This is a genomic window from Bacillus methanolicus (assembly GCF_028888695.1).
GTDB lineage: Bacteria > Bacillota > Bacilli > Bacillales > Cytobacillaceae > Bacillus_Z > Bacillus_Z methanolicus_B.
On sequence record NZ_PNFF01000002.1, the window covers coordinates 1 to 57,671 of the forward strand.

The window sequence follows — 57,671 nt, forward strand, 5'->3', positions numbered from 1 at the left end:
GGAGGTGTTTAATATGAGAAGAGTAATGTTGATAGCCGGGATATGCGGGCTTGCCGCATTAACCGCCTGCAACAATAATGATACTGCAGCAGACAGAGATTTATTTAATGACACTGGAAATACGATAAATGTTAATGACCAGCGTGCAGAACTTTACAACCGGGATGATAATCGCGGTTTAAGAAACGTAAGTGAAGATTTTGGCTATGTTCGCCACCAACGAAGCGGAATTCTTGGAGATGGCGGTTCAAACGACCATTATGCAGCGATTGACAGGGAACAGCTTGCAGATATTATCGGCAAATACTGTACAGATGTTCCGAATGTCGATGATGTATCGACTCTCGTAACAGATGAAGAAGTATTGGTTGTTTATAATACTGACTCTAAAGACCGTTTTGAAACTGCTGATCAAGTTAAGAAAATGGCTATGTCTGTAGTGCCGCGGTGGTACCATGTTTATGTTACTGATGATGAAAGATTAAGAAAAAATGTTGAAAACTTTGCCACTCTTGATTCAGACAGCAAGAACGTTGATTCGATGATAGATGGAATCGTGAAACGGATGTTAAAATCCCCTCAAGGACGAGAAATGAGCGAGGGTGAAAATGCCAACGGCGAATCCCGTGGTGAAACGAACGATAATTTAGATCGGGACGACATAAGAGAAAAAACAAAGACTGGAAAGTAAAATTATGCCTTTAATCGTATTTCTTAAATCAAAGAAGAGTTCAGCCAAATCAGCTGAACTCTTTCACTTATCTTGAACTTCGAGGCGCTTACGCTTTTCTATTGTCTAGCTCCACAAAGAACGCTTCGGCAGTGATACATCGCACGAAGGAAAGCGTTAGCTTTTCGAGGAGCGCCTGGGCCCTCAAGGTCGCTTCGGTCCTGATCGGAGCGCTTGCGCATTTCTAATTACTGTGCTTGTTTGGCTTCTTGATCACCGAGAAGCTGTTTCTTCTTTGACGCTGCGTTTACTTGCTCATCAGCATGGTAGGAAGATCGTACAAGCGGGCCTGCCTCACAATGGCTGAATCCTTTTGAAAGGGCAATATCTCTTAATTCCCGGAATTCATCGGGGTGGTAATATTTCACAACACGCAGATGATTTCGGGTCGGCTGCAAATACTGTCCAATGGTTAAAATGTCAACATGGTTAGCCCTTAGATCATCCATTGTTTGCAAAATTTCTTCGCGAGTTTCTCCTAATCCAATCATCATACTTGATTTTGTTGGAATATCTGGCTGCAACTCTTTGGCCCTACGCAAAAATTCGAGAGAGCGTTCATATGTAGCTCTTGCACGAACTCTTGGTGTAAGCCTGCGAACCGTTTCAATGTTATGGTTTAAAATATCCGGACGCGCGTCCATAAGCGTTTTTAAATTTTCATAAACTCCTCCCATATCAGAAGGAAGAACTTCAATCGTTGTAAACGGATTTTTTCTGCGAATCGCCCTTACAGTTTCCGCAAAAACAGCTGCGCCTCCATCTTTGAGGTCATCACGGGCTACCGCTGTGACAACTACGTGCTTCAAATTTATTAAGCTTACAGAATCCGCTACCCGTTCCGGCTCTTTCCAGTCAAGCTCTGTCGGGAGCCCTGTTTTAACGGCACAGAATCGGCATGCACGGGTACATACATCGCCTAAAATCATAAACGTAGCGGTTCTTCTTACCGCCCAACATTCATGAATGTTAGGGCATTTTGCTTCTTCACAAACTGTGTGAAGATTTTTTTCACGCATCATCTTTTTCAAGCCCGTATAATTTTCATTTGTATTTAATTTTATTTTTAACCAATCCGGTTTACGCAATAGATCTTCATTCTTGCTCATATCTTCCACTCCATTCATCTGAAAAAAGCCAGATATACATTCATATTAAAGAGCTTCTAAAGCCACATTATCATAATAAAATTAACAGGACAAGCGGGACGATTTGTGATTACCATTTATTAATATTTATTAATTTGCCATTGTTTCACAAACTATTCCTGCAGACTAATTACAAAGGGTGGATTCTTATGAGGTTTCTTCTTATTTTACCATTATTGTTTTCGGTTTTCTTTCCCTCACTGAGCGCAAGGGCGGATGAAGTGCCTGATATTTATGCAAAAAGAATGGAATTATATAAGAGGGTTGAAGCGACAACAAATATTCCGTGGTATTATCTGGCGGCAATTGACCAATATGAAAGAAACTTACGCCAAGCGCGTCGGGATCTTCCAAAAGCTGAAGGGGCGATCGGAATTTATTTCAGGCCTGAAGAATGGGCAGGAATATTAAATCCGGATCCGGCTGATGAAAATCCGATTTCCATTCAATTTTTTGAAGGAATCGGAGTAGATGGAAATGGAGACGGAAAGGCGAGACTCTCGGATGAGGAGGATGTTTTGTATGCATTCGCCAATTTCCTCCTCTCATACGGGACAGATCATGATAATATTAAAATTGGACTATGGGATTATTATAAAAGGGATAAAACTGTCGGGATCATAATCGGAAAGGCAAGAATATATCATCATTTTGGCCGCATTGATCTTGATGCACATTCATTTCCGGTTCCATTACGCAGCAACTACAGCTATAAAAACACTTGGGGAAGTGCCCGGGGCTGGGGCGGCCGCCGTATTCACGAAGGCACAGATATTTTTGCAGACTACGGTGTTCCTGTTCGGGCAACCTCCTACGGCATTGTTGAAATGAAAGGTTGGAATAGATATGGCGGATGGCGTATCGGAATCCGTGATATTAACAACACTTATCATTATTATGCGCATTTAAGCGGATTTGCAAAGGATATGAAAGTTGGACAAATTGTAGAGCCCGGAACGCTGATAGGCGGCGTGGGCAGTTCCGGCTACGGCCCTCCGGGGACATCCGGCAAATTTCCTCCTCATTTGCACTATGGAATGTATAAAGACAACGGTTATACCGAGTGGTCATTCGATCCTTACCCGCATTTAAAATTGTGGGAGCGGCAAGAACGACAGAAAGTACGGAAAAAGAAGTAAAAATTCATACCGAAAAATGGGGCTGTTCGGAATGAGACAGTCCTTTTTCTATTGGAGAATAATTTTTTAATATACCGAAATATTAAATTAGCTATTACACACAGCTAATTATTATAATTTTCCCATTCAAAAAAATTTTCATATTTTTATCGTAGACGATAAGGAGAAAATATTGTGCAATATTGTCAGAAAATTGATTCTTTTCCCAAGAATCAGCTTCTTCTGCTTACTTAGTACTTACGGAGGATCATAAGCAAGAAAAAAATTTTTAGGGGGGTAAAGTATGAGAAAAAGAAAATTAACAGGAATTTTTATGTCGCTTATGTTAGCTGCAGGTGTATTGGCAGGCTGCGGCGGAAAAAGCGAGAAAACATCAGGAGGCAAAGAAGGCGATACGATCAAAATTGGTGCCAATCTTGAATTGTCAGGCGGCGTTGCCTCTTACGGACAATCGATTGCGGAAGGTCTGGAGCTCGCACTTGATGAAATTAATAAAGAGGGTATTGACGGCAAAAAACTTGAAATTGTCAAAATTGATAACAAGTCAGACGCAGCTGAAGCAACAAGCGCCGCCATTAAGCTTGTCAGCCAGGAAAAAGTAGCGGCAATGGTCGGTGCTGCTACAAGTACAAATACGCTTGCACAAGTACAAGTTGCCCAAGATAACAAAATACCGCTTATTACTCCGACTGGAACAAATCCAACTATTACAACAAAAGACGGAAAAGTAAACGAGTATGTCTTCAGAACATGCTTTATAGATCCATTCCAAGGAACAGTGGCAGCAAACTTTGCAACTAAAGAACTGGGTGTTAAAAATGCAGCTGTCCTTATCGACAGTGCAAGTGATTATTCAAAAGGACTTGCTGCTTCATTTAAAGAATCATTTAAGAAAAACGGCGGAGAAATCATTGCAGAAGAAGCATATGTAGCAAAAGATACTGACTTCCGTGCAACATTAACGCGAATCAAATCAAAAAATCCGGAATTTGTCTATTTACCAGGTTATTATGAAGAAGTTGGCCTTATTTTGAAACAAGCTCGCGAAATTGGCCTTGATGTTCCGTTTATGGGCGGCGACGGCTGGGATTCACCGAAGCTTGTTGAAATTGGCGGTGCGGACGCACTCAAAAATACTTATATTACAAACCACTATTCTTCCGGTGACCCTGACAAAAAGATTCAGGATTTTGTAAAAGCATTTAAAGCAAAATTTAATAACAAATCACCGGATGGTTTTGCTGCTCTCGGTTACGACACAGCGTACTTGCTTGCAGATGCTATCAAACGTGCCGGAAGTGCTGATCCTGAAAAAATTAAAGAAGCTCTTGCAGAAACAAAAGATCTTGAGCTTGTATCAGGTAAAATTACCCTTAATGAAAACCACGATCCGGTAAAATCTGCTTCGATCCTAAAATACGAAAATGGAGAGCAGAAATTTGAAACAAAAGTAAATCCATAAAAATAGTTTCAAGACGAATAGGGGGCATGTCCCCCTATTCTAGATTTTTAAGAGAATTCCAGAAAATGTACGTCAATTAGATCTGGCAGGGGAGTGAGAAAATGGAATTCATTCAACAATTGGTAAACGGCATATCACTCGGCAGTATTTATGCACTCATTGCACTCGGTTATACGATGGTTTACGGGATTGTTAAACTGATAAACTTTGCTCATGGCGACATATTTATGATCGGTGCATTCGTTGGGTTCTATTCGATTACGATACTGGAACTCGGCTTTTTTCCATCATTAATTTTAGCAATGGTAGTATGCTCTATTTTTGGAGTATTAATTGAACGGATTGCCTATAAACCGTTGAGAAACGCGACGAGAATCGCAGCGCTTATTACGGCAATCGGTGTTTCCTTATTCTTAGAATACGGTACAATTTATTTGCGGGGTGCACAGCCCGAAGCCTATCCGGGAGATGTTCTTCCTACAAAAAAACTTGACTTTTTAGGAATATCCATAAACAGTCAATCATTATTCATTTTAGGTGTTTCTGTTTTTTTAATGATTTTGCTTCAATTTATTGTTCATAAAACAAAAATCGGAAAAGCGATGCGAGCTGTGTCTCACGATGCTGATGCTGCAAGATTAATGGGCATCAACGTAGATAAAACGATTTCAGCAACTTTCGCAATCGGTTCTGCACTTGCCGGAGCAGCAGGTGTCATTTTTGGTACGTACTATGTAAAAATTGAACCTCTAATGGGGATTATTCCTGGTTTAAAAGCCTTCGTTGCTGCGGTATTAGGCGGGATCGGAATTATTCCGGGAGCCATGGTCGGAGGCCTTGTACTTGGGATTGTTGAAGCCTTCGTAAGTGCAACTGGATATTCCCTCTGGCGTGATGGGGTGGCCTTTGTCGTTCTAATCCTTATTCTAATTTTCCGTCCGTCCGGCATATTCGGGAAAAATATAAGAGAAAAAGTTTAGGGGGAAACGATACCATGGCAATCATCAAGCAATCAAAAGGATTTTGGCTCTCGATTATACTGTCCCTTGCAGTATTTTCAGCCGTTCAGTTCTTAATCACAGGTGAGTATTTAAATCCTTTTTATGAAAATACTTTATTCTTAATTGCAATCAACATTATTCTTGCAGTCAGTCTTCATCTGATCATCGGGATTACCGGACAGTTTTCCATTGGCCATGCAGGCTTTCTTGCGGTAGGAGCTTACGCTTCAGCCATTATAACAATGAAATTTCAACTGCCATTTGGACTTGCCTTATTAGGTGGCGGGATTGTTGCCGGCTTGGCGGGACTTATTATCGGAATTCCAACTCTCCGCTTGAAAGGAGACTACTTAGCAATTGCAACACTTGGTTTTGGTGAAATTGTCCGAATTTCCCTCTTAAATATTGATTATGTAGGCGGGGCGAGCGGAATGCAGGTATCCCACCTTGCTACATGGCCATGGGTGTTCGGCGGAATGCTTTTTACCATTTTAGCAATTGCCAACTTTACAAATTCAACGCACGGACGAGCATGCCTATCCATTCGAGAGAATGAGATTGCTGCCGATGCAATGGGAATTAACACAACTTTTTATAAGGTAGCCGCTTTTGTAATCGGTTCCTTTTTTGCCGGTATTGCCGGGGGTCTATACGCCCATAATTTCTATATTATCCAACCGACAAATTTCGGTTTCTTAAAGTCATTTGATATATTGATTTTTGTCGTTCTCGGCGGATTGGGCAGTTTGTCAGGATCTGTCATTGCGGCCATTTTACTGACGATTATTTCCACATTTCTTCAAGATTATCCGGAAACAAGAATGATTATATACAGTCTCGTGCTTATCGTTACGATGCTTTACCGCCCACAAGGATTGATGGGAACGAAGGAATTGACATCGTTCTTCAAAAAACAGAAAGCTGTTGAAGGGGGAACAGGGAATGGCAGCAAACACACCGTTGCTTAAAGTTCAAAACGCAGGGATTCAGTTTGGTGGTTTAAAGGCTGTTTCCGACGTTAACATTGAAATAGAAAAAGGGAAACTTGTCGGCTTGATCGGACCGAATGGAGCGGGAAAAACGACCTTTTTTAACCTTTTGACAGGTGTATACGTACCGACAGAAGGCGGTATTTATTTAAATGGAGAAAAGTTGAACGGATTGCCTCCGTATAAAATTACCCGCAAAGGAATCAGCCGGACGTTTCAAAATATTCGCCTGTTCTCTGAACTCTCAGTTCTAGATAATGTAAAAATTGCTTACCATTCACTTGCAAAGCATTCCATCTTAAGTTCCATTTTTCGTTTGCCTTCCCACTTTTCAGGGGAAAAAGAGATGGAAGAAAAAGCAATTGAGTTTTTAAAAATTTTTAATTTAGAAAGCTACAAATATGAAAAAGCGAAAAATCTTCCTTATGGACAGCAGAGGCGGTTGGAAATTGCCCGGGCGCTTGCGGCACATCCAAAATTGCTTCTTCTGGATGAACCCGCAGCGGGAATGAATCCTCAGGAAACAAAAGATCTAATGAATTTAATCGCTTTTATCCGCGAACGATTTGATTTGACTGTTTTACTGATTGAGCATGACATGCAGCTTGTTATGGGAGTTTGTGAACATATTTATGTGCTTGATCACGGTCAGTTGATCGCCCAAGGAACGCCGGAGGAAATCAAGAATAACCCGAAAGTAATTGAGGCGTATCTAGGCGAGGAGGTATCATAATGCTAAAAGTTGACGGAATAAATGTTTATTATGGAAATATTCAAGCGCTAAAAGGAGTATCCCTTAAAATTCATCAAGGAGAAATCGTAACACTTATCGGAGCTAACGGTGCGGGAAAAAGCACTTTGCTAAAGGCAATTTCAGGTTTGCTGAAACCAAAACAGGGAGATATCTTATTCGGAGGCCAATCCATTTCCGGAAAGCCGGCTCAAACGATCGTAAAGCTGGGAATTTCTCATGTACCTGAAGGCCGCAGAGTTTTCTCCAATATGAGTGTAGAAGAAAATCTTGAATTAGGTGCATTCTTGCGTAAAGATAAACAAGGCATTCAAGAGGATTTTAAAAAGGTATATGAATTATTCCCCCGCTTGTATGAACGCCGCAAGCAGCAGGCCGGTACCTTATCAGGCGGAGAACAGCAAATGCTTGCAATGGGGCGCGCTTTAATGGCACGGCCAAAGCTCCTCCTTTTGGACGAGCCATCTATGGGTCTTGCCCCGCTGCTCGTAAAAACGATCTTTCGTATTATCGAAGAAATCAATTCAAATGGGACGACGATACTGCTTGTTGAACAAAATGCTCATATGGCACTTTCAATAGCCCATCGAGCATATGTAATCGAAACGGGACGAGTCGTTTTATCAGGTTCGGCAAAAGAATTGAACGAAAGCGATCAAATCCGAATGGCATACTTGGGAGGTCATTAAGAAGAATCAGGACGATCTGCTTCGTTCCATGCGTAATTTGAAAATCTATCAAACGGGGCTGACTAATTAAGGGTCCGGCTCCCTCCAACATGACATATAGAATGGTTTTATTAGTGTCTGTCTTTATGTTGTATTGGGAGGGGTCTGACCCTTTGATTATTTGGCTGCAGATCATTGTTTATATGTTCATTCTTAACTTTTTATTCGTTTCCAGGCAGCTCAATGGAAGGAGAAGATTTTCCTCCACCCCCATTATAAAATTGCGGAACATCTCCTTCTTCATATACAGTAACTAACGGTATATCCTGTATAATAGTCGTTACATCCGTAGAAAAAGGAAGGATAATTTGAACATCGACAACAAGATGCAAAACAACTTTAATTGCTGTATTATTGATTCCAAATTCTTCAAATTCTGTCTTAATATCATAACCAACATTACCAATCGCATGAAACCTAATTGGAATTTGCGGACCGAGGTTTCCGAGCAAAGCATTATTGGTAGCCTGCCCGAGCGGGACATAATAGACAATTCCTTCTTGTTTGATCTCATCGGTCTCAATTTCAACATCCGCCAGTGTCTGTAAATCTTCTAAGTATCCTTTTTCTGCTTGCTTTAAATTTCTTTCAATCAAATTAACTGTTTCACCGGCAATCCGGTTAATTATCTCATTATTTAAGATGATACGTGATTTTGAACCTTCGTTTGGAACGATAACAGGATTACCGCCCATTCCAACAGCTATTTTTTTATTAACTGCATTATTAATAACAAGAGTCGCTATTCTTCTTGTTTGGGTTTCCGCATAACTCCTTAAGGTTGGTTCTATGCCGTCATTGATGATCCATAACCCGGCTGCAGTTGAAAACGCGAAAAACACAAAAGTAAGCAAAAAAACATATCGAAAAGGCAGCGGGCCTTTCCGCGGCAGCCGGCCGCGAAATTTAGCCAAAATAAATCCCCCCTTTACAAGCTATATGTATGCTGCAAAAGGGGGAAGTAGCGCAAAAATAAGAAAAATAATGTATGATCGTTTTAAAAATGTAGCGTCACACTCGTTAATGGCTAATGACGATTCATCCTTCAAATTGATTTCAGAAGGCTTACCTTTCTACCGTCCCTCTTCCAATATTCTAACAACCGGCCCGGCATGCCTTTAAATCATTTTCAACAGCGCTTCTTTCCCAATCATACCTTTATGGATTCCCAGCTGCTCTGCTGTATGAGTAACTGATTCAAGCGGTGAATTCAATAGTTCTTCAATGGTTTTTACTCCTACCGCTCTCCCAGCAAGAATATTTCGATCCTTCAATCTTTCATTCAAAAGTCCGAGATCTAACGCTCCGCACATAATATATCCTTTATCACTTGAAACGGCAAGTAAATTTGTTTTTGGAAGTTTTACTGAAACAGCTAAAAAAGTGTGTCCGGCAATTTCGACAGGCGCAAGCTCGATCATAACTTCCACGCTCCTTTCCTTCCCAATACACAATATGAAAGAAAGTCGGGAAGCGTGTATATCATTAACGAAAAATTCTTTTTAACTTCCACTCCAATAAGTCCCTTAAGAACTCGGGCAAGTAATATTTTTTATGTTCTGCGCGGAAAATTGCCGGAAAAAACCTTCCAAAGGTAAACATATCCGGAATCGCGAGTTTATAGACAGCATCTAAATCGATCTCTTTATGATTTATGAAAATGGAATGATTCATTCCATCATTTGAAAATAAAATTTTATCGTAAACAAATTTCCCCATTATCGTTCCTCTGAATCCAAGCCCTTTTACTTGCAGTTCCGGCCATTTGGAATCAAGTGTATCAAGAAGCACTTCTTTCAGCTCACGTCCGGAAAGTTTAACAACACAAGGATTAATAGGGTGAGGGCAAATATTCAATAAATCATATTTGGTGACAGTACCTTTCTTCAATCCATTCAAAATAAGCCCTGAATTTATGAAAGCACAATCAGCCTGCGTCCATTCCCGGAGCGCTTTACAAAGAATCATAGGAAGTTCCGCTTCTTTAAAATTGTCCGTTTGCAAAGGACCAGGCAAATCAACTGCTTTTTCGCGCAGCATATCTTTTCCTGCCTGATATAAATCCTTAATAAACTTTTCTTCATTAGGAACAGGCACCAATTCGTTTGTATCATAGAGCAATGCTTTTTTGCGTACGATCTTCCATTCATCTGTATTGACTTCAAGCAAGATATGTCCGACATACTGGCCATGTTTACCTGCAGCTCCTAAGATACAATCATTGATCTCTTTTCCTTCATGGAAAATATGATGAGTATGTGCACCTAAAATGACATCAATTTGAGGAAAAAGTTCAGCAATTTGTTCATCTTCATTAATACCTAAATGAGAGAGCAAAATAATAATATCAGCTTTGGTTGTTAATTCCTTTAACTGAATCGATAATTCTTCAATTGGATCCGACAAATTCCAGCCAAGCAAATGGTAAAAATGCGAGAAATAAGCAGTTAACCCTATAACACCAATCCGTGTGCCTCTTTTCGTTGTGTATAACATATACGGACGTACCCAGTCCGGCCGTGTTCCATCGGATTGAAAAAGGTTAGCTGCAAGTACGTGAAATTGCGCTTGATTATACATTGTATCCAAGTCTTCATATGAAAGAGTGATTCCCTCATTGTTGCCGATGGTGACTGCCGTATATCCTGCTTGGTTTAATAGCCTTGTATTTCCTTTCCCCCTCGTCGCCTCGGAAAAAGGGTGCCACCGGTCCATATGGTCGCCAATATCAAAAATTAAGACTTCATCCCCATTTTCTTCGTGCCATTTTTTGCGTGTTGAAAGAAGATGATGAATACGCGGCCAGTGCTCAAAATGGCTATGTAAATCATTTGTATGATAAATATGGATATTTTCCATGTTACCAACTCTCATTCTAACTCATGAATTTTCAAATAAAACTTAACTGAAGGGTTTTTTATCCCCAGCTTACATTCATTGAACAAAAGATTTCCCACCTATATAAGTGGGTGTCTTTTACGAGATTTTAAGGAGAGATCGATTCCTCATTCTTGAAACAAATTAAGCTGTCTTGGCGCCAGCCCATGATATTCAATATTCAGTATATCCATAAACTGTTTGGCGTTGTCCGCTGCATCTCCGCCGGAGTTGTTATTAAACAATACGTAAACATTTTGGCACTCCTTCTCCAGCTCCTTTACATGGACTGCCCATTCTTCCAGCTCTTCCCGGTTGTAGCGGTAAAGGTATCTGACTTCGCGCCAATTTTGATCTTTTTTCTTGTTCCAGCCGTAGACATTTCTGCCATGAAAACGAACTAGCACTTTATCAGAACGTGTTGTCTCAAGAACCGTCGGAATCGAGCCTTGCCCTGCCTGCGGTTCATCGCATATGCTGTGAATCCAGTTTTCACGTTTCATAAAGGAGATCGTCTTATCCCTCATTTCCGGTGTAAACCAAGATTGATGACGGAATTCCAATGCACAAGGAATATCCCCCATCTGTTCTTTCGCCCATCGTAAATAGTCGACATGATCCCTTTTGCAGTCAAACCATGGCGGAAACTGAAAGAGAACCATCGCTAGCTTCCCAGAAGCGTAATATGGCTCTATTGAGTCGCGAAAAGCTTGAAACATTTCTGTTTTATTTTGAAAAGGAATGTCCCCCCGCTGGTGGCCGGTCATTCCCTGATAAGCTTTCACGATGAATTGAAACGAATCCGGCGTTTCATCGACCCACCTTGCAGTGTTTCGTACAGGCTGAATCGCATAAAAAGCAGAATCAACTTCCACTACCGGGAAATGTCCTGCATATGCTTTTAATTTTTCCCTTGGAGGTGTGTGAGACAAATATAAGCTATCATGATCTCCCCACCCGGTTACGCCAATTATAATCATGGAAGCACCTCTCATACAAACATGATAGCATATCGCTGGAGTTATGAGTATTTAAACTCGTTTAAGTGCTTATATTTGGTTTATAGTCTCTAATTTGATTTATGTTCCTTTATTTTCGATTATGAGCCCTTCACTTAATTTATGAATAAATCTCGATACAAAAAACCGCCTGCCGGCCGGCAGGCGGTATTCAAATATTATCCAATTGAACCTTCCATTTCAAATTTGATCAGACGGTTCATTTCAACTGCGTATTCCATTGGAAGCTCTTTTGTAAATGGCTCGATAAAGCCCATTACAATCATTTCTGTTGCTTCTTCTTCAGAAATACCGCGGCTCATTAAATAGAATAACTGCTCTTCGGACACTTTTGAAACTTTTGCTTCATGCTCCAATGAAATATTATCATTTAAGATTTCATTGTATGGGATTGTGTCTGAAGTAGATTGATTATCCATAATGAGTGTATCACATTCGATATTAGCACGAGCACCATCCGCTTTTCGTCCGAAGTGAACGATTCCTCGGTACGTTACTTTTCCACCCTGTTTTGAAATCGATTTTGAAACGATTGTGGATGAAGTATTTGGTGCAAGGTGAATCATTTTTGCCCCTGCATCCTGATGTTGCCCCTTACCGGCAAGCGCAATCGATAATGTCATTCCGCGGGCGCCTTCCCCTTTCAATATGACAGCCGGGTACTTCATTGTAAGCTTAGAGCCAATATTGCCGTCAATCCATTCCATTGTAGCGTTTTCTTCACAAACAGCTCGCTTTGTTACAAGGTTATAAACATTGTTTGCCCAGTTTTGAATCGTTGTATAACGGCAGTACGCATCTTTCTTAACGATGATTTCAACGACGGCACTGTGAAGAGAGTTTGTTGTGTAAACAGGTGCAGTACATCCTTCAACATAATGAACATGTGCACCTTCATCAACGATAATCAGCGTCCGCTCAAACTGTCCCATATTTTCTGAGTTGATTCGGAAATAAGCTTGAAGCGGAGTATCTACTTTCACACCTTTTGGAACGTAAATGAACGAACCGCCGGACCATACGGCAGAGTTAAGTGCGGCAAATTTATTATCGGTAGGCGGAACCACCTTTGCCCAGTGCTCACGGAAAATATCCTCGTTTTCTTTCAGCGCCGAGTCAGTATCTTTAAAAATAATTCCCTGCGCTTCAAGGTCTTCCTTCATGTTGTGATAAACAACTTCGGATTCATATTGAGCAGAAACGCCTGCCAAATACTTTTGCTCGGCTTCCGGTATGCCCAGTTTATCAAATGTTCGTTTAATTTCTTCCGGAACCTCATCCCAAGAACGTCCAGAACGCTCTGTAGGTTTTACATAGTATGTGATTTCATCAAAGTTTAATGAAGATAAATCTCCGCCCCATTGCGGCATCGGCATGCTATAGAAATGCTCCAATGATTTCAAACGGAAATCAAGCATCCATTGAGGCTCGCCCTTCATTTTAGAAATTTCCTCCACAATTTCACGCGTTAACCCGCGCTTTGATCGGAATACGGAAACGTCTTTATCGGCAAAGCCATATTTATAATCACCGATTTCAGGCATTTTTTTAGCCATTGTCGTTTTCCTCCCTTTGCACAAATAAGGGTAAGCAACCCTTTCTGCTATTTATTTTGTTCCTGTTCCATCAAGCCTTTCTCCATTGCTTTCCATGCTAAAGTTGCACATTTGATCCTGGCAGGGAACTTTGAAACACCTTGCAGTGCTTCAATATCCCCTAAATCCAGATCTTCATCATACTCTTTCCCTTGCATCATATTCGAAAATATTTTAGAAAGCTTCATGGCTTCTTCAATCTTTTTCCCCTTAATGGCCTGAGTCATCATCGAAGCGGATGACAACGAGATGGAACAGCCTTCACCTTCGAATTTGGCATCAATGACTTTTCCGTCCTCCACTTTCATCGTCAAATGAATTCTGTCACCGCAAGTAGGGTTGTTCATATTGACTGTTAAGCTGCCATCCTCTAAAACCCCTTTGTTTCGAGGGTTTTTATAATGATCCATTATTACCTGGCGATAAAGGGTATCTAAATTGTTAAAAGACATCGCTGAAATACTCCTTTGTTTTGACAAGCCCTTTCACCAGCTTATCAATGTCTTCTTCTGTATTGTATAAATAGAAGCTTGCACGGGCAGTTGCGGAAACATCGAGCCATTTCATAAGCGGCTGTGCGCAATGGTGGCCTGCACGCACGGCAATTCCTTCAGCATCCAATACAGTAGCCACATCATGTGGATGAACGTCTTCAATGTTAAAAGTAACAAGACCTGCTCGCTTTTCCGGATCTTTCGGTCCGTAAATGGTTATTCCTTCTACTTCGGAAAGTTTCTTAAGCGCGTAAGAAACCAGTTTATGTTCATGTTCCAAAATATTTTCAAGGCCAATATCCTGAAGAAAATCAATTGCAGCACCTAATCCGATTGCACCCGCAATAATTGGCGTGCCTCCTTCAAATTTCCATGGAAGCTCTTTCCATGTAGACTCATAAAGTCCGACGAAGTCGATCATTTCTCCGCCAAATTCAACCGGCTCCATATTTTCGAGAAGGTGCTTTCTCCCGTATAATACCCCGATTCCGGTTGGACCACACATCTTATGGCTCGAAAAAGCAAAGAAATCGCAATCAAGGTCCTGAACATCAATCTTCATATGGGGTGCACTTTGTGCTCCGTCTACTACCATTATTGCGCCGTTTTCATGCGCGATTTTCGCAATTTCTTTAATAGGGTTAATAGACCCAAGAACATTTGAAACATGCACGATCGACACGATTTTTGTATTTGGAGTGATTGTCTTGCGCACATCGTCAAGACTGATTGTTCCATCTTCTTGAAGAGGTAAATATTTTAATGTTGCTCCAGTATATTTCGCCGCTTGCTGCCAAGGAATTATATTGCTGTGATGCTCCATGTAAGAGATCACTATCTCATCGCCTTTTGTCAAGTTGGCACGCGCGTAGCTTGCAGCAACCATATTTAAAGCGGTTGTTGTTCCTCTCGTAAAAATAACTTCTTCTGTAGATTTTGCATTAATAAATTTTCTTACCTTTTCACGAGCTCCCTCATAAGCGTCAGTAGCCCGTGTTCCGAGAGTATGAACTCCGCGGTGTACATTTGAATTGTACTCGCGGTAATATCTATCTAAAGTTTCAATAACCGAAATGGGCTTTTGTGAAGTGGCTGCATTATCCAAATAAACAAGCGGATTCCCATTGACTTCCTGATCAAGGATCGGAAACATTTTGCGAATATCCTGGACATTCATTATTTTACTTTCCTTTCAATGACATTCACGAGCTGTTTTTTCACGCCTTCTATTGGAAGTTCGTTGACAACAGGTGCCAGGAAGCCGTGAATAATCAATCGCTCAGCTTCTGTTTTTGGAATTCCGCGGCTCATTAAATAGTAGAGCTGCATCGGATCAACACGGCCGACAGATGCTGCGTGGCCTGCCGTTACATCATCTTCATCGATCAATAGGATCGGGTTGGCATCACCGCGTGCTTTTTCACTTAGCATTAACACCCGTGACGTCTGCTCAGCGTTTGATTTTGATGCACCGTGTTCAATTTTTCCGATTCCATTAAAGATTGAAGTGGCACTGTCCTTCACAACACCATGCTTTAAGATATATCCTTCAGAAGATTTTCCGAAATGGATAACCTTTGTCGTAAAATTTTGAATTTGATCACCGCGACTGACAACTACTGTTTTTGTGTCGCCGAGTGATCCATCACCAACAAGGTTCGTTATATTTTCGGATATCGTGTTTCCATCATTCATTAACCCAAGCGCCCATTCAATCCGTGCGTCTCTTTCCGCTACACCACGGCGATTCACGTATGTCGTCACACCATCGGCAAGAGTATCGACAGCTCCATATTGTACTTTTGCATTTGTTTTAGCAATTACTTCTGTAACGATATTGAAAACACTGTCCGCTCTTTCCATTGTTGAGACATAGTTTTCAACATAAGTTACCGAACTGTTGTCATCTGCAACAACGAGGACGTGGTTAAACATGTTTGCTTCTTCATCATCATGGATAAAGACAGCTTGAATTGGTTCAGAAACTTCCACGTTTTTCGGAACATACAGGAACGCCCCGCCATTAATAAGGGCTGCATGGAGAGCAGTTAAACGGTGCTCATCCGGTTTAACGGCCGTTTTCATTAAATGCTTTTCCAAAAGATCGCCATATTCGCGAACTGCTGTAAAAATATCCGTGAAAACAACGCCTTTTTCTTGCAATTCGTTCGATAATGACAAATAAGCAGGGCGATTATTTCGCTGGATATATAAATTTTTATTGCTTGCTTCGAGATCAATTAATGATCTTACTTCTTCCGTAAGTTCATTTAATGATGGGAAATCTTCACTTCTTACAACATGCTTGTTGAACTGTGTGAAGTTCCATTTATCGATTTTCGTTTTATCAGGCTTTGGCAGCGGCAATTGGTCAACCATTGATAGAGCCTGTAAACGCAATTCTGTGAGCCAAGCCGGTTCGCCCATTTCTTTTGAAAACGAGCTTACATACTCCTGGTCGAATGGTAATTTTATTTCTGTAGTCATTGTTATCCCCCTAACACTTACGCTTCTTGCCCAACTGTTTCGTCTTCAATGCCAAGTTCCTTCTTGATCCAGTCATATCCTTCCGCTTCTAAGCGTAGTGCGAGTTCAGGCCCGCCTGATTTAACAATACGGCCCTGCATCATAACATGCACAAAATCAGGAGTAATGTAGTTTAAAAGACGCTGATAGTGAGTAATAATTAAGCAGCCGAAATTTCCGCCCCTCATTTCGTTAATGCCTTTTGACACAACTTTTAAGGCGTCAATGTCAAGTCCGGAGTCAATTTCATCCAGAATGGCGATTTTCGGCTCAAGCATCATTAACTGGAGAATTTCATTCCGTTTTTTCTCCCCGCCTGAAAACCCTTCATTTACATATCGCTGTGCCATATCCAAGTCCATTTCTAATAATTCCATTTTGCTGTCCATTTTACGGATAAATTTCATTAAAGAAATTTCATTTCCTTCACCAAGACGGCTGTTAATCGCTGATCGCAGAAAATCGGCATTTGTTACGCCGCTGATTTCACTGGGATATTGCATAGCAAGAAACAGGCCGGCACGTGCACGTTCATCCACTTCCATTTCTAAAACGTCCTGGCCATCAAGAGTAATGCTGCCTTTTGTTACTTCATATTTTGGATGTCCCATGATAGCTGAAGATAACGTTGATTTACCAGTACCATTAGGCCCCATAATCGCATGGATTTCTCCGCCTTTAACTTCAAGGTTTACACCTTTTAAGATCTCTTTTCCATCAATTTCTACATGTAGGTCTTTAATTGTTAATGTAGATCCTGCCATTATAATACCTCCGTTACGAAAAGAAAGAATTGTATCTGTCGGCTTTTTAAGACCGCATACTATCTATTCTCATTTTATTCTCATTACAATCTTATAACAACTGAAAAGTGTTAGCAACTTTTTCAGATATTAAATGTTGACGGGGACGTGTACGAAGCGCCATTCTTATTCTCGTACTAAAATGCATGTCCACAGAATTTTTTTCCCCATTGTTTTGCTTGTATGCATATAAGTTAAAAACCAGTGCACAATTTGCACTGGTTTCCTTTTTTCTTCGTTATTATTATTGGTTGCATCTCTAGAAATGAAATTTTCGTACTATATCCGCAATGATCCGTTGGCTTTTTAAATATTCTTTTTCACGCTTTTTTTCTATCCGCAATCGTACATCATGCTTCCGGCAGTAAACTTCGTATCCAACACCATGAGCTGCCTGCATAGCTTTTTCCATTCCGCTTGTATAGTTCAGCTGTAAATGACTGATAACGAATCCTTCCCTTCGTTTTTTTCGCTTGTTGGCGATTGTTGAACAATCTAATGTTAACACTCTTTTATTATCCGGTTCAAAAGCGAAAAAACGGTAAATACGCCGTTATTTTGGAATAGGAAAGGATTGAATGTAGCGGTGCTTCCATTTTCACAGAATTTTTTAAGAATCCTGCCAAATGGAACCCCGAATGGCTCTTTCATTTAATTAGGCTTGAAAATATATGAAACAGCAGGCACCATTTTTGATGCCTGCCCACCAATTATTATTCAGATACCGGTACAACGGCACCTTTATATTTTTCAAGGATGAAGTCCTGAATTTCTTTCGAATGAAGAACTTCAACAAGAGTTTTAATTTCTTCCTTATTCTCGTCACCTTTGCGAACCGCAATGATGTTCACATACGGTGAATCTTTATCTTCGATTGCAATTGAGTCTTCAATTGGATTCAATCCGGCATCAATGGCATAGTTGGAGTTTATAAGGACTGCATCGCCTTCGCCATTGTTAAAAATTTGCGGAAGCAATGAAGGTTCATATTCTGCATCAAACTTTAACTTTTTAGGGTTGTCGACTATATCTTCAATAGTCGCCTCTGTTTTATTAACGCCTTCTTTTAAAGTAATAAGACCTTCTTTTTCAAGCATTGATAAAATACGGCCATGGTCAGCGACAGAGTTGCTTATGATGATGTGCGCTCCTTCAGGAAGCTCATCAAGGCTTTTATATTTCTTAGAATAAACTCCGATTGGTTCGATATGAATTCCGCCGGCATTTACAAAATCATAGCCATGTTCTTTCTTTTGTGCTTCTAAATAAGGAATGTGCTGGAAATAGTTTGCATCAAGTTCTTTATCATCCAGTGCCTTGTTTGGTAAAACATAGTCTTGGAATGTTTCAATTTTTAGATCGATTCCTTTTTCAGCCAGCAACGGTTTAGCTTTTTCTAAAATTTCAGCGTGCGGCACGTTAGATGCTCCTACAACTAATTCTTTTTTGCCTTCTTCTTTGCCTTCTTTTCCGCCTTCTCCACCTGTTGAAGCCTTGTCAGAGTTTCCGCAAGCAGCTAATACCAGCGCAACTGCAAGAGCTAAAATGAAACTTAACCATTTCTTCATGTTCATCTCTCCTTTAACGTTTGTCTATTTTTGACGTAAAATAATCTCCAATAAATTGGATAATAAATACGATAATTAAAATGATAACTGTTGCCATAAAGGTTACATCAAATCGATTGCGCTGGAATCCTTCCAGATAAGCAAGGTTTCCAAGTCCGCCGGCACCGATTACGCCTGCCATTGCTGTGTAGCTGACTAACGCAATGGCCGTAACCGTTATCCCGGATACGAGAGCAGGCATCGATTCAGGAAGCAGAACTTTCCATATGATAGTACTTGTTTTCGCTCCCATCGATTTCGCCGCTTCGATCACGCCTTTGTCAATTTCCCGAAGGCCAATTTCCACCATTCGTGCATAAAACGGAGCTGCCCCAATAATTAGCGCCGGCAGTGCCGCATTTTCCCCAATCATCGTTCCGACAATCAATTTTGTAAATGGAATCAACAAAACAATCAAAATGATAAACGGAATAGAGCGAAAAATATTGACAAATGCACTGGTGACCGTATTAATAGCTTTGTTTTCCCATAAATTCCCTTTTGAAGTAAGGAAAAGCAATAATCCGAGAATGACTCCCAATATGAAAGTTGCCAAAACGGAAATAGCTGTCATGTAGAGCGTTTCGAATGTTGCTTCCCACATTTTCTCCCAGTTAACGTTTGGCAGCAATGTTTCAAGCATGATTGATCACCTCCACTCCAACTTGCAGTGAGCGGATATAATCAACCGCTTTTGTTATCTCTTCATCTTCACCATCTATGTGAATAAATAAAGTGCCATAAGACCCGTTTTGGGTTTGCGAAATTTTGCCCTGCAAAATATTCGCCGTAACCTGGTAATTACGTATAAGGTTTGTCATAAGCGGCTGTTGAGCAGCATCCCCGACAAACGTCAGCTTGACTACTTGTCCATGCGGATAGCTATCAAGCAAGTGCTGAACGGTTTCTTTTGTTTCCTCAGGTTCTGTAACCTGTTGAACAAACCTCTTTGTAATCGGCTGCTGAGGGTTCTTAAATACTTCCAGGACAGATCCGAGTTCAACGACTTTGCCGCCTTCCATGACCGCAACGCGATGGCATATTTTTCTGATGACATGCATTTCATGCGTAATCAGGACGATGGTTAAACCTAACCGCTTATTTATATCCACAAGCAATTCAAGAATGGAATCGGTTGTTTGCGGATCCAATGCAGATGTTGCTTCATCACACAAAAGGACTTTTGGATTGTTGGCAAGTGCCCTGGCAATACCAACTCTTTGCTTTTGTCCGCCGCTGAGCTGAGAAGGGTATGCATCTTCTCTTCCTTCAAGCCCGACAAGCTTTATTAACTCATCCACGCGTTTAAGCCGTTCTGTTCGATTGACTCCTGCAATTTCAAGGGGAAATGCGATATTTTCGCGAACGGTGCGAGACCAAAGCAAGTTGAAGTGTTGGAAAATCATGCCGATTTCGTGGCGGGCTTTTCGCAGCTCACTCCCTCTGATTTTTGAAACTTCCCTGCCCGCTACTGTGATGGAACCTTCTGTCGGAATTTCAAGACCGTTCAGCATCCGGATTAATGTACTTTTACCGGCGCCGCTATAGCCAATGACTCCAAAGATCTCTCCTTCTTTTATCTCTAGGTTGACATTATCAACCGCTTTCACTTGGCCGTGTTTGGAAGGATAAATCTTTTTCACGTTTTTTATTGTAATCAAATGATTCACCTTCTTTATATCCGAGTTAACACATAGATCGTTATCATTTTGTAATCTCAGGCTGCTTATTGGTGTTTCAACTTATATTTCAACAGGAGACGGAAATTCATTCGGCATTTCCGCTGCTCGCCCTGTTCGGATTATATAAAAAGCCTTTCTGCACATGAGCAGAAAGGCTTTATCATTATCTATCCTTTCTCTCATCTTTCAAAGCTTATGCTTTGTGTGAATTGGCACCATTTCACTGCATAAATGGCAGTGACGGTTGCCGGGTTTCATAGGGCACATCCCTCCACCTCTCTTGATAAGAGCGAAACATCATTCTCTATTCAATTAATAATTTAATAGATTTAAGCAACAATTAATTACAAACGTTATCCTATCACGGATATAAAAAGGTGTCAATGACATATTTTTGCATTATTATTTGTTGATTATAAGTCATTTTTTGAATTTCTAAGCTTTTGCGGAGAGTGATGTAATACCTGTAGCCGCTTCAATTGCCTGCTCAAGGTCTTCAATTAAGTCATCCACATGCTCGATGCCGACTGAAAGACGAATGAGATCCTCAGGAACCCCGGCAGCTTTTAATCCTTCAGCATCTAACTGCTGATGAGTAGTGCTTGCCGGATGGATGATTAAACTTTTTGCATCTCCGACATTGGCAACATGCGCCCAAAGTGTTAGAGAATTGATCAGTTTGGCGCCGGCCTCCCGTCCTCCTTCGATTCCGAAAACAACGATTGAGCCAGCTCCTTTTGGCAAATACTTTTCTGCAAGAGCTTTATCAGGATGGCTTTCATGTCCTGGATACAAAATCCATTTTACAGCCGGATGGTTTTCCAAATAGCTGACGATTTTTTGTGCGTTTGCAACGTGTTCTTTCATCCGCACATGGAGCGTCTCCAGACCCAAAGTGAATTGGAAAGCATTTTGCGGGCTTAATGCCGGGCCCAAATCTCTAAGAAGCTGAACACGGGCTTTTACAATATAAGCGAGAGGACCAAGCGCCTCACTGTAAACAATATTATGATAGCTTGGATCCGGTTCAGTGAAACCAGGGAATTTTGGTGAATTCCAATTGAATTTTCCGCCATCGACAATAATTCCGCCTAATGTTGTTCCATTTCCTACAATCCATTTTGTTGCAGAATGGATGACAATATCGGCTCCATGCTCGATTGGACGGCAAAGGTATGGGGTGGCAAATGTATTATCAATTATCAACGGAATTCCCGCTTCATGGGCAATATTTGCAACTTTTTCAATGTCCAGCACTCTTAAAGAAGGGTTCCCGATTGTTTCAGCAAAAACAGCCTTTGTTTTTTCCGTAATAGCCTTGCGGAAATTTTCCGGATCGGTAGAATCAACCAACTTAACATTGATGCCATATTTCGGAAGCGTAACAGTAAATAGGTTGTACGTTCCTCCATATAGATTGGAAGCTGCTACAATTTCGTCTCCTGCTTCAGCAATATTTAAGATAGCGAGAGTGATGGCAGTCTGTCCGCTGGCAAGTGCCAACGCGCCAACACCGCCTTCAAGCAATGCAACCCTCTCTTCGAATACTGTGACAGTTGGATTGTGAATCCGTGTATAAATATAGCCAGGCTCTTTTAATGCAAATAGATTTGCAGCATGTTCCGTATTCTTAAATTGATAAGCGTTATTTTGATAGATTGGCACAGCTCTTGCCCCTGTTACCGGATCAGGAGATAACCCCCCGTGAACTCCTAATGTTTCAAGGCGATAATTCTTTTGTTTTTCTGTCATCATCAACTCTCCTTAAAATTAATGAAAATTTTTTCAAAATATAGATAAAAAAACCCTCTTCCATAAGAAGAGGGGTCTTGATCATCTCTTCTTATCTTTCAGAGCGGCTGCTCTGCTGGAATTAGCACCGTGTATAAAACCGGTTGCCGGGCTTCATTGGGCCAGTCCCTCCGCCGCTCTAGATAAGATTATAATTTTTTCCGTCAAACTAGTTAGAATATTTAAAATGATATTATCATCTTTTATTCTCATAGTCAACTAATATTATCCTTTTAGTAAGAAATTAATTTCAGCATTAATATATTCCTTGTTATTTGTTAATACCTCTATCACACGTTCGACATTAAAAATAACAATACCGATCATTTCCCGAGAAATATGTCAAATCATACAACTTCACGATTATTCTAGTTTTATTTAGTCTAAAAAAAAAAATGAACCAGGATTAAAACACCTGATTCTTCATTAACTTAATGTCGTTTTAATTTTATCCAATAAATAAGGAACAGAACGAAGAGCATAGATTTTTTCCATCAATTCCCCATCTTTTACCAAAAGTAAACACGGCACACTTTCAATTGAAAGCTCTTTTGCAAGATCGGGCATATAATTTAAATCCGCTTTACCGAAGGGAATCAACGGCAGTAATTCTGAAACAACTTCAAGCATCTTTCCTCCAACCTGGCATGTTCCGCATAAAGGAGTATAAAAATAGATCGCTGCTGTTTTTTTATCTTTCACTGAATTTTTTATATCTTGCTGTGTCCATTCCTTCATCTTAAAAATAATCATCCTTTTTTAAATAATGGGTGTGAACATCAATGTTCGCTCCTAATAGTACGGTTGCTAAATGATGTTCCGGCGCAGTCGCTACTTCCCTGTACATCCTGTCAATGTATAAATGTTCAGCGTTAGGAAATTCCCTTTTTAATAGCTTGCGCAGCTTTTCACCTGCTTCATCTGAATCAACAAGTATATAAACATCCTTTTCAAAAAGGAGATCAATCCATTCATCAAGCTTTGTCATACTGATTGTTCCATTTGTGCAAAAAATTTCAACAGGCTCCTTTACAATGCTTTTGACTTTTCTTTTATCAGATTTTCCTTCAACAATTAAGACTTTCTCAATTTTTTCTTCGATCATCTTTATCACCTGTGAATAGAGTAATATTCTTACATCACCATATTCAGTTTTCGTTCTTTTTGTGTAATCTCCTCCATTGCAGATAACTCTATTGTTACTTATTTTTAGAATGATTGCAAAAGACAAGCCTTGGAAATACGTTTGTAAAAATCATGAAAAAAACGCCTTGAAACTTCAAGGCGCTTTCAAAATTAATCTTCTTTTATCATTTCTTCATATTGTTCAGCTGTCATTAAGTTGTCGACTTCACTTATATCAGATGGTTCGATTACAATCATCCATGCTTTTTCATACGGAGATTCATTTACAAATTCAGGGTTGTCATTCAATTCTTCATTTACTTCTACAACCGTGCCGCTAATCGGCGCATATAATTCGGAAACAGTTTTTACAGATTCGACGCTACCAAATGGCTCATCGGCAGTCACTTTGTCTCCTACTTCAGGAAGTTCAACGAAAACAATGTCGCCGAGTTCTGACTGTGCAAAGTCAGTGATTCCTACGCGCACCTTGTCCCCTTCTACTTTTACCCACTCGTGCTCTTCAGAATAACGCAACTCTTTTGGTGTATTCATATGATAATCCCTCCAAAATTAATTCATATTCCATAATCGAATAATAACAATTATTCACCTATGTTTGCCAATAAAAACTAATATCTTCAATATTTTCTTATGATAACCACATTTTTTCAAATTCTTCTTCTTTAAAACCAACTGTTACTTTATTGCCGTCGGTTACAATGGGACGTTTGATTAACATGCCGTCTGAAGCTAACAAATCAAGCAGTTCGTCTCGTGAGGCCGTTTTTATTTTGTCCTTTAAGCCTAATTCACGATATTTTTGACCGCTTGTATTAAAAAACTTTTTCAACTCAAGTCCGCTTTTTTCGATCATTTCTTCTAATTCCGCACGTGAAGGAGGAGTTTCTGCAATATGTATTTCTTTAAAGGCTATATTATGGGCTTCAAGCCACTTTTTCGCCTTCCTGCAAGTGCCGCATTTTGGATACCAATAAAAAGCTAATGCCATTCATCCACCACCCAATGTTATCTTATCCAAAAATTAATCGGTCAATGTCATAGTACCATAATAGTTGTAAATTTCCTAACATTGAGTGACATTCTTCTAATTTTTCCTGCAGTAAAATTTACAAAGAAAAAGCTCCCTCGTGAAGAGAAGGGAGCCACTTGTATTACACGATATAACGTTCTGCTTCAATTAATTTGTCTGCAGCTTCACGTTTTTTGGCAATTACATTAATTGGTGTATGTCGGGTGAATTTACGCAGTGCAGAAAGGAGCATGCGGAGCGTATCACCCTGTTCAGCTGCAACAATCGTTTCTTTCGCATGTTGTTCAATTTCATTGAACGCTTCCTGACAAAAAATTTGCGTATAAAGAAGCTTTTGTTTGCTCTTTTCTAAGCCGAATTTATCAATCGCTTTTTCTGTACGCAATACAGCTGATTCCATTGCGTACACATTTGATACAATATCAGCAATATTAACAAGGATCTCCTGTTCTTTTTCAAGGGCTTTGCCATATTTTTGTACTGCAAGGCCTGCAGCAAGCAAGCCGATTTTTTTCGCATTTTTCACTAAGTATTTTTCTTGTGCAAGCGGCTCATTTCCTGGTTCTTCCGGCATTAGCATTATTAATTCTTCCTGAATGGATTGTGCCTTCTGAAGAAGCGGAAGTTCGCCTTTCATTGCTTTGCGAAGAAATGTTCCTGGAACAAGAAGACGATTGATTTCGTTAGTTCCTTCAAAAATGCGGTTGATCCGGGAATCACGGTAAATTCTTTCAATCTCATATTCCGCCATGAAACCGTACCCGCCGTGGATTTGAACTCCTTCGTCAGCAATATAATCAAGGACTTCTGTTGCAAAAAATTTATTTAGAGAGCACTCGATCGCATATTCAGCAATCGACTTTGCTGCTTCTAAACCTTCTTTTATTTGTTGATCCGTTAATTTGTTCATGCGCTCCTCAAACAAACCAACTGTGCGGTAAACGGAGCTTTCAGCAGCATACAGCTTGGAAGCCATCGTGCCCAGTTTTTCTTTTGTTAAGTTAAATTGTGCAATTGGTGTTTTAAACTGCCGTCGCTGATTTGCATATTGAACAGTTATTTCAAATGCACGCTTCGAACCTCCCACTGCACCAACTCCAAGTTTATAGCGTCCAATATTCAAGATATTAAATGCAATGACATGCCCTTTTCCCGGTTCACCGAGAAGGTTTTCTTTCGGTACAAGAGCATCTTGCAGAATTAATGTCCGGGTAGAGGAACTTTTAATCCCCATTTTCTTTTCTTCTGCGCCTGTTGAAACGCCGGGGAATTCTCTTTCTACGATGAAGGCAGTGAAATGCTCGCCGTCAATTTTTGCGTAAACGATAAATACATCTGCAAAGCCGGCATTTGTAATCCATTGTTTTTCACCGTTTAACACATAGTGAGTGCCTTCTGCATTTAATTTTGCTGTCGTTTTGGCACCAAGTGCATCAGAGCCAGAGCCCGGTTCTGTTAAGGCGTAGGCCGCAATCTTTTCACCTGTTGCCAGAAGCGGCAAGTATTTTTGCTTTTGTTCTTCATTTCCGAAAAGGACAATTGGAAGAGAGCCGATTCCAACATGTGCACCGTGGGAAATGGAGAAACCGCCGGCACGAGACATTTTCTCCGCGATGAGAGCTGAACTTATTTTATCAAGCCCGAGACCACCGTATTCTTCAGGTACGTCTGCACCTAATAACCCTAATTCCCCTGCTTGCTTTAATAATTTTACAGATCGGTCAAACTCATGGTTTTCCAAGTGTTCAATTTCAGGAACAACTTCATTCACAACGTAATCTTCTGTTGTCTTTGCAATCATTTTTTGTTCATCGTTGAAATCTTCAGGAGTGAAGACTTGATGAGATGAAATATCTTCAATTAAAAAGCTTCCGCCTTTTACTAAGCTTTCTGTATCGTACGACATTTTATTTTTCCTCCATTCATTATTTAGAATGAACACCTGCGGATCTCCCAATTATGTGATTACAGCAATTCGAAAACTCCGGCTGCCCCCATACCGCCGCCGATACACATTGTTACAACACCAAATTGTTCATTTCTTCTTCTTAATTCATGAATAAGCGAAAGAGTCAGCTTTGCTCCCGTACATCCAAGCGGATGGCCGAGGGCAATTGCACCGCCGTTCACGTTGACTTTTTCTTCATCGAGTCCAAGTTCACGAATGATCTGCAACGATTGTGATGCAAATGCTTCGTTTAATTCGAATAAGCTGATGTCTGATAATTGCAATCCGGCGAGTTTTAACGCTTTAGGAATGGCTACTACAGGTCCGATTCCCATTATTTCCGGAGGCACGCCGCCGACAGCAAATGATCTGAATTTGGCCAGAGGCTTTAAGCCGATTGATTCGGCTTTTTCACGGTCCATTACCATAACTGCCGCAGCTCCATCACTTGTTTGCGACGCATTTCCCGCTGTAACAGTCCCGTTAACGGAGAATACAGGTCGAAGTGTTGCCAGCTTTTCCAAATTTGTATCCAAGCGGACACCTTCATCTGTCGTAAACTTGATCGTTTTCTCAACTAACTTATTGTTTTTATCAACGGACCTTATCGTTACATCGACCGGAACAATTTCTTCTTCAAATTTGCCTTCCTGAATGGCTTTTGCCGCTTTTTGATGGCTTCTCACTGCAAAAGCATCTTGGTCTTCACGAGAAATTCCGTATTTTTTTGCCACCTCTTCCGCTGTATGACCCATGCCCATATAATATTCCGGTGCTGTTTCTGCAAGCCTGGCATTAGGGCGCACAACATGGCCCATCATCGGAACCATGCTCATTGATTCTACTCCTCCGGCAATAATGGTGTCAGAGAAGCCAACCATGATCCTTTCAGCTGCATAAGCGATCGATTGGAGGCCCGATGCACAATAGCGGTTGATGGTAATGGCAGGCACCGTATGAGGAAGGCCTGCCAGAGCCCCGATATTTCTAGCCACATTCATTCCCTGTTCTGCCTCAGGCATGGCACATCCAATAATCAAATCGTCGATATTTCCTTGATAATTGCCGGCGCGTTTTATCGTTTCTTTCACAACCAGCGCGCCTAAATCGTCAGGACGTACATTGGCAAGCGTTCCCTTTTTCGCCTTCCCAACCGGAGTACGTGCACCGGCCACGATTACCGCTTCTCTCATTTCGTTCCCTCTCTTTCTAAAAATGTAGAGAATTCTATGTTTTTATTAATCTATTAAACTCAATGTTATTTAGTTGCGAAGTGGTTTGCCTTTGAGAAGCATATGCTGCATTCTGGCTTGTGATTTTGGTTCTCCGACAAGGCTTAGGAATGCTTCTCTTTCGAGATCAAGCAAGTACTCTTCATCCACTTCTGTTCCAAACGGCACTTTTCCTCCGGCAATGACATATGCAAGTTTTTTCGCTATTTTCAAATCATGCTCTGAAATATAGCCCGAGTAGTACATTGACTGTGCACCGAGAAGCATTGTTGCATAACCGGTTTCTCCAACAACCGGGATTTTTTTTCGAACAGGCGGTTTATAGCCTTTTTCATAAAGCGCCAGTACAGCCTGCTTCGCTTCATACAGAAGATGATCGCCGTTAATGCTTATTCCGTCTGTTTGCTTTAGGAAATAGTTTTCGCGTGCTTCTTCCCCGGAAGTCGACACTTTCGCCATTGCAATCGTTTCAAATACTTTATTCGCAACCTTTTGCAAATCAATATCAATGCCGCTTGGAAGACTTTCAAGATGCTTAATATAAAGCTCTTTATTTCCGCCTCCGCCCGGAATAAGACCTACTCCAACTTCAACGAGACCCATGTATGTTTCTGATGAAGCCTGTATATGAGCTGCAGGCAAGCATATTTCTGCCCCTCCGCCAAGTGTCATACCAAATGGCGCCGCTACTACCGGCTTATTGGAATATTTAATCTTCATTGCAGCCTTCTGGAAATTGCGGACAACCATTTCAAGTTCAAAAAGATTGTCATCCTGAGCTTCCATAAGGATCATTGCCAGGTTGGCACCGACACAGAAGTTTTTCCCTTGATTTCCGATGACAAGACCTTTATAATTCTTTTCAACTTCATCAATCGCGAAATTGATCATTTGAAGAATATCAAGGCCGATGGCATTATTTGGAGAATGAAACTCAAGAAGCGCTACACCATCGCCAAGGTCTATCAAACTTGCACCGCTGTTCTTTTTAATGACACTCTTTTGTTTCTTAAGAAGATGAAGGTTGATTACTTTTGGATTCTCTTCTAAAAGCTTATATTCGCCGTTATGGTAGAAGTAAACCTTTCCGTCTTCTTCCTTATAGAAAGAACTGTACCCTTTTTCCACCACGTCTTTTACCCAAACAGGCACTTCTGTTCCTGAAGCTTCAAGCTTTTTCAATGATTTTTCAAGACCGATCGCATCCCACGTTTCAAACGGACCCAGTTCCCAACCAAATCCCCCCTTCATGGCTCTGTCAATTGCGACAATATCATCGGCGATTGTTCCAAGCAGCTCAGCAGCATAAACAAGAACCGGGCTAATAATATTCCATAACAAGCTTCCGGCACGATCATCAGCATATATAAGCGCTTTCATTTTGTTAGCAGTACCTTTTTCCTGTTTGCTCATTTCGGTAGCGGCTGTTGTTAATTTATTGCGCGGGCCGTATTCCAATGTTTTTGGATCCAATTCCAAAATTTCTTTGCCTTTCTTCAAGAAAAAGCCTTGACCGGACTTGCTTCCAAGCCAGCCTTTATTGAGCATTTCTTTCATGAAGGCAGGCACTTCAAATATTTCTTTTTCTTTGCCTTCAACTTGCTCATAAACGTTATTTGCGACATGGACAAACGTATCAAGTCCTACAACATCAAGAGTCCGGAAAGTGGCGCTTTTCGGACGGCCGATTAGCGGACCAGTAACGGAATCGACTTCTCCTACACTGTACCCGCCTATAAGCATTTCCTGAACAGTAACAAGAAGGCCGTATGTGCCAATCCGGTTCGCAATAAAATTCGGCGTGTCTTTTGCTTCAACAACTCCTTTTCCGAGAACATCTTCCCCAAATCGCTTCATAAAAGCTAAAACTTCCGAGGCTGTATCTTTTGTAGGAATCACTTCAAGCAGCTTTAAGTACCGGGGAGGGTTAAAAAAGTGGGTACCGAGGAAATGTTTCCTGAAGTCTTCTGACCGCCCCTCCGCCATTGCCTCAACAGAAATGCCGGAAGTGTTGGTGCTGACAATGCTGCTCGGTTTCCGGTATTGGTCCACTTTTTCAAATACTTGCTTCTTAATATTTAAATTTTCAACAACCACTTCAATAATCCAGTCAACTTCGCTTAACCGCTTCATGTCATCTTCAAAGTTCCCTGCTTCGATTAGGGCAAGATTTTTTTTTGAAGTGAGCGGGGCCGGCTTTTGCTTCAACAATTTTTGGAGTGCGGAAGAGCTGATTCTGTTTCGGACCTGCTTATCTTCAAGGGTCAAGCCTTTTGCTTTTTCTTCTTCATTTAACTCGCGAGGCACAATATCCAGCAATAATGTAGGTATGCCGATGTTAGCCAGATGTGCTGCAATGCCTGATCCCATTACTCCTGATCCAAGAACCGCTGCTTTTTGAATACGTTCGATCAACTTTGTCTCCCCCTTCGACATTTTGAATGAATACTCATTCATTTTTTGTCAAAAAAAATTTACCCGCGAAAGAGTTTTACTACTTTAAATATAAAATATTTAAAAAATTTCCGCAATATTATAAACAGAAAAACAAAAATTTTTAGAAAAAATATTTTTTTGTTTTGATTTTAGTAAATGGGCATTCTAAAATTGAAGCTTGCAGTATTGGAGCTTTTTACTGACATAACCTTGGAAATCGGGGGTAAAAGCTATGGCGAAAAGGAAAAAGAATCCTTCTAAAGGAGGAGTCAGCGCTGCCAGCGTAAAAGGCAACGCAGATCCTACAGTTGAAATGGACGGCGGCGGAAAAGTCAACAGCCAAAATAATCAGTATAAAAAATAGAATTGAGGCTGACCCAAAACAATAAGCCAGACACTTATGGGTCAGCCTCTCTCATTTCCTGTGGAAAAGGGGCGGAGCTACGCTAACAAAGATAGAAATGGCAACTTATCTCTAGCAAGATACTTGTTTAGCTTTGTAAATATTTATAGCTTGGCTTCGCTCACACCGCCTTATTATGTTGGTTTTGTTTTATAATGAAAGCTATTTTCCATGTTAGGGTTGTAGTTTAAAACTTATACTCATTTCTTATTTTTTTAAGATTCCTTTTAATACAAACGCAACGTTTGCCGGACGTTCTGCAAGGCGGCGCATAAAATAGCCGTACCAATCAGTTCCATATGGAACATAGACGCGCATTTTGTAGCCTTCGTTTGCAAGTTCTAACTGCCTTTCAGGGCGAATTCCGTAAAGCATTTGAAACTCAAATTGGCTGTTCGGGATATTATGCTCTTTTACAAGCTGTTTTGTATATTCGATGATCGCATCATCGTGTGTTGCAACGGCTGTATAATTGCCATTCAGCAAATGCATTTTGATGATCTTTTTAAAATTTTCATCCACGTCTTTTTTATCCGGAAAAGCGACTTCCGGAGATTCTTTGTATGCCCCTTTAACAAGACGAAGATTTGGCGAGTATTGATTCAAGTCTTCTATATCCTGAACAGTACGGTACAAATAAGCCTGGATAACCGTTCCGACATTGTCGTATTCAGATTTTAACTCTTTAAAAATATCGATCGTTTTTTGACAGCGGGAGAAATCTTCCATATCAATAGTAACAAATACGCCATTTTCCTTTGCTGTATCAAGAATGCGGCGCATATTTCGCATAACAACTTCATCGGAAATATCCAATCCCATCGAAGTCATTTTTAAAGAAAGCTGAGAGTCTAACTTTTCCCGGCCGATTGCTTTTATTGCTTCAATCGAATTATCAGCCATTTCATTTGCTTCTCTTTCATTATCAACAAACTCACCTAGATAATCGATCGTAACAACTAAGCCTTTTTTGTTCAGGTCTTTAATGACATTCACTGCTTGTTCGATTGTTTCTCCAGCAACAAAACGAGAGGCACCAAAGCGCAAGCCATATTTTTTTGCAAGTTTTGTTAAGGTTTTATTCTTAGATAAAAAGAGAAAGAAATCTCTCATTGCTTGTTCCATAATCTACCTCCATCTGAAAACGATTACATTTTTTGAAATTCAATTCAAATATTTTTTTATTTGAAATTTCCTTCTTAAATATTATCACTTATTATGTTTTTTGAATATGATTTCGCAAGAAAAAGATCGAATTTTGTCGGATAAAATATTTTTATAGTATAACAATTATTGGGGGCTTTATGTGCGATTACGACTATATTGTGAAGCTTAATATAATGAAAAAAGAGGGCAGGAACCCTCTAATGCAAAAAATTCTATATATTTCCATTGTTAGATGGAGGCAGACCCCTTTTAGTCATTCTTTTTTGCACGATGGGCTTCATTTAACTGCTTAATTTCTCCGATGAGTTGTTTCATTTCTTCCTTTGCGTCCGGGTATAATTCGTTCCAATGCTTGGCAAGGGAAGGCATAGATTTAGCAATATGAGTGTATAATGCCCATATTTTTACCTTTTCTTTCAACTCATCATTCGTTTCACCGAGTAACAGTTCGGTATATTTGTTAAGCAATGCATCAAACTGCCCTTTAAATCTTTCTTCCAAAATGGTCCCCTCCTCAAATATGCTGCTTGCGTTTTTCCTGATATTTTTCTCGTAAAGCGCACTTTTTTAATTGTGCTTCTTCAAAATCAGTTAGTAGCGGATCCATGTAAAACCCCGTCCTCTTTTAAGATGCATCTTCCTTTTCCATACGGAATGCACAGCGGTGTTCCAAATAACGGATCCATTGTAACCTCGCAGTCCATGCCAAATACATTTTTGACAAGGCTGCAATTAATAACACTTTCCGGTTTTCCCTGGGCATAAATCTTTTGATCCTTAATGGCGACAATATTGTGCGCATAACGGCACGCTAAATTTAAATCATGAAGAACCATTACAATTGTTCGTTTTTCTGTTTCGTTTAATTCAAAAAGCAAATCCAAAATCTCAATTTGATGGGCCATATCCAAATAAGTTGTCGGCTCATCCAACAATATAATATCCGTATCCTGAGCAAGAGTCATAGCAATCCAGGCGCGCTGACGCTGTCCGCCTGATAACGAATCGACAGTCCGGTCTTTTAAATGCTCTAAACCGGTTGCTCTTAACGCATTTCTTACCTTTGTTTCATCTTCGATTGTCCACTGTTTCAACCAAGATTGATATGGATACCTGCCTTGTTTCACCAACTGAAGAACTGTGAGGCCTTCAGGTGCTGACGGTGATTGCGGAAGAATTGCCATTCTCTTTGCTACCTCTTTTGTTGATAATTTCGATATGGCCTCCCCTTCAAGCAAAACGGCGCCTGATTTTGGTTTAAGAAGCCGGGCAATGGAATGCAGCAGTGTCGATTTTCCACAGCCGTTCCCTCCGATAAAAACAGTGATCTCACCCTTTGGAATTTTAAGGTCAAGTTCATTTATAATAATGGTTTCTCCGTATGAAAGTGTCAGCTTATTTGTTACAATCGCTTGCACCATTAATACCCGCTCCTTTACTATTTTTTCTTCAAACCTAAGAATCCCTTGTCTTAAACAATAAATATATAAAATACGGCGCCCCGATACTCGCTGTGAAGACACCGGCAGGTATTTCAAGTGGTGAAAACCAGTTGCGGCCCACTAAATCTGCAAGCATGACCATAATTCCGCCTAAAAGTGCCGATACCGGCAACAATGCTCCAAAGGCTGAGCCAACAAGCCTCCTTGCCATATGAGGTGCCATTAAACCGACAAAGCCGATTCCCCCTGCAAAAGCGACAGAACTGCCAATCAAACCTGTGCTGATCATCAGTAAAGTAAATCGCTGTCTTTGAACATGGCCCCCTAGACCGGTTGCGACATCATCGCCAAGCTCTTGGATATTAATATGCCTTGCATAAATAAAGGCTATTATGAGAAGAAGGACAGTCCATGGAACGAGAACTCCAACGCTTTTCCAGCTTGATCCGTAGACGGTTCCTGTAATCCAAATATTAGCCTGGCTCGTCTGGTAAATAGGGCCTAAAATCATCAATAAGGTTGTTAAAGCCTTCATCAGTGTCATGATTCCAATTCCAATAAGAACGAGCCTTACAGATGAAACCCCGTTTTTCCATGATAAGAAATAAACGAGAAAAGCAACGACAGCAGCTCCGCAGAATGCGGCTGCCGGCAGCCAACTAATGCTAACTGTCAAAGCATGGTTTTTATCACTAAAAACAGCTAAAAAACTGACAACTGCAACAGAAGCTCCCCCGGTTATTCCCAGGATGTCAGGAGATGCAAGCGGGTTTCGGACCATGCCCTGCAAAATTCCACCTGCGACTGAAAGCCCCATCCCGGCCATTAATGCAACGATGATTCTCGGCAGCCGGAATGACTGGATCACGAGGCGGTCCATTTCAGATCCTCCTCCGAACAACACTTGCAAAACAGTCAGAGGACTGATCTTCATCTCTCCTGTTCCTATGCTTAAAACAAAAACGAAAGCTGCCGTAAACAACAATCCGAAGAAAACAATCAGCCCTTTGTTATCGATTAAATATGATATTTTCCCTTTAAATATTCGAAGTTTTATATATTGTTTCATCGCCCATTGAACCCCTTTCTGGCAATATAAATAAAAAATGGGGTTCCTATAATGGCTGTCATGACACCGACCGGAACTTCCCGGGGCATCAAAATATATCTGGATGCAATGTCGGCTGCTATCAATAGCACTCCGCCCAGGACTCCTGAAAAAGGGATTACCCAGCGATGGTCAATTCCTACGATAAATCGGGTAAGATGCGGAACGATCATTCCTATAAATCCAATAGGTCCTGCAACGGCAACAGCCCCTCCTGAAAGAAGAATGACGATCATCCCAATGCCTATTTTTAAGAGCACTGTATTTAAACCAAGACCTTTTGCCACATCTTCTCCCATAGATAAAACATTCAATTTTGCTGCTATAAACAGCGAAGCTATCCAGCCAGCAGCTAAATATGGAAGAATAGCAATTAAATTTTCCATCTTTCTACCGGAAACGGATCCTGCAAGCCAAAATAACACTTGTTCTAAGGCGGCTTCATTTAACACGAGAAGACCCTGGGTAAAAGAAGAAAACATTGCCGTCATTGCGGCACCAGCTAGTGTCAGTTTCATCGGAGTTAATCCTTCCCGGCCAATGGAACCAACCAAATAAACACTTATAGTAGCTAAAGCTGCTCCCAAGAAAGAAAGCCACGTGAAAAAATGAAGATTCCCGATGCTTAACATCGTTACGCCAATTACGACCGCAACTCCGGCTCCTGCATTTACACCGAAAATATCCGGCGATGCAAGCGGATTTTTTGTTAACGTTTGCATTAAGACTCCTGAAATGGCTAAACTCGCTCCAACGGCAGCCGCAATGAATGCACGAGGAACTCTTGCCGATTGAATGACAAGATGTTCGTTTGATCCATTAAAGTTGGTAAATGCGTCAATAGCCATTTTCCAAGTTGTATCCGTATACCCGTATACAATGCTCGCACACATTAACAAAAACAGCAAAACAATGGCAATCAAAAACCCCATCCATTTTTGTCCTGTCTGTTTCAACAACATAGTCAAAACCTTCCAACCTGTTTATTTATCTATAATCCTTTTTTTTCATGTTTCAGTCTATTGTAATCAATTAAATCTGTCAACGAATTTGAAAATCATTATCAATTATTTGTTGACATTAGGTTAAGAATCATTTTATGATAAATCTGTAAGTGATAATGATTATCATAATTATTTAGGAGGGATACATAAAGATGAAAAGTTTTAAATCAATATTAGCCATTATCTCATTATTCTTGGTCTTCCTTCTTGCCGCTTGCGGAAATAATACAGAAGATAAGGCAGCTGAGAAAAAAGGAGACGGCAAGAAAGAAGATACAAGCTATACCATTGAACACGCAATGGGAACAACAAAGATTGATAAAACACCGAAAAGAGTCGTCGTTCTTACAAACGAAGGCACAGAAGCATTACTGGCTCTAGGAGTAAAACCGATTGGTGCTGTTCAATCTTGGCTAGGAGACCCTTGGTACGATCATATTAAAAATGATATGGATGGAGTCGAAGTTGTAGGGGTTGAACATGAAGTAAATTTGGAAAAAATTGCAGCTTTGAAACCTGATTTAATTATTGGAAACAAGTTGCGTCAAGAAGCTGTATACGATAAATTAAGTGCGATTGCTCCAACTGTTTTTTCAGAAACTCTCAGAGGAGATTGGAAAGAAAACTTTAAATTATATGCAAAAGCTTTAAACCTTGAAGAAAAAGGCAACGAAGTATTAAGCGAATTTGATGCACACGTGGCAGATGTAAAACAAAAACTAGGTGATAAAGTAAATCAAGAAGTTTCTGTTGTTCGTTTCATGGCCGGAACTGCTCGTATTTATTACACAGATTCCTTTTCCGGGGTTATTTTTGATCAATTAGGATTTAAACGTGCAAAACACCAGGAAGAGCTTTTTACTGATGATAATAAGCTTGGAAAACTTGCAATAGAGGTTGGAAAAGAAGCCATTCCTAAAATGGACGGAGACATTCTTTTCTACTTCACATATGCGCCAAAAGGTGATCAAGAAGCCCTGAATACAGCAAAAGAATGGACGAGTGATCCCCTTTGGAAAAATCTGAATGCCGTTAAGAATGGAAATGCCCATGAGGTTAGTGACGCAATTTGGAATACTGCAGGCGGCGTTATAGCAGCTAACATAATGCTGGATGAACTTGAAGAAATTATGCTTAAAAAATAAAAATTGCTCTTGATTAAATTCCCCCTCATTAATAAGTGCAAAAAGAATTCGCATAAGCCAATGCGGATTCTTTTTTTTGTTGATTTATTCATAAAGATTCCAAAATCGGTAACAATATGTGTAATGCCAAAATGATGGTGATGAAAAATGAAAAAGTTGTTTAAAAGCAATCACAATAAAGAAAACTTTGAAAAAAATGATGAGCAAAAGGTTCTCATAAAGTCTTACGATTATAAAAAAACTTTTTACTACAATCAAAAAAATAACACTCGCTTTTCTTTGACGTTCATATCTACATTAATTGATGAAAACGTTCTTCACCAGTCTGTTCTCCCACATCTGCAGGAGAATGAATTCACAACTCTGGATGATATTAAAAAAATCATTCCAATTACAGATATGGAAATATCGGACGATCCGTCAATCATCGAACAAAAGCTTTTTAGCGGTTACGTCATGTTAACGATTGAAACGGAAGAAAAGCGTTTTGCCTTTATCGCTGCTCAAAAACAAATCGTCCGCAGCATTACACAGCCCGAGGTTGAGTTCAGTGTCATCGGACCGAAAGAAGCATTTGTTGAATCAATTGACCAAAACCTTAATTTAATTCGCAAAAGAATGCCTGTAAAAGAACTTGTGATTGAGTCTGTTTCCGTTGGCACCATTTCAAAAACGAAAGTCGCCATCCTTTATCTGGACGGAATTACAGATCCGCAAATCGTAAATACAGTTAGGCAGCGCATTCAGGATATAGAATATGACCAGATTACGGACAGTTCTTATATTGTTCAGCTTATTGCGGACAACGTACATTCTCCCTTTCCGCAGATGCTTGATACGGAACGGCCGGACCGGATTGCAGCCATTCTGGCCGAAGGGAAAATTGCCGTAGTCGTAGACGGATCTCCGCATGTATTAATTGCACCAACGACGATTGTTGAATTTTTCAGTGCATTTGAAGATTACAATATACTTTGGCATTCTGCATCTTTTTTCCGAATGCTGCGCTTGTTTTCAGTTGGCTTCTCAATATTAGTAACACCGATATATGTAGCAGCCTTAACATATCACTATGAATTAATTCCAAAGGATCTATTAACTACGTTAATTAGCTCGAGAAGGGTTGTTCCCCTCCCTCCAATTTTAGAAGCACTTTTATTGGAATTAGTCATTGAACTCCTGCGGGAAGCAGGAGCCCGGCTCCCGACAAAAGTCGGCCAGACTATTGGTATCGTAGGCGGAATCGTAATCGGAACGGCTTCTGTTGAGGCCGGGCTTACAAGTAATATCCTTTTAATAATGGTAGCCCTTTCTGCCCTTGCTTCTTTCACTACTCCGGTTTACAAAATGGGAAATTCAATCAGACTCTTGCGTTTCCCTTTTATGTTCTTTGCTCAGCTCTGGGGCCTGGTTGGAATTGTATTTTGTTTTTGTATTTTGTTGACCCATTCAATCAGACTTACTTCTTTAGGACGGCCATTTTTAGAGCCGTTGTATCCTCCGAGACTGGAGGACTTAAAGGACGCATTAATTCGCCTGCCTTTTGATAAACAGCGTATGCGTCCGGAATATTTAAGAACCGAGCAGCCTGTCCGCTTCGGAAAAAAAGCAAAAACAGTAAAAAAAGATATTGACGAATAATGACTGGAGGTGAACCGCCATACAGCAGCCATCCATTCCTGAACGGCTTCAAATTTCCCCTTTTCTCGTTTTTTATGTGATTATAGCGATGCAATTCGGGATTGGTATATTAGGATATCAGCAATTCATTGCCGAAGGGGCAGGCTATGATGCCTGGATTTCCGTGTTAATTGCCGGTCTCAGCCTTCATGTGATTCTTTGGATGATATACAAAATTTGCGAGTCTGTGAACGGGGATATCGTTTCTGCCCATATATTTGTTTTTGGCAATATCCTTGGGAAAGCAATCAGTTCCTTGATTATTTTCTATTATTCTGCTTATGCCATTTCTGTAGTAAGGTCATATACTGAAATTATTCAAGTATGGATATTCCATGAATTAAGTGTGTTTTGGTTCTCTTTAGCCATAATTCTCCTTGTAATTTATATTATATTTGGCGGTTTCCGAACGATTGTCGGCATAGCTTTTTTCAGCATTGTTATACCTTCCTATCTAATCTTTATATTTGCATTCGCTTTTAAATATACCAATTTCAATAATCTACTTCCCATTTTTGACCATTCGCAAAAAGAGTTTGCTATTAGTGCAAAAAATATGTCATTAAGCTATTTAGGATTTGAAATCATTCTACTCTGTTACCCTTTCATTAAAGAACCGGAAAAATCAAAAAAGTGGGCACATCTTGGTGTATTGTTTACCACTTTGTTTTATACCGGTTTGGCTGTTCTTACATTCGCCTTTTTTTCCGAAGAAATGCTTAAAAGGACCATTTGGCCATCTTTACAAATGTGGAGAATTGTAGAATTGCCATTTGTTGAAAGAGTGGAATATGTAGGGATTGCGAGCTGGCTTTTGATTATTCTTCCTAACATTAGTTTGTCGATTTGGATTGCAAGCAGGTTAATAAAACGAATAGTCAATCTCAAACAAAAGATCAGCGTGCTTCTTATCGCAATCCTTTGTTTAATTATTTCCGTTTCTTTTCAGACAAGAGAAGAAATAAAGTTACTTGATGAATATATCGCCAAAGCAGGCTTTTGGTTTGTATATGTATATATTCCCCTTCTGTTTACGGCCGTCTTAATTGCAAAGAAGGTGAAAGGCAAATGAGAATAAAGAACATTTCATGTTTTATACTTTGTTTTCTTTTTTTATCAGGCTGTGTAAATACAGAAATCGTTGATGATGTCAGTTTTAAACTTGCAAGTGGCTATGATTATGTAAATGAGAAGGAAATGCGCGGGACATTTTTAGTGCCTGAATTCTTGCCTGATAAGACTATTAAAAATGTTACATATTCTGCAGTTTCATCTGGACCATTTGAAATTACTAAAGAGATACAGAGGCAAGTTTCAGACCCGATTGTCCGTGGGAGCCTTGAAGGGATCCTTTTTGGGAATGAGCTCGCCAAAAAAGGGATTAAAGATCTCCTCGATTCTTTTGAAAGAGATGCAAGTATTGGGGGAACACTTCATTTAGGGATAACGGAAGGGGACGCTAAAGATGTTCTTGAAGGGGAATTCGGTACAAGAGGAAACGCGGTTTACCTGGATCGCATGTTTAAACACAATATGGATCACCAAGATCTGCCTGAATCCAATTTAAAGATTTTCTTATCGGATTATTATCAAAAAGGCAAAGACGGTTACCTGCCTCTATTAAAAAAAATTAATAAAAAAAGGGTCAAAATTAACGGGCTCTGCTTATTCAAAGAGGACAAAGTAGTCGATGAGCTTTCCGTTGATAAATTATTTTTCTTTAAATTGATGACCGATCAATATGCTGAAGGTACCTATAAAGTTGAAATCAACGGCAAAAAAGCTTCGATTGAAAGTATTTCATCAAAGTATAAGATGAAATTTGCTGGAAGAAATCCATATAAAATAAAACTAAACATAAAATTAAAAGGTGAAATAACAGATTATACTGGTAAAAATTTAACCATGAAAATAAAAGATAACATTGAAAAAACAATGGAAAAAGACATAAACGAACAATGCTCAAAGTTAATATCCAGGTTTCAAGAAAAAAGCATTGACCCTCTCGGATTTGGAGCATTTGTCAAAAGCAGGACAAGAAACTTTGATTTTGCAAAATGGGAAGATGAATACCAAAATCTTACAGTCGATGTAAATTCAGAAATTAATTTGATCGAAGAAGGAGTTATTGAATAAGTGCAGCGAAGGGGGCCCCTTCGCTCTTTTTATGTTGTCGTTGAAAACATGTACTTTTTATTGTGATAACGGATTGAAAATATTAAGCCGATCGCTAGCATGTTACCCATTAATGAGCTTCCTCCGTAACTGATAAACGGCAGAGGAATACCGGTAATCGGCAAAAGTCCGATTGTCATCCCAATGTTTTGGAAGACGTGAAACGTGATCATGCTAATAACTCCTACACACACATATGTGTAAAAGTTGTTTTTCGTTTCCATTCCAATTTTCGTTATTTGATAGATTAACAAGAAAAACAAGCTGACAAGTATACTGGCTCCGATAAATCCAAACTCTTCCCCGATAATACTGAAAATAAAGTCTGTATGGCTTTCAGGCAAATATACTTCCCGTGTTCCAAATCCTTTGCCTGTCGTCTGTCCCGAGCCTATTGCTAATAAAGACTTCGTTAATTGATAGCCGGCTGAGCTTTGATAATTGTATGGATCGATCCAGGAATAAATGCGGCCGAACTGGTACTCTTTTACCCCGAGATATTTTTCAAGAATTTCCGGTTTCCAGAGTACAAAGTAAAAAATGATCCCAATAATCGACACAATCGTCCCAAAAATAGGCACTAAGATTTTCCACGAAATGCCGGAAATAAAGATCATTCCAAGCATAATGGCGATAAAGACGAGCGACGTTCCAAGATCGGGCTGCTGCATAACAAGCAAAAGAGGAACCATTGTTACGATTCCGATTTTAATAAGAAGCATAAAATCGGTCTGGGTTGTTTTTAAACGATATTTCTGATGATGTTCCTCAATCACTCTTGCCAGTGCCAATATAATAAATACTTTTACAAATTCCGATGGCTGGATAGAACCGATTCCCGGAAGTTTATACCAGCTTTTCGCTCCGTTGATAACCGGGGCAATGCTGCTTGGGGCAACAATCAGAAATCCAAGCAGCAACAGACCGAATCCGTAGGCGTACCAAGAAATTTTTTTCAGCTGGTCAGAGTCTAATGAAATGACAGATGCAATAATTCCGCAGCCAACTATGTACCATAAAATTTGCTTCAGCAAAAAATTTTCGCCATATTGGCCTGTTGTTTGTGCGCTGTAGATCGCCACACAACTGGATAGAAATAATAGAAATAATATAGATACAAGACCATAATCAAGTCTGGAATTTGAATGTTGTTTTGAAGTCATGCTCATTCTCCTTTAAAAGGAAATTCCCATAGAAACGCATGCCAAAACACCCTTAAACTTTGGCAGCCTTCGCAGCTCACACATATGGGCCTCAATACTTCATTATATTTTTAATATCTTCAAATCACAACTTTTTAATATGAAATGGATATTTTTTCAAGATAAAAAAGAAAGTTCGATAGTCTGGCCGAATATCTTCCTTCACTGTCATCGTTACTTTTAGTAAAATTGATAATAATTGAAAAGGAGGGAATTTTATGGGCAAAACATTGCAAGGTACAACCATCTTACATAACGGTGTGAAGATGCCTTATTTTGGCTTAGGTGTTTATAAAGTTGAAAATGGGGATCAAGTAGTAAATACAGTAAAAACTGCCCTTGATTTAGGGTATCGCTTAATTGATACGGCTTCACTATATAAAAATGAAGAAGGTGTAGGGCAAGCGATTAAAGAAAGCGGCATACCGAGAGAAGAAATATTTGTGACGACTAAAGTGTGGAACGATGACCAAGGTTATAATTCTACTTTGAGTGCTTTTGAAGAAAGTAGAAAAAAGCTTGATTTGGAATATATCGATTTATATTTAATTCATTGGGCAGTAAAAGAAAAATATTTAGATACGTGGAAAGCATTGGTTCAATTGTATAAAGAGGGAAGAGTGCGGGCGATTGGTGTAAGCAATTTTCAAATTCATCATTTACAAGATATTATGGATCATTTTGATGAAATACCTGCCGTTAATCAAGTAGAACTCCATCCATTATTATCGCAAGAAGAATTGCGTTCTTTTTGCAATCAGCATCAAATTAAAGTAGAAGCATGGTCACCGCTTGCCAGAGGAAATATTTTTGATCACCCAACATTAAATGAGCTTGGCGAAAAGTACGGAAAATCGCCTGCTCAAATTATTTTACGTTGGCATATACAAAACGATGTGATCGTCATTCCAAAATCTGTTCATCCTGAAAGAATAAAAGAAAATGCCGATATATTTGATTTTGAATTAAGCAGTGAAGATATGGCAGCAATCAATGCAATAAACGAAAATAAACGGTTTGGAAAAGATCCGGATAATTTTCATTTTTAAAACGTGAAAGCTTCCGACATGCATGATGAATCATGTCGGAAGCTTTTTTTGTTTTTCGGGGGCTGACCCAAATGTAAAGGGCCAGGCTCCTTTTATAAATTGCAGGTAAGTATAGAAATTTAAGGAAATAAATATGCGGTTCATCACGCTACGACCGAGGAAGAAAGAAGGAAAAACCTTGATATTACAGGGTTTTTCAACGATGTTTTTTATTCAAATAAAGACCCGAATATTTTACAGCATTTCCATATGAATTACAATTCTATCGAAAAAATTTTTTCTTAAGTATATTAATCTAGACTTTATTAATAAATTATGGGGGGTTAACATTAATCAAAACGATTAAAGGCGGCAAATTGCCGAACACAGCCGGAAATTATGCGGAGGGAATTCTTGCAGGATCGGCTCTTATCGCAGCAGGTGCAATACTATTCCGTAAGCGGAACGTGAAACATTCATGATCCGAAAAAGTCGATTGGCACTCGGGGCAGCAGCCATTATTGCCGGTGCCTGGCTGCTGCTATCAAATATCCAGCCATTTTTTACAGCCACAAAATCGAACAATACAGAAGGAGAAGCCGTTCAAGCAAAAGAATCTGTACAAAAAACGAAAACAAAAGACAATGTTTTGTACCCAAATCGGCCAAAAATGGGGGAAGTAATAGGAGAACTATACATTCCAAAAATCTCGAGCACACTTCCGATCATTCATGGAACAGATGAAGATGAACTGGAAAAAGGAGTCGGACATTTTGCCGGCAGCGTTCTTCCCGGAGAAGAGGATAATTCAGTTCTTTCCGGACATCGCGATACCGTCTTCCGGAAGCTTGGCGAAGTCGGCATCGGTGACTTGTTAATCGTGACTACTTCGGCAGGAGAATTTACGTATAAAGTTCGAAAGGTCCGGATTGTTGAGGCAGATGACAGAACGGTTATTGTTCCAAAACCGAGAGCAACCTTAACAGTGACAACTTGTTATCCGTTTCATATTATCGGAGATGCACCTGAGAGATATGTATTAGTGGCTGATCTAGTTAAAAGATAAAAACTTTCCAAACCAACAAAGGGGCTGATTCCCTCTTATTGGAGGGGTCTGGCCCTTTACAATTGAGTCAGCCTTTTCTTGATTTACGATTGAAACAGCTCATTTGCTTTCAATTGTTTCTTTTGAAATAATGGAAAGGAATGATCCTATATGTATGAAAGGAGCCACACTTCATGAAGGTCCTTGTCGTTGGAGCGAATGGACAAATCGGAAAACGACTCGTCCAGTTATTAGCAGAAAGTGATAAACACACTGCAAGAGCGATGATTCGAAAAGAAGAGCAAGCAAAATTTTTCCAAGAATTAGGTGTTGAAACTACAGTGGTAAGCTTGGAAGATCGTGTTGAAAAAATTGCAGAAGCTGCAAAAGGCTGTGATGCAATCGTCTTTTCTGCCGGTTCCGGCGGGCACACAGGATACGACAAAACACTTTTAGTTGATCTTGACGGAGCTGTTAAAACGATCGAAGCTGCTGAAAAAGCGGGAATTAAAAGATTCGTAATGGTCAGTTCGTTCCAGGCTCATAATAGAGAAAATTGGCAGGAATCAATCAAACCTTACTATGTTGCCAAGCATTATGCTGACAGAATGCTGGAACAAAGTGAACTAACATATACGATTATTCGTCCCGGATGGCTTAAAAATGAATCCGGCACAGGAAAAATTATTGCTGCCGAAAATTTAAAAGAAGGATCAATCCCCCGTGAAGATGTTGCCCGTACAATTTTCGCAGCCTTGGATGAAGAGAATACCTTTTACCGTTCATTTGACCTTATGTCAGGTGATATTCCGATTTCTGATGCATTAAAAAATCTTTAAAAACAACGATAAAAAAGCTGCAGGTGATTCATTTGACACCTGCGGCTTTTCATTTATAGGCCAATCACAAATGATGTTTGCAGAGAGGGCTTTCGTTTTTTAAAGTGCATAAATTGCATTTTATGAGGCAAATTAACGAATAAATGAAATGAGCAAAGGGGTTTTGATTTATGACAAAAAAATTTAATAAAGGCAGCAAAAACCAAAATTCTCCCAGGACTTCAGGCGGCAATGGAGAAATCGTCAGCGGCGACAACAGCAAAGGCAATAAACGAAATAAAGACCAAAACGATAAAACAGATTCGGATTAAACCCGGGGCTTGCTTTAACACTTTAAAGCAGAGCGGGCCAGACCCTCATCATGAGGGCCAGGCCCCTTGTTTTTTTATGCACATTTTTAATATCATGGGAGAAGAGAAGAAATTGTAGTTTTAGGAGTAGACGGATATATGCTGCGGACTATTGCTGTAAATCATCAAATGGAATTGATTAAGGACGTGCCGGTTAATGATTTAACAACGGGAAATTTTGTTTGGTATTGGATCGATTTTAATCAGCCGACGGAAAATGAAACGGACCTGCTTCGCACGCCGCTGAATTTTCATCCTCTCGCGATTGAAGATTGTATTCATAAACTGCAAAGGCCAAAACTCGATTATTATGAAGATCATACCTTTTTTGTTACACACAGCCTTAATCCGGACACATTTTCAAAAGAAGAAATTAACCTGTTTGTGGCGAAAAATTTTATTGTTACTTATCATCATCAAGATTCCGTTGAAATAAATGAAGTTTGGGACCGCGTTTTCTTTTCAAACAATCCGGAGCAATGGGATCCATATTTAGCTTTGTACCAAGTACTTGATAAATTGGTTGATAACTATTTTCCGATCGTTTACCAGATCGAAGATACATTAAACGAAATTGATGAAAATTCCAAAAATCGATCAATGGAAGAGCTGCTCGATGATTTGTACGATACAAGGCATCAATTGTTAGCTTTAAGACATACAGTTGCACCGATGAGAGACTTGATTTATCGAATGCTCAACTCCCACCGATTAACAGAAATCAGGAAGCGAAGCGAATATTTTTCTGATATACACGACCATTTATTAAAGCTTTCGGAAATAATTGAATCGAACCGGGAACTGACGACCGATATTCGTGACAGCTATCTTTCCTTGAACTCGCACGAAACAAACCGTGTGATGAAAGTACTGACAGTCATCACGACGATCTTTATGCCTTTAACTTTTATAGCCGGAATTTACGGAATGAATTTTGAAAACATGCCTGAATTAAAGTGGAAATACGGTTATTTTGGAACCCTTTTGTTCATGCTCATCATTGGACTTGGCATGTTTTTCAGTTTTAAAAAGAAAGGCTGGTTTAAATAGTACAGATTATGGGCTGTGATAACTACGGAGGCTGACTCATAAGGGTCTTTCCTTTGTTTTTGAGTCAACCTCGTTTTTATGTAAAATAGCATTTCTATTTGACAAAAAATTAAATCCTATAGACTACAATAAGTTCCGGACAATGCCTCCATCTACCTTCAGTGCTGCACCAGTAATGGCTGAGGCTTGTTCTGATGCTAAGAAAACGACCATGTTTGCCACTTCTTCAGTACTGATAAAACGTCTTAGCAAAGATGCGGACAAATCTTTTTCAAACAAGCTCTCTTCAATTTCTTGAAATGACTTCCCTGATTCTTTCGCCCAATGATCGAAATGTACACTATTCCTCTCGGTTTTTGTCGGACCGGGAATAAATGCGTTAACCGTTACACCACTTTTTGCAAGACTTTCCGCAAGTCCCCGTGAAAGTCCTAAAACAGCAGCTTTAGTTGCACCGTAATGAACCATTTCACCCGAATAAAAACCTCCTGTGACACTTCCATTAAATAATACTCTGCCCCAGCCTTTTTCCTTCATCCCCTTTGCATAATGCCGTGAAAGCAGGACAGCACTCATCACATTCACCTGGAAATAATGCTCCCAATCATCATCAGTTATTTCAAAAAATCCTTTCGGTTCGAAGATTCCAAGATTGTTGACGAGAATATCTGCTTCCGGCCAATATTTGATTAATTCATTCACACCGTCACTGCTGCTTAGATCAGCGGCAAAACCGCACGCCTCCGCTCCAGGAACTTCTTGTTTAAGCCTTTTAACAGCCTCTGCCACCCGCTCTTCAGATCGTCCGTTTAAAAGAACAGAAGCACCTGCCTTCGCAAGACCTTTCGCAATTGCAAAACCAATTCCCGTTGTCGAGCCGCTGATGACTGCTTTTTTTCCGTTCAGCTTTACTTCCATACAAATTCACCTTGACCTTTCGATTCATTTTTCGGCTATGAAATAGCTTTGACCTTCTCACCTCAAACTCAACCATAGCCAGTACGATCGGAAAAATGACTGCAGAAGAGTGCGGATTAAATAAAAGCCAACAAACGAAGTTGGCCGTATCCATTATGGAATTATCTCGTAACATTGTCTACTATGCAGGTAAAGGAGAAATTTTTATCAATCCGATTAAGCCCTATGGAATTGAAATTATTGCCGTTGATAAAGGTCCCGGGATTAAAGACATTGATAAAATCTTAAGAAATGAAATCCCCTCCAAGAAAGGGCTGGGATTAGGTTTATCAGGGGTAAAGCGTTTGATGGATGAATTTGAAATCACTAGCAATAATAACCTTGGAACTAAGGTTAGAGCCGTAAAGTGGATCGATGAAAGGCAGGGTAAACACTATGAAAAATTCAACTGCCAATCATGACATTCATTATGGATTGATTGAACTCACCCCAGATGGAATCATACAAAAAATGAATAAAGAGATAAAAAGGTTATCTTTCTTAGAAGATCATGAATCAAACAACTTGTTCAAACGAATCAAAAACAAAGAAATAAAGATGAAACTACATGAATGCTTTATGGGCAAATCTAATCAATTTATAGCGAACATTGATGCTCAAAGTTACTTTTTTTTATTTCATAAAACCTATGATGGACAAAAACTCGACAAGATTCATTTGTATATTTTCAATGTGAATCAGCTACAAAACTATCATGATACTAACTGTAATAATCACTTATTATCATCTATCGGGGAGATGGCAGCCGGTGTTGCTCATGAGGTTCGAAATCCCTTAACCGCTGTAAAAGGATTTCTGCAATTATTGGATCAAACTTATAATGCCGAATATATACATATCGCGCAAAGTGAATTAGAGCGTGCCATCACTACCTTAAATGATTTGATGAGTGTCTCAAAAGCAGAATTTGTACAGGAACAGCCGACATCTTTTAATATATGTACGGAATTAAAATCCACCTTACTATTATTTCAAAACCAGCTTTATCATGTAAAGGTAATCAAAAAGCTTGAAAATAAAGAAACAATGATTATAGGAAGAAAAAATCAAATTAAAAAGGCATTTTTTAATTTGATTAAAAATGCAATTGAATCAATGCCTAACGGCGGGACACTGGTCATTGAACAAAAAGAGGATTATCAAGGTATTCATATTGCCATTTCAGATACGGGCGTTGGTATTCCAAAGGACAAGCTGCGACTCTTAGGGACTCCTTTCTTTACACTAAAACAGGATGGAAAAGGATTGGGGCTTGCTCAAGTTTTTAATGCAATCCAAAACAATAATGGCAAAATACATGTTGAGAGCGAGGAGGGCAAAGGAACAACTTTCTACCTTTCCTTTCCAAAAAGCAAAACTAATTCGGTTCAATTTACAGGAGGGAATTCGATGTCAACAGTAATAAACTCAAAAAAAGATTTATCTGAATTTTTAGAACGAAATGCAGAGTTCTATTCAAATGAATGGATTCAATATATAAAAAAGGACAAAAGCTATATAAGTTCATTATTAAAGGATAACGGGGAACTAGAAAGATTCGAAGTAAATGGAAATCCCATCATACACATAGTGGCAGAAAATATTCAAGTTCTAAAACCGGATGATATTATGGACACGGCCAAAGAACATGGCATTCGCCATGCAAAAGCCGATTTTCCAAAGCATTTAGCTTGGGAACTCATTCAATCCTCTCGAGGGATCATATGGAGTGCGATTAAAGCCTTTTATATCGAATCGAAAAACACCCTTGACATGGATCAATTTTTTGCTTTAGAACGAGAAGTGAATGATATTATTGATATGTTCATCGATTCATATACCGCTTACTACGTCGGTTATAAAGATGAACTATTGAAAAGCCATCGTCAAACATTAGAAGAATTGTCCGTTCCGATTATCCCGATTACAGATAAAATATGTATTCTTCCAATCGTCGGCAATGTGGATACGTACCGTGCGAAAAAAATACGAGAAAGAACATTAGTAAGAGTGAAAGAACTAAAAGCAAAACAATTGATTATTGATATTTCCGGCGTTCCATTTGTGGATACAGCCGTTGTAAGCCATTTATTTAAAATTGTCAAAGGAATTAAATTATTAGGCTGTTCAACCATATTAACCGGAATCAGCCCTGAAATTGCAGATACAATGATTGAACTTGGCGTAGAGATCGACAATGAATTAAAAACAAGAGCTGATCTTCAACAGGCTTTACAGGAAATCACTCACTTTTCATAATAAACTTCCTTTTTCAATTTCACATAACATTATTAGTTCCGAAATTTAATTTTGAATTCTTGAAAAGCATATTTCCCCGGATAATTTTTAATTAAACACCACTCTATATCTATAAACAGAGTGGTGTTTTCCTATTTTCAGTTGCTTTAATATTCAGTTTTTTCGTCAAACCTTAATATATGTAAAAAATTTATGAATTAGCGTTGACTCTGACGCTGCGTCATAGAATAAGATCAAATTGTGGAGGTGATCAAATTGTATAAAGTAAAAGAAGTAGCTGATATGGCAGGTGTAAGTGTGCGCACGCTTCACCATTATGACCGAATCGGGCTGCTTGTACCAGAATCTGTAACCCCGGCCGGGTATCGACTTTATACAACCAAAAACCTCGAAAAGCTGCAGCAAATCTTATTTTTCAAGGAAATCGGATTTACTTTGCAAGAAATTAAAGAGATTCTTGATAGTCCGAACTTTGATAGAAAACAGGCTTTGAAAGAACATAAAGAATTGCTATTGAAGAAAAGAGACCGAATAGAAGAAATGATTCGGACCGTGGACAACACAATCAAATCGATTGAAGGAGAAATGAAAATGGAAAAGAAAGATATGTTTAAAGGCTTTGATATGAAAGCCATCGTAGAACATCAAAAAAAATATGCAGATGAAATTAAAGAACGTTACGGTGTTGACGCCATGGAGGAACTCGCTAAAAACTCCGAAGATGAATGGGCAAGAATATTTAAACGAAGTGACGAGATTTATCGTGAGCTTGCTGCGAATATGGATAAATCCCCGGAAGACCCCGTTGTCCAAAAAGCAGTGGCTGAATGGAGACAACATATTACTGACAATTTCTATGATTGCACCCTCGAAATTTTCCGGGGGCTCGGTGATTTATATGTAGATGACATACGCTTCACAAAAAACATCGACAAATATAAAGAAGGACTTGCAAAGTTTTTGCGCGAAGCAATCCATGTATACTGTGATAATCACTCCGAATAATTTAAATTAAAAAAGGGTAACAATACGGGTCTGACTCCCTCCTGTATAGGAGGGGCTGACCCTTTACTTATGTCAGCCACATCATCATTCTTTCGAGTTCTCCGGTTCTAACCAGGTTTGAGACCATTTTTCAATTTCTTTCATAATCGGCTCCAACGAACGACCTTTTTCAGTCAAGGAATATTCGATTCGAACAGGTGTTTCAGGAAAAACTTCTCTTTTCACAATTCCTTCATTTTCGAGATCTTTCAGCCGCTCTGAAAGAAGTCTTCCACTGATTCCAATTGCAGACTCAATGTTGCAAAATCGTTGTGGACCGGAAAGCATTTGGTAAATAATCAGTCCCGTCCACCTTTTGCTTAATATATTCATCGCTTTTTCGAATCTCGGGCAAATTAAAGATTGGTTCATGATCAATCACTCCTATTTTCATATTATAACCTATTATTAATAACAATTATATTATTTAATTAAACTAAGTTCATTGACATAATTAAATAATTAAAATATAATTACTTACATAAAGTAACTAACTTATTTTGATATCGTATTTAAATTGGAGGTAAATAATATATGAATTTTCACCGTCATCCCAATACGTTTGTCGGGCAAGTTGACTTAAAAGTGGCAAATTTAGAACGTTCTCTCGAATTTTACGAAAAAATTATCGGCTTTCAAGTATTGAAAAAATCGGCAAAAAAAGCTGTACTAACGGCAAATGGCACAACTCCCCTGTTAACAATTGAACAGCCGGAAAATGTAATAACGAAACAACCGCGGACAACAGGTTTATATCACTTTGCCCTTTTGTTGCCAAGCCGTCGAGACTTAGCCAGGATTTTGCGCCATTTCATTCAAATCCGCTATCCGTTGCAAGGGGCATCCGACCATCTTGTCAGTGAAGCTATTTATTTAGCTGATCCGGATGGAAACGGTATTGAAATTTATTCAGACCGGCCTTCCTCAGCATGGAATTGGGAAAACGGTGAAGTAGAAATGGCAACGGTCCCATTGGATGCACAAAATCTTCTTGCAGAAGGAGATGGAGAGGAATGGACACGCCTCCCTAGTGATACATTAATGGGGCATATTCATTTACATGTGTCTGAATTGCAAAAAACAGAGGAATTCTACACAGAAGGACTCGGATTTCATATTGTAAACCGATACGGCAGTCAAGCACTCTTTATTTCTACCGGTGGATATCACCATCATATTGGATTAAATACATGGAATGGAGTAGGTGCGCCTGCACCTTCAGAAAACAGTGTCGGTTTAAAGCGTTTTTCTCTCGTGTTACCAAACGAGGAAACAAGAAGAAAAGTAATCGAGCAGCTGCAAAAGATTGGTGCATGGATAAAAGAGGAAAGTAATACGATCCTAACGAAAGATCCTTCAGGCAATCTGATTGAACTAACAGTTTAAAAACGATTAGAGGCTGACTTATAAGGGCCTGACTCCCTCGATAAAGAGGGGTCTGACCCTTTGTTTTTAGTCAGCCTCTTATTTCATGTTTTACTCGGAATCCATTTTATTAAAAATATCAGTTAAAACAGGAACAATTTGTTTTTTACGAGAAACGACGCCTTTTAGAACAGCGGTATTATTTTCAAGGGCAACATTATAAGCCCGTTCCACTGCATTCGCTTTGCGGCCAAGGGCTACTGCTGTAGAATCGTTTGTTAAAATGTTTGTGACAACAAATAAGAATAGATCCAAATCCTTATCCGCAATTACTCGTGACAGGGCTGCTTCCAGTTCTTCTTGGCGGTCAAGCACATCTTTAGGGTCAACGGTATTTACTTGTGCGATTTCAACCTTGCTGAGTCCCATTTGGAATTCCTTAGCATCAAGAGAAATCAACTGTTCAATCGTCTTATCGCTCAAATCAGCGCCCGCTTTCAGCATGTCCAAACCGTATTTCTCTGCATCTACACCGGCGATCTCTGCAAGCTCACGGGCAGCAGCTACATCTTCTTCCGTACATGTAGGAGATTTGAATAATAAAGAATCAGAAATGATCGCTGACAGCATGAGTCCGGCGATCTCTTTTCGAATCTCAACGCCATGTTCTTTATATAATTTTTTTAAGATTGTTGCTGTACATCCTACCGGCTCGGCACGGTAATATAAAGGATCACTCGTTTCAAAATTAGCAATTCGATGATGATCGATGACTTCTAAAATGCGAACTTGATCGATATCATCTGCACTTTGCTGCCGCTCATTATGGTCAACGAGGATAACGTTGTTGACTTCACTGGATACCTTTTCCACTAAGCGCGGCACTTCTACGTTAAAATAATCAAGGGCAAATTTTGTTTCTCCATTCACTTCGCCTAATCGAACAGGCTCTGCATCCATGCCCAATTTTGTTTTCAGCTCAGCATAGGCAATTGCTGAACAAATTGAATCAGTATCCGGGTTTTTGTGTCCGAAAACAAATACTTTTTCCATTTCTCTGCTCCTTCATTGATAGAGATAGATTTCTTTTTATAATGAGAGTTTCTTTTCCAAAAGTTATTTTACCATTTCCGCACTGTTCTTTAAAACTGTACACCACAAAAAAAAGCCAAAAGGGCTAAGTTTTTTGCACCTTAAGGCTTTTCTTTTTCCAAAAAACACTCGTCTACTTCCACCATGAATCAAATTTTGTTGCAGGCAGTCTTCGTTTATGCTCAGACGCTAAATAACGGCGCTCAATCTTTTCCGCAACTTCTTTAGATACAGGTTTTCCTTCGAGGTAATCATCCAGTTCATCATATGAAATTCCCAGCTCTGTTTCGTCTGCCTGTAACGGTTTATTATCTAAGAGATCGGCAGTCGGGACTTTTAAATAAAGGCGTTCAGGGGCCCCAAGTTCTTTTAATAAAGCTTTTCCCTGCCGTTTGCTTAAGCCATATAGCGGAAGAATATCCGCTCCCCCGTCTCCGTATTTTGTAAAAAATCCCGTCACTGCTTCTGCAGCATGGTCTGTACCAATGACAAGGAATCCTTCCTCGCCGGCAATCGCAAATTGGGCAACCATTCTCATTCTGGCTTTAACATTGCCTTTTTGATAATCGCTTAATGGCTCTCTTGATATGACTCTGTCATACTCAGCTTTAAGCGCATCAACTGCTTCTTTAATGTTAAAAACGTACTCACGGTCCGCTTTTATAAAATCTAAAGAAGCTTTGGCATCATCTTCATCCTTCTGGACTCCATAAGGAAGCCGTACAGCAATAAATTGGGCTTCATAGCCTTCTTGCCGCAATTCTTCCACTGCTAGCTGTGCAAGCCGTCCGGCAAGTGTTGAATCTTGGCCGCCGCTGATCCCTAAAACAAATCCTCTTGCCCCTGTCTTTTTCAAATAAGCTTTTAAAAAGTCGATCCTTTCCCTGATTTCTTCTTTTGGATTAATTACTGGCTTTACTTGTAAATCCTCGATAATCTGTTTCTGCAAACTCATCCTTCTCCACCTCTTTATCACATTTATTAATCATTATATCCTTTCTTGACTTTTCTGAAAATATGGCTGTAAACGATCTTTGTGGAAAATAAAATAAGATAGTCCATGCCTGCTCTTTTATGGCTACCATTTATGACAGTCGGAATATCCGAAGCATGGTAAGTTGACATTTATAACTGTAACATTTATTATTACATTTGGGAAGAAGGTGTAAGATTATTGAATAGTGATTTTTCTATTGCCGTCCATTGCGTTGCCTATTTGGCAACAAGGTCTGAACAAAGAGTGACGAGTGAAGATATTGCTCAAAGTATAACAGTTCATCCTGTTCGATTAAGGAAAATTTTGAGTTTGCTCAGAAAAGAAAATATGATCGTTTCCAAAGAAGGAGCAAAAGGAGGTTTTTCTTTAAAAGAAAAACCGGAAAATATTACATTAGATAAAATCTTCATGATTACGAGTGAAGGCATCCTTATGCCAAAATGTCCTGAAGGAAATGAGAATTGTATTGTAGGAAAAAATTTATCCTCAATACTTTTGAATATTTTTGAAGATGCTGAAGAACATTTGATCAACTATCTAAAAGGAATTACGATACAAGATATTATTAAGGAAATTAACAACAAATAATTTTTTTTTGATAAAAACTGTAATAAAAAAGGTTTCAGTTAAGGTGGTTAATAATGAGTAAAAAGAAAAGAGTTATAGTAGGAATGTCAGGTGGAGTTGATTCATCTGTAGCCGCATATCTTCTCAAAAAAGAAGGATACGAAGTAATTGGTGTCTTTATGAAAAATTGGGATGACAAAAATGATGACGGTGTTTGCACGGCAACTGAAGATTTTGAAGATGTAAAGATTGTCTCCAACCAACTAGGAATCCCTTACTACAGTGTTAATTTTGAAAAAGAGTATTGGGATAATGTTTTTACTTACTTTATGGAAGAACTTAAATTAGGAAGAACTCCTAATCCGGATGTTTTGTGCAATTCGGAAATTAAGTTTAAAGCATTTATTGACTTCGCTCTTTCTTTAGATGCAGATTATGTTGCTACCGGCCATTATGCAAGAGTAAACAGAGATAATGGAGAAGTAACCTTATTAAGAGGAAAGGATGCTAACAAAGATCAAAGTTATTTTCTTGGTCAATTAACAGGTGAACAATTATCAAAGGTCATTTTTCCACTTGGAGAGTTAACGAAGGACGAAGTACGAAAAATTGCTAATGAAATAAACCTTTCTACCGCTAATAAAAAAGACAGCACCGGAATCTGTTTTATTGGAGAAAGAAATTTTAAAAGCTTTTTAAAGAACTTCCTGCCGGCACAACCGGGAGAAATTCGCTCAATCGATGGAGAAGTGTTAGGACAACATGATGGATTAATGTACTATACAATCGGGCAACGAAAAGGACTCGGGATTGGAGGAAAAGGTACTCCTGAACCTTGGTTTGTCGTCGATAAGGATTTAGAAAACAACGTATTGATTGTAGCCCAAGGAAAAGATAATCCCGCTCTATTCTCAAATGGTATTATAGCTACCAACATTAGTTTTATCAATGGAGATAACAGTCCTCGATCATTTTCATGTACGGCTAAATTCAGATACCGCCAAGAAGACCAAAAGGTAAGGGTTCATGTCCGACCAGATAACACGGCTTTAGTAGAATTTGAACAACCTATCAAAGCTGTTACACCAGGACAAGTAGCCGTTTTTTATGATGGAGATGTTTGTCTTGGCAGCGGTATTATTGATACCGTTTTGAAAGATGATGCGTCTATCTCCGTTGTAGCTTAATAAATCAAGCTTGACTTAAAGTCTAATGCATGCTGATGAGTTAATAATTGCATTGAAGCATAATAAAAAAGGATATTATCATTCTAATTCATAGAAAGGTCTTGAGGGATTGATTATGGAAAAATTTAAAAATCATAATGGATTTTCACGGATGTATCAAGAAAACAAACTGACTTTGGGGTTGTTTTTCCCTATTGAATCATATATGAGCGACGTTCCGGAAATGAACTTAGAAAAGCAAATGAAATTAGCGAAAAGAGCAGAAGAACTAAAATTCGCTTCCCTATTTGTCAGAGACGTGCCTTTACGCGATCCTAATTTCGGTGACGTCGGTCAAATGTATGATCCTTTTGCTTATTTAGGATATGTTGCCGCCAACACAGAGAAGATTGCATTGGGAACTGCAAGTATTATTTTGACATTGCGCCACCCTCTTCATGTGGCGAAAGCAGCAGCTTCTATTGATAAGCTATCCGGTGAACGACTCATTCTCGGTGTTGCAACAGGCGACCGTCCAATTGAATTTCCTGCTTTTTCGGTTAATCCTAATAATCGCAGTGAATTTTTCCGAGAGTCTATATCAGTCATGAGGGAAATATGGGAGAAAAACTTTCCTAGAATTCACACTCCTCGTGTAAACCTTATGAACGGAGATCTTCTTCCTAAACCGAAATTATCCAGCATTCCAGTGATGGTAACCGGTCACAGTTCTCAATCTCCGGAATGGATCGCAGAAAACAGTGATGGATGGATTTACTATCCTCGGCCAATTAATTACCAAGCTGAACTCATCAACGAATGGCGCTCATTGACTGATGAATTCAAACCATTTACACAATCTCTCTATATTGATTTGACAGAGGATCCAAATCATATACCAATTCCGATCCATCTTGGATTCCGAATTGGACGCAATTTCCTAATTGAATTCCTTGAAGCTTTAAGAGGTATTGGCGTAAACCATATCATCATCAATTTAAAATACGGACAACGACCTGTTGAAGAAGTGATTGAAGAATTGGGCGAAGAAGTTCTTCCACACTTCCCTGCCTTAGAAAAAAATGAATAACAATTAAGGTTTAATTCAAGAAACCTTCTTGATCAACATGATAGTTGTTCATGCAGAACGCTGCTGAATCGGAAAAGTATATTGCTTAAAGGAGTGCGGATTACGCACTCCCTTTTATTTCGTTAATATTTAATCGAACATATGCCGCTTCATTCCTCTCCAAGCTCCGCGAAGGAGGAAAAACAGAAGGTCTAATCCTATATCGAAGGAGAGCTCTTTCCCGATTTCCTGTGCCAGCGATTCGTCTTTTTTCTTTTTCCGAACACGTGTCACGATTAAATCCTCTCTTTCCAATATTTTTTATTTCTGTTTCTACGTTTGCAAATCCTTATGGTTTCAGAACGTTTCCTTTTCAAAAAAGAAAAGTTAGATCAGTAGTTCTTTACGCAAACGGGCATCCAACACGAAAGTCCCGAACGGCAGCAGTGACGCTATAAAAGCCCAAAAGACACGAATAAATGACCAACGATGCCTAAACCATACAACAAGTAAACATAGGACGAAAAGAACAAACAATATACCGTGCACCATTCCGAAGAACTGAACAAAAACAGGCAAGTCTGCAAAATATTTAAGCGGCATGGCGATAAAAAGTAATACTAAATAAGAAATTCCTTCAATAATTCCAATTCCGCGCAATAAACCGATGGTCGATTTCCACATACTGATAACCTTCTTTGATGAAAAAATTATATTTGACTAAATTCTATAATTAATACGTTTAAAAAGTTGTTTAGTTTCAAACTCTTTAACTTAACTGTTCCATTAGCTAGAAGTGAAAAAAGACACTACCGAAAATCGTACCAATTCTTGTCCACAGATTAAAATAAAAATCCGTATTTGCTTTGGGATTATCGGTTGAGCAGGAAAATGCCTATTATTATTGGAATACCAAATGAATGTTTAACAAATATTAAGCAGAAATAGTATAGAATATTTAGTTGGTTTTACTTCAAATAATACATCTAAATCAAGCTTATATTCATGGAGGAATATGAAATGAACAATTGGAAAAGGATGTTGATTGGGGCGCCTATTCACACCAAACAACTTTCAGAAGAGAAGCTAACAAAAAAGAAAGCTTTAGCTGTATTTTCATCTGATGCACTCTCTTCTGTCGCGTATGCTACGGAAGAAATTTTGCTTGTTTTAGTCTTAATTGGTACACAAGCATTTATGTACTCTATTCCTATTGCGATTGCCATCATTTCGTTGCTGCTGATTGTTACACTTTCATATCGCCAAATTATTCATAGCTTCCCATCTGGTGGAGGAGCTTATATCGTAGCTCGTGAGCATATAGGACGAAATACGAGTCTGACAGCTGGTGCTGCTTCAATGATTGACTATGTGTTAACC

General features: G+C 39.4%; 59 protein-coding genes, 1 pseudogene and 2 riboswitches (1 of these 62 running past the window's edge). Of the genes and pseudogenes, 26 read left to right on the plus strand and 34 right to left on the minus strand.

What is annotated here, in order from left to right:
* The first annotated feature begins 13 nt into the window (after positions 1 to 13).
* Positions 14 to 691, plus strand: a complete 678-nt coding sequence (locus C0966_RS11760) for a YhcN/YlaJ family sporulation lipoprotein (protein WP_425535955.1) — start codon at positions 14 to 16, stop codon at positions 689 to 691.
* Positions 692 to 918: 227 nt separating this feature from the next.
* Here C0966_RS11760 and lipA read toward each other — a convergent pair whose 3' ends face one another.
* On the minus strand, positions 919 to 1,839 hold the full coding sequence (gene lipA, locus C0966_RS11765) for a lipoyl synthase (RefSeq protein ID WP_274855787.1): 921 nt from the start codon (positions 1,837 to 1,839) through the stop codon (positions 919 to 921).
* A gap of 188 nt (positions 1,840 to 2,027) precedes the next feature.
* On the opposite strand from lipA, the gene C0966_RS11770 reads away from it, so the two are divergent.
* From C0966_RS11770 to C0966_RS11795, 6 genes are all read left to right on the plus strand, one after another.
* Complete coding sequence (locus C0966_RS11770; protein WP_274855789.1) at positions 2,028 to 3,017, plus strand: M23 family metallopeptidase; 990 nt, start codon at positions 2,028 to 2,030, stop codon at positions 3,015 to 3,017.
* Positions 3,018 to 3,300: 283 nt separating this feature from the next.
* Positions 3,301 to 4,479: an ABC transporter substrate-binding protein gene (locus C0966_RS11775; RefSeq protein ID WP_274855790.1), complete on the plus strand. Its 1,179-nt coding sequence runs from the start codon at positions 3,301 to 3,303 to the stop codon at positions 4,477 to 4,479.
* Between the two features lie 101 nt (positions 4,480 to 4,580).
* The gene (locus C0966_RS11780; protein WP_274855791.1) at positions 4,581 to 5,459 is read left to right on the plus strand and encodes a branched-chain amino acid ABC transporter permease; all 879 of its coding nucleotides are present in this window, start codon (positions 4,581 to 4,583) and stop codon (positions 5,457 to 5,459) included.
* Positions 5,460 to 5,473: 14 nt separating this feature from the next.
* Positions 5,474 to 6,448 carry a branched-chain amino acid ABC transporter permease gene (locus tag C0966_RS11785; protein WP_274855792.1) on the plus strand — a complete coding sequence of 325 codons (975 nt, stop codon included), beginning with the start codon at positions 5,474 to 5,476 and terminating at the stop codon, positions 6,446 to 6,448.
* Entirely contained in the window at positions 6,423 to 7,202 is a 780-nt protein-coding gene (locus C0966_RS11790) for an ABC transporter ATP-binding protein (protein WP_274855793.1), read from the plus strand. Before C0966_RS11785 ends, C0966_RS11790 begins: the two co-directional genes overlap by 26 nt.
* Entirely contained in the window at positions 7,202 to 7,909 is a 708-nt protein-coding gene (locus C0966_RS11795; RefSeq protein ID WP_274855795.1) for an ABC transporter ATP-binding protein, read from the plus strand. The genes C0966_RS11790 and C0966_RS11795 overlap by 1 nt, the downstream gene beginning before the upstream one ends.
* Positions 7,910 to 8,109: 200 nt before the next feature.
* On the opposite strand, the gene yunB is transcribed toward C0966_RS11795, so the two are convergent.
* From yunB to C0966_RS11900, 21 genes are all read right to left on the minus strand, one after another.
* The gene (gene yunB, locus C0966_RS11800) at positions 8,110 to 8,862 is read right to left on the minus strand and encodes a sporulation protein YunB (protein ID WP_274855796.1); all 753 of its coding nucleotides are present in this window, start codon (positions 8,860 to 8,862) and stop codon (positions 8,110 to 8,112) included.
* Positions 8,863 to 9,066: 204 nt separating this feature from the next.
* Entirely contained in the window at positions 9,067 to 9,369 is a 303-nt protein-coding gene (locus C0966_RS11805) for a YunC family protein (protein WP_274855797.1), read from the minus strand.
* A gap of 64 nt (positions 9,370 to 9,433) precedes the next feature.
* On the minus strand, positions 9,434 to 10,807 hold the full coding sequence (locus C0966_RS11810; protein WP_274855798.1) for a bifunctional metallophosphatase/5'-nucleotidase: 1,374 nt from the start codon (positions 10,805 to 10,807) through the stop codon (positions 9,434 to 9,436).
* 146 nt (positions 10,808 to 10,953) lie between these two features.
* A complete protein-coding gene (locus tag C0966_RS11815) occupies positions 10,954 to 11,805 on the minus strand; it encodes a DUF72 domain-containing protein (RefSeq protein ID WP_274855800.1) in 852 nt (283 codons plus the stop codon).
* Positions 11,806 to 12,002: 197 nt separating this feature from the next.
* On the minus strand, positions 12,003 to 13,400 hold the full coding sequence (sufB, locus tag C0966_RS11820) for a Fe-S cluster assembly protein SufB (protein WP_274855803.1): 1,398 nt from the start codon (positions 13,398 to 13,400) through the stop codon (positions 12,003 to 12,005).
* Between the two features lie 47 nt (positions 13,401 to 13,447).
* Positions 13,448 to 13,891 carry a Fe-S cluster assembly sulfur transfer protein SufU gene (gene sufU, locus C0966_RS11825; RefSeq protein ID WP_274855804.1) on the minus strand — a complete coding sequence of 148 codons (444 nt, stop codon included), beginning with the start codon at positions 13,889 to 13,891 and terminating at the stop codon, positions 13,448 to 13,450.
* On the minus strand, positions 13,881 to 15,110 hold the full coding sequence (locus C0966_RS11830; protein ID WP_274855805.1) for a cysteine desulfurase: 1,230 nt from the start codon (positions 15,108 to 15,110) through the stop codon (positions 13,881 to 13,883). The genes sufU and C0966_RS11830 overlap by 11 nt, the downstream gene beginning before the upstream one ends.
* Positions 15,110 to 16,420 carry a Fe-S cluster assembly protein SufD gene (gene sufD, locus C0966_RS11835; protein ID WP_274855807.1) on the minus strand — a complete coding sequence of 437 codons (1,311 nt, stop codon included), beginning with the start codon at positions 16,418 to 16,420 and terminating at the stop codon, positions 15,110 to 15,112. The genes C0966_RS11830 and sufD overlap by 1 nt, the downstream gene beginning before the upstream one ends.
* 17 nt (positions 16,421 to 16,437) lie before the next feature.
* Positions 16,438 to 17,223: a Fe-S cluster assembly ATPase SufC gene (sufC, locus tag C0966_RS11840; protein WP_274855808.1), complete on the minus strand. Its 786-nt coding sequence runs from the start codon at positions 17,221 to 17,223 to the stop codon at positions 16,438 to 16,440.
* Between the two features lie 298 nt (positions 17,224 to 17,521).
* Positions 17,522 to 17,770, minus strand: a complete 249-nt coding sequence (locus C0966_RS11845; protein WP_274856864.1) for a hypothetical protein — start codon at positions 17,768 to 17,770, stop codon at positions 17,522 to 17,524.
* Positions 17,771 to 17,975: 205 nt separating this feature from the next.
* A complete protein-coding gene (locus C0966_RS11850; protein ID WP_274855809.1) occupies positions 17,976 to 18,830 on the minus strand; it encodes a MetQ/NlpA family ABC transporter substrate-binding protein in 855 nt (284 codons plus the stop codon).
* 13 nt (positions 18,831 to 18,843) lie between these two features.
* Complete coding sequence (locus C0966_RS11855) at positions 18,844 to 19,512, minus strand: methionine ABC transporter permease (RefSeq protein WP_274855811.1); 669 nt, start codon at positions 19,510 to 19,512, stop codon at positions 18,844 to 18,846.
* Positions 19,505 to 20,530 carry a methionine ABC transporter ATP-binding protein gene (locus tag C0966_RS11860; protein ID WP_274855813.1) on the minus strand — a complete coding sequence of 342 codons (1,026 nt, stop codon included), beginning with the start codon at positions 20,528 to 20,530 and terminating at the stop codon, positions 19,505 to 19,507. The genes C0966_RS11855 and C0966_RS11860 overlap by 8 nt, the downstream gene beginning before the upstream one ends.
* Positions 20,531 to 20,727: 197 nt before the next feature.
* A riboswitch (SAM riboswitch) is annotated at positions 20,728 to 20,841 on the minus strand.
* Positions 20,842 to 20,986: 145 nt separating this feature from the next.
* Positions 20,987 to 22,303 (minus strand): O-acetylhomoserine aminocarboxypropyltransferase/cysteine synthase family protein, encoded by a 1,317-nt coding sequence (locus C0966_RS11865; RefSeq protein WP_274855814.1) that lies wholly within the window; start codon positions 22,301 to 22,303, stop codon positions 20,987 to 20,989.
* Positions 22,304 to 22,391: 88 nt separating this feature from the next.
* A riboswitch (SAM riboswitch) is annotated at positions 22,392 to 22,492 on the minus strand.
* A 276-nt stretch (positions 22,493 to 22,768) separates the two neighbouring features.
* Complete coding sequence (locus C0966_RS11870; protein WP_274855815.1) at positions 22,769 to 23,080, minus strand: thioredoxin family protein; 312 nt, start codon at positions 23,078 to 23,080, stop codon at positions 22,769 to 22,771.
* Between the two features lies 1 nt (position 23,081).
* On the minus strand, positions 23,082 to 23,447 hold the full coding sequence (locus C0966_RS11875) for a toprim domain-containing protein (RefSeq protein WP_003352149.1): 366 nt from the start codon (positions 23,445 to 23,447) through the stop codon (positions 23,082 to 23,084).
* A gap of 191 nt (positions 23,448 to 23,638) precedes the next feature.
* Positions 23,639 to 24,022, minus strand: a complete 384-nt coding sequence (gcvH, locus tag C0966_RS11880; protein ID WP_274855819.1) for a glycine cleavage system protein GcvH — start codon at positions 24,020 to 24,022, stop codon at positions 23,639 to 23,641.
* A gap of 97 nt (positions 24,023 to 24,119) precedes the next feature.
* Positions 24,120 to 24,479, minus strand: a complete 360-nt coding sequence (locus tag C0966_RS11885) for an arsenate reductase family protein (RefSeq protein ID WP_274855822.1) — start codon at positions 24,477 to 24,479, stop codon at positions 24,120 to 24,122.
* Positions 24,480 to 24,642: 163 nt separating this feature from the next.
* Complete coding sequence (locus C0966_RS11890) at positions 24,643 to 26,427, minus strand: acyl-CoA dehydrogenase family protein (protein ID WP_274855824.1); 1,785 nt, start codon at positions 26,425 to 26,427, stop codon at positions 24,643 to 24,645.
* Positions 26,428 to 26,486: 59 nt separating this feature from the next.
* Positions 26,487 to 27,662, minus strand: a complete 1,176-nt coding sequence (locus C0966_RS11895) for an acetyl-CoA C-acetyltransferase (RefSeq protein WP_274855825.1) — start codon at positions 27,660 to 27,662, stop codon at positions 26,487 to 26,489.
* Between the two features lie 69 nt (positions 27,663 to 27,731).
* Entirely contained in the window at positions 27,732 to 30,116 is a 2,385-nt protein-coding gene (locus tag C0966_RS11900) for a 3-hydroxyacyl-CoA dehydrogenase/enoyl-CoA hydratase family protein (RefSeq protein ID WP_274855827.1), read from the minus strand.
* Positions 30,117 to 30,369: 253 nt separating this feature from the next.
* On the opposite strand from C0966_RS11900, the gene C0966_RS11905 reads away from it, so the two are divergent.
* Positions 30,370 to 30,501: a YuzL family protein gene (locus C0966_RS11905; protein ID WP_274855829.1), complete on the plus strand. Its 132-nt coding sequence runs from the start codon at positions 30,370 to 30,372 to the stop codon at positions 30,499 to 30,501.
* A 246-nt stretch (positions 30,502 to 30,747) separates the two neighbouring features.
* Here the strand turns inward: C0966_RS11905 and C0966_RS11910 are convergent, their stop codons facing one another.
* The 5 genes from C0966_RS11910 to C0966_RS11930 all read right to left on the minus strand — a co-directional run bounded on the left by C0966_RS11910 (position 30,748) and on the right by C0966_RS11930 (position 35,219).
* Entirely contained in the window at positions 30,748 to 31,665 is a 918-nt protein-coding gene (locus C0966_RS11910) for a proline dehydrogenase (protein ID WP_274855831.1), read from the minus strand.
* Between the two features lie 291 nt (positions 31,666 to 31,956).
* Positions 31,957 to 32,208, minus strand: coding sequence for a YusU family protein (locus tag C0966_RS11915; RefSeq protein ID WP_274855834.1), 252 nt, complete (start codon positions 32,206 to 32,208; stop codon positions 31,957 to 31,959).
* A gap of 86 nt (positions 32,209 to 32,294) precedes the next feature.
* Positions 32,295 to 33,128 carry an ABC transporter ATP-binding protein gene (locus C0966_RS11920; RefSeq protein ID WP_274855836.1) on the minus strand — a complete coding sequence of 278 codons (834 nt, stop codon included), beginning with the start codon at positions 33,126 to 33,128 and terminating at the stop codon, positions 32,295 to 32,297.
* 34 nt (positions 33,129 to 33,162) lie between these two features.
* Positions 33,163 to 34,218, minus strand: a complete 1,056-nt coding sequence (locus C0966_RS11925; RefSeq protein WP_274855838.1) for a FecCD family ABC transporter permease — start codon at positions 34,216 to 34,218, stop codon at positions 33,163 to 33,165.
* Positions 34,215 to 35,219: a FecCD family ABC transporter permease gene (locus C0966_RS11930; protein WP_274855840.1), complete on the minus strand. Its 1,005-nt coding sequence runs from the start codon at positions 35,217 to 35,219 to the stop codon at positions 34,215 to 34,217. The genes C0966_RS11925 and C0966_RS11930 overlap by 4 nt, the downstream gene beginning before the upstream one ends.
* 194 nt (positions 35,220 to 35,413) lie before the next feature.
* Between C0966_RS11930 and C0966_RS11935 the strand changes: the two genes are divergently transcribed.
* From C0966_RS11935 to C0966_RS11950, 4 genes are all read left to right on the plus strand, one after another.
* Positions 35,414 to 36,406, plus strand: coding sequence for an ABC transporter substrate-binding protein (locus C0966_RS11935; protein ID WP_274855841.1), 993 nt, complete (start codon positions 35,414 to 35,416; stop codon positions 36,404 to 36,406).
* A 147-nt stretch (positions 36,407 to 36,553) separates the two neighbouring features.
* Positions 36,554 to 38,047, plus strand: a complete 1,494-nt coding sequence (locus C0966_RS11940) for a spore germination protein (protein WP_274855843.1) — start codon at positions 36,554 to 36,556, stop codon at positions 38,045 to 38,047.
* Positions 38,048 to 38,099: 52 nt separating this feature from the next.
* Positions 38,100 to 39,158 (plus strand): GerAB/ArcD/ProY family transporter, encoded by a 1,059-nt coding sequence (locus C0966_RS11945; RefSeq protein WP_342456746.1) that lies wholly within the window; start codon positions 38,100 to 38,102, stop codon positions 39,156 to 39,158.
* Positions 39,155 to 40,222 carry a Ger(x)C family spore germination protein gene (locus C0966_RS11950; RefSeq protein ID WP_274855845.1) on the plus strand — a complete coding sequence of 356 codons (1,068 nt, stop codon included), beginning with the start codon at positions 39,155 to 39,157 and terminating at the stop codon, positions 40,220 to 40,222. The genes C0966_RS11945 and C0966_RS11950 overlap by 4 nt, the downstream gene beginning before the upstream one ends.
* A 29-nt stretch (positions 40,223 to 40,251) precedes the next feature.
* On the opposite strand, the gene rodA is transcribed toward C0966_RS11950, so the two are convergent.
* Positions 40,252 to 41,424, minus strand: coding sequence for a rod shape-determining protein RodA (gene rodA, locus C0966_RS11955; protein WP_274855846.1), 1,173 nt, complete (start codon positions 41,422 to 41,424; stop codon positions 40,252 to 40,254).
* A 257-nt stretch (positions 41,425 to 41,681) separates the two neighbouring features.
* Here rodA and C0966_RS11960 point away from each other — a divergent pair, with 257 nt between their 5' ends.
* From C0966_RS11960 to corA, 6 genes are all read left to right on the plus strand, one after another.
* Positions 41,682 to 42,512, plus strand: coding sequence for an aldo/keto reductase (locus C0966_RS11960; RefSeq protein WP_274855848.1), 831 nt, complete (start codon positions 41,682 to 41,684; stop codon positions 42,510 to 42,512).
* 356 nt (positions 42,513 to 42,868) lie between these two features.
* Positions 42,869 to 42,973 carry an LPXTG cell wall anchor domain-containing protein gene (locus C0966_RS11965; protein ID WP_274855849.1) on the plus strand — a complete coding sequence of 35 codons (105 nt, stop codon included), beginning with the start codon at positions 42,869 to 42,871 and terminating at the stop codon, positions 42,971 to 42,973.
* On the plus strand, positions 42,970 to 43,557 hold the full coding sequence (locus C0966_RS11970; protein ID WP_274855851.1) for a class D sortase: 588 nt from the start codon (positions 42,970 to 42,972) through the stop codon (positions 43,555 to 43,557). Before C0966_RS11965 ends, C0966_RS11970 begins: the two co-directional genes overlap by 4 nt.
* Before the next feature lie 173 nt (positions 43,558 to 43,730).
* Positions 43,731 to 44,375 carry an SDR family oxidoreductase gene (locus C0966_RS11975; protein ID WP_274855853.1) on the plus strand — a complete coding sequence of 215 codons (645 nt, stop codon included), beginning with the start codon at positions 43,731 to 43,733 and terminating at the stop codon, positions 44,373 to 44,375.
* Positions 44,376 to 44,545: 170 nt separating this feature from the next.
* On the plus strand, positions 44,546 to 44,686 hold the full coding sequence (locus C0966_RS11980; protein WP_274855854.1) for a hypothetical protein: 141 nt from the start codon (positions 44,546 to 44,548) through the stop codon (positions 44,684 to 44,686).
* Between the two features lie 138 nt (positions 44,687 to 44,824).
* Positions 44,825 to 45,775 (plus strand): magnesium/cobalt transporter CorA, encoded by a 951-nt coding sequence (corA, locus tag C0966_RS11985; protein ID WP_274855855.1) that lies wholly within the window; start codon positions 44,825 to 44,827, stop codon positions 45,773 to 45,775.
* 123 nt (positions 45,776 to 45,898) lie between these two features.
* Here the strand turns inward: corA and C0966_RS11990 are convergent, their stop codons facing one another.
* Positions 45,899 to 46,693 (minus strand): SDR family NAD(P)-dependent oxidoreductase, encoded by a 795-nt coding sequence (locus C0966_RS11990; RefSeq protein ID WP_274855856.1) that lies wholly within the window; start codon positions 46,691 to 46,693, stop codon positions 45,899 to 45,901.
* A gap of 74 nt (positions 46,694 to 46,767) precedes the next feature.
* Here C0966_RS11990 and C0966_RS11995 point away from each other — a divergent pair, with 74 nt between their 5' ends.
* The 3 genes from C0966_RS11995 to C0966_RS12005 all read left to right on the plus strand — a co-directional run bounded on the left by C0966_RS11995 (position 46,768) and on the right by C0966_RS12005 (position 49,996).
* Positions 46,768 to 47,154: an anti-sigma regulatory factor gene (locus tag C0966_RS11995; protein ID WP_274856826.1), complete on the plus strand. Its 387-nt coding sequence runs from the start codon at positions 46,768 to 46,770 to the stop codon at positions 47,152 to 47,154.
* Positions 47,129 to 48,991, plus strand: coding sequence for an ATP-binding protein (locus C0966_RS12000; RefSeq protein ID WP_274855858.1), 1,863 nt, complete (start codon positions 47,129 to 47,131; stop codon positions 48,989 to 48,991). The genes C0966_RS11995 and C0966_RS12000 overlap by 26 nt, the downstream gene beginning before the upstream one ends.
* 255 nt (positions 48,992 to 49,246) lie before the next feature.
* The gene (locus C0966_RS12005; RefSeq protein ID WP_274855860.1) at positions 49,247 to 49,996 is read left to right on the plus strand and encodes a MerR family transcriptional regulator; all 750 of its coding nucleotides are present in this window, start codon (positions 49,247 to 49,249) and stop codon (positions 49,994 to 49,996) included.
* Positions 49,997 to 50,080: 84 nt separating this feature from the next.
* Here the strand turns inward: C0966_RS12005 and C0966_RS12010 are convergent, their stop codons facing one another.
* Positions 50,081 to 50,407 (minus strand): winged helix-turn-helix transcriptional regulator, encoded by a 327-nt coding sequence (locus C0966_RS12010; RefSeq protein ID WP_274855862.1) that lies wholly within the window; start codon positions 50,405 to 50,407, stop codon positions 50,081 to 50,083.
* Positions 50,408 to 50,569: 162 nt separating this feature from the next.
* Between C0966_RS12010 and C0966_RS12015 the strand changes: the two genes are divergently transcribed.
* Positions 50,570 to 51,421, plus strand: coding sequence for a VOC family protein (locus C0966_RS12015; RefSeq protein ID WP_274855865.1), 852 nt, complete (start codon positions 50,570 to 50,572; stop codon positions 51,419 to 51,421).
* Between the two features lie 90 nt (positions 51,422 to 51,511).
* On the opposite strand, the gene C0966_RS12020 is transcribed toward C0966_RS12015, so the two are convergent.
* A complete protein-coding gene (locus C0966_RS12020) occupies positions 51,512 to 52,453 on the minus strand; it encodes a manganese-dependent inorganic pyrophosphatase (RefSeq protein WP_274855866.1) in 942 nt (313 codons plus the stop codon).
* Positions 52,454 to 52,625: 172 nt separating this feature from the next.
* The gene (nadE, locus tag C0966_RS12025; RefSeq protein ID WP_274855868.1) at positions 52,626 to 53,447 is read right to left on the minus strand and encodes an ammonia-dependent NAD(+) synthetase; all 822 of its coding nucleotides are present in this window, start codon (positions 53,445 to 53,447) and stop codon (positions 52,626 to 52,628) included.
* 219 nt (positions 53,448 to 53,666) lie between these two features.
* On the opposite strand from nadE, the gene C0966_RS12030 reads away from it, so the two are divergent.
* The 3 genes from C0966_RS12030 (at position 53,667) to C0966_RS12040 (ending at position 56,312) form a co-directional block, all read left to right on the plus strand.
* Positions 53,667 to 54,077 carry an RrF2 family transcriptional regulator gene (locus tag C0966_RS12030; RefSeq protein WP_274855870.1) on the plus strand — a complete coding sequence of 137 codons (411 nt, stop codon included), beginning with the start codon at positions 53,667 to 53,669 and terminating at the stop codon, positions 54,075 to 54,077.
* A 53-nt stretch (positions 54,078 to 54,130) separates the two neighbouring features.
* On the plus strand, positions 54,131 to 55,243 hold the full coding sequence (mnmA, locus tag C0966_RS12035) for a tRNA 2-thiouridine(34) synthase MnmA (RefSeq protein WP_274855872.1): 1,113 nt from the start codon (positions 54,131 to 54,133) through the stop codon (positions 55,241 to 55,243).
* 115 nt (positions 55,244 to 55,358) lie between these two features.
* Positions 55,359 to 56,312: an LLM class oxidoreductase gene (locus C0966_RS12040; RefSeq protein WP_274855873.1), complete on the plus strand. Its 954-nt coding sequence runs from the start codon at positions 55,359 to 55,361 to the stop codon at positions 56,310 to 56,312.
* A 129-nt stretch (positions 56,313 to 56,441) separates the two neighbouring features.
* On the opposite strand, the gene C0966_RS12045 is transcribed toward C0966_RS12040, so the two are convergent.
* The gene (locus C0966_RS12045; RefSeq protein ID WP_274855874.1) at positions 56,442 to 56,585 is read right to left on the minus strand and encodes a hypothetical protein; all 144 of its coding nucleotides are present in this window, start codon (positions 56,583 to 56,585) and stop codon (positions 56,442 to 56,444) included.
* A 93-nt stretch (positions 56,586 to 56,678) separates the two neighbouring features.
* The gene (locus tag C0966_RS12050; protein WP_274855875.1) at positions 56,679 to 56,975 is read right to left on the minus strand and encodes a DUF3817 domain-containing protein; all 297 of its coding nucleotides are present in this window, start codon (positions 56,973 to 56,975) and stop codon (positions 56,679 to 56,681) included.
* A 336-nt stretch (positions 56,976 to 57,311) separates the two neighbouring features.
* Here C0966_RS12050 and C0966_RS12055 point away from each other — a divergent pair.
* Positions 57,312 to 57,671, plus strand: a pseudogene (locus tag C0966_RS12055) (APC family permease); it runs 1,478 nt beyond the window's last position.

Coding starts and splice junctions, on each gene's coding strand:
- C0966_RS11760 (WP_425535955.1), top strand. CDS start 14: ATGAGAAGAGTAATGTTGATAGCCGGGATATGCGGGCTTGCCGCATTA.
- lipA (WP_274855787.1), bottom strand. CDS start 1,839: ATGAGCAAGAATGAAGATCTATTGCGTAAACCGGATTGGTTAAAAATA.
- C0966_RS11770 (WP_274855789.1), top strand. CDS start 2,028: ATGAGGTTTCTTCTTATTTTACCATTATTGTTTTCGGTTTTCTTTCCC.
- C0966_RS11775 (WP_274855790.1), top strand. CDS start 3,301: ATGAGAAAAAGAAAATTAACAGGAATTTTTATGTCGCTTATGTTAGCT.
- C0966_RS11780 (WP_274855791.1), top strand. CDS start 4,581: ATGGAATTCATTCAACAATTGGTAAACGGCATATCACTCGGCAGTATT.
- C0966_RS11785 (WP_274855792.1), top strand. CDS start 5,474: ATGGCAATCATCAAGCAATCAAAAGGATTTTGGCTCTCGATTATACTG.
- C0966_RS11790 (WP_274855793.1), top strand. CDS start 6,423: ATGGCAGCAAACACACCGTTGCTTAAAGTTCAAAACGCAGGGATTCAG.
- C0966_RS11795 (WP_274855795.1), top strand. CDS start 7,202: ATGCTAAAAGTTGACGGAATAAATGTTTATTATGGAAATATTCAAGCG.
- C0966_RS11805 (WP_274855797.1), bottom strand. CDS start 9,369: ATGATCGAGCTTGCGCCTGTCGAAATTGCCGGACACACTTTTTTAGCT.
- C0966_RS11810 (WP_274855798.1), bottom strand. CDS start 10,807: ATGGAAAATATCCATATTTATCATACAAATGATTTACATAGCCATTTT.
- C0966_RS11815 (WP_274855800.1), bottom strand. CDS start 11,805: ATGATTATAATTGGCGTAACCGGGTGGGGAGATCATGATAGCTTATAT.
- sufB (WP_274855803.1), bottom strand. CDS start 13,400: ATGGCTAAAAAAATGCCTGAAATCGGTGATTATAAATATGGCTTTGCC.
- sufU (WP_274855804.1), bottom strand. CDS start 13,891: ATGTCTTTTAACAATTTAGATACCCTTTATCGCCAGGTAATAATGGAT.
- C0966_RS11830 (WP_274855805.1), bottom strand. CDS start 15,110: ATGAATGTCCAGGATATTCGCAAAATGTTTCCGATCCTTGATCAGGAA.
- sufD (WP_274855807.1), bottom strand. CDS start 16,420: ATGACTACAGAAATAAAATTACCATTCGACCAGGAGTATGTAAGCTCG.
- sufC (WP_274855808.1), bottom strand. CDS start 17,223: ATGGCAGGATCTACATTAACAATTAAAGACCTACATGTAGAAATTGAT.
- C0966_RS11850 (WP_274855809.1), bottom strand. CDS start 18,830: ATGAAGAAATGGTTAAGTTTCATTTTAGCTCTTGCAGTTGCGCTGGTA.
- C0966_RS11855 (WP_274855811.1), bottom strand. CDS start 19,512: ATGCTTGAAACATTGCTGCCAAACGTTAACTGGGAGAAAATGTGGGAA.
- C0966_RS11865 (WP_274855814.1), bottom strand. CDS start 22,303: ATGACAGAAAAACAAAAGAATTATCGCCTTGAAACATTAGGAGTTCAC.
- C0966_RS11870 (WP_274855815.1), bottom strand. CDS start 23,080: ATGAAGGAATGGACACAGCAAGATATAAAAAATTCAGTGAAAGATAAA.
- C0966_RS11875 (WP_003352149.1), bottom strand. CDS start 23,447: ATGATCGAAGAAAAAATTGAGAAAGTCTTAATTGTTGAAGGAAAATCT.
- gcvH (WP_274855819.1), bottom strand. CDS start 24,022: ATGAATACACCAAAAGAGTTGCGTTATTCTGAAGAGCACGAGTGGGTA.
- C0966_RS11885 (WP_274855822.1), bottom strand. CDS start 24,479: ATGGCATTAGCTTTTTATTGGTATCCAAAATGCGGCACTTGCAGGAAG.
- C0966_RS11890 (WP_274855824.1), bottom strand. CDS start 26,427: ATGTCGTACGATACAGAAAGCTTAGTAAAAGGCGGAAGCTTTTTAATT.
- C0966_RS11895 (WP_274855825.1), bottom strand. CDS start 27,662: ATGAGAGAAGCGGTAATCGTGGCCGGTGCACGTACTCCGGTTGGGAAG.
- C0966_RS11905 (WP_274855829.1), top strand. CDS start 30,370: ATGGCGAAAAGGAAAAAGAATCCTTCTAAAGGAGGAGTCAGCGCTGCC.
- C0966_RS11910 (WP_274855831.1), bottom strand. CDS start 31,665: ATGGAACAAGCAATGAGAGATTTCTTTCTCTTTTTATCTAAGAATAAA.
- C0966_RS11920 (WP_274855836.1), bottom strand. CDS start 33,128: ATGGTGCAAGCGATTGTAACAAATAAGCTGACACTTTCATACGGAGAA.
- C0966_RS11925 (WP_274855838.1), bottom strand. CDS start 34,218: ATGAAACAATATATAAAACTTCGAATATTTAAAGGGAAAATATCATAT.
- C0966_RS11930 (WP_274855840.1), bottom strand. CDS start 35,219: ATGTTGTTGAAACAGACAGGACAAAAATGGATGGGGTTTTTGATTGCC.
- C0966_RS11935 (WP_274855841.1), top strand. CDS start 35,414: ATGAAAAGTTTTAAATCAATATTAGCCATTATCTCATTATTCTTGGTC.
- C0966_RS11940 (WP_274855843.1), top strand. CDS start 36,554: ATGAAAAAGTTGTTTAAAAGCAATCACAATAAAGAAAACTTTGAAAAA.
- C0966_RS11950 (WP_274855845.1), top strand. CDS start 39,155: ATGAGAATAAAGAACATTTCATGTTTTATACTTTGTTTTCTTTTTTTA.
- rodA (WP_274855846.1), bottom strand. CDS start 41,424: ATGACTTCAAAACAACATTCAAATTCCAGACTTGATTATGGTCTTGTA.
- C0966_RS11960 (WP_274855848.1), top strand. CDS start 41,682: ATGGGCAAAACATTGCAAGGTACAACCATCTTACATAACGGTGTGAAG.
- C0966_RS11970 (WP_274855851.1), top strand. CDS start 42,970: ATGATCCGAAAAAGTCGATTGGCACTCGGGGCAGCAGCCATTATTGCC.
- C0966_RS11975 (WP_274855853.1), top strand. CDS start 43,731: ATGAAGGTCCTTGTCGTTGGAGCGAATGGACAAATCGGAAAACGACTC.
- C0966_RS11980 (WP_274855854.1), top strand. CDS start 44,546: ATGACAAAAAAATTTAATAAAGGCAGCAAAAACCAAAATTCTCCCAGG.
- corA (WP_274855855.1), top strand. CDS start 44,825: ATGCTGCGGACTATTGCTGTAAATCATCAAATGGAATTGATTAAGGAC.
- C0966_RS11990 (WP_274855856.1), bottom strand. CDS start 46,693: ATGGAAGTAAAGCTGAACGGAAAAAAAGCAGTCATCAGCGGCTCGACA.
- C0966_RS12000 (WP_274855858.1), top strand. CDS start 47,129: ATGAAAAATTCAACTGCCAATCATGACATTCATTATGGATTGATTGAA.
- C0966_RS12010 (WP_274855862.1), bottom strand. CDS start 50,407: ATGAACCAATCTTTAATTTGCCCGAGATTCGAAAAAGCGATGAATATA.
- C0966_RS12015 (WP_274855865.1), top strand. CDS start 50,570: ATGAATTTTCACCGTCATCCCAATACGTTTGTCGGGCAAGTTGACTTA.
- C0966_RS12020 (WP_274855866.1), bottom strand. CDS start 52,453: ATGGAAAAAGTATTTGTTTTCGGACACAAAAACCCGGATACTGATTCA.
- nadE (WP_274855868.1), bottom strand. CDS start 53,447: ATGAGTTTGCAGAAACAGATTATCGAGGATTTACAAGTAAAGCCAGTA.
- mnmA (WP_274855872.1), top strand. CDS start 54,131: ATGAGTAAAAAGAAAAGAGTTATAGTAGGAATGTCAGGTGGAGTTGAT.
- C0966_RS12040 (WP_274855873.1), top strand. CDS start 55,359: ATGGAAAAATTTAAAAATCATAATGGATTTTCACGGATGTATCAAGAA.
- C0966_RS12050 (WP_274855875.1), bottom strand. CDS start 56,975: ATGTGGAAATCGACCATCGGTTTATTGCGCGGAATTGGAATTATTGAA.